The sequence below is a fragment of the Phaeobacter sp. QD34_24 genome, from assembly GCF_028890115.1.
Taxonomy (GTDB): domain Bacteria; phylum Pseudomonadota; class Alphaproteobacteria; order Rhodobacterales; family Rhodobacteraceae; genus Phycobacter.
Genome location: NZ_JARCJD010000008.1, coordinates 57672 through 113099, shown reverse-complemented (window position 1 = coordinate 113099; position 55428 = coordinate 57672). Strand labels below are relative to the sequence as shown.

Here is a 55428-nt window from a genome sequence, read left to right as displayed (position 1 = left end):
GAAATCGACGTAATGGGGCAGCTTGATATGTTCGAGGAACCCGGTCGCCTGGATATTGTCCGAGTGGCTGAGCACGAATTCCTCGTCCTGCGCGGCAGCGCCGAGGTTGTCCTCTCCCAACTCCTTCCAGCGCAGCGCGCGGTCCACCAGCGCCATGGCGATGGACTTGCGCTCTGACTGGCCGAATACCAGGCCATAGCCACGGGTGAATTGCGGCGGCACGGTTTTTGAGCCTTTGAACTGGTTCACCGTCTCGCATTCAGTCAGCTCCACCTCGCCGATCTCGATGGCAAAGCCCAGCTCGGGGATCTCCATCTCAACCGCCACGGTGCCGATGCGCAATTCGCCCACAAAGGCGTGGTTGCGCGCGTAGCCACGCTGGGTGGAATAGGCCATGCCCAGGATGAACCCCTCGTCTCCGCGCGTCAGCGACTGCAGTCTGACCGATCGGTCAGCGGGAAAGGCCATCGGCTCACGCGTGAGGTCGCCGGGCTGAGCATCCGAGCTTGGTTCGCGCTCTATGATATCCTCGCCCTGCAGGAACTCAGTGATATGGGGTGTGGGTTCGGTGCGGGGGGCAGAGGTCGGCGCCTCCACGGCTTCCCCTTCGGCGGCCAGTTTGAAGTCGAGCAAACGGTGCGTGTAGTCGAAGGTCGGCCCCAGCACCTGCCCGCCCGGCGCATCCTTGAAGGTCGCCGAGATGCGCCGGTCGCAGGCCATCGCGCCAGTCTCCACCGGCAGCGTATAGCCAAAGCGCGGCAGGGTGGTGCGATAGGCGCGGATGAGGAAGATCGCCTCGATCAGATCGCCGCGCGACTGTTTGATCGCCAGCGCCGCTAGGTCGGGATCGAACAGCGAGCCTTCGGCCATCACCCGGTTCACCGCCAGCGCCAGCTGTTCGCGGATCTGCGCCAGTGACAGCTCGGCCACCGAGGTATCGCCCCGGCGCTCTTCGGCCAGCCAGGCATGGGCGTTGTCAATGGCGCGCTCGCCGCCCTTTACTGCAACATACATGCCTTAAGCCTCCGCACGGATCTGGGTCGAGCGCGGCAGCGCCGCCACCTGAGAACCAGAGGTGAAAAAGAAATCGACGCCCAAGGGATAGAGCATCGCATTGCTCGCGCAGGCCATCGGATCCGGTAAGCCCATCTGCGCTGTGTCCTTGATGCCCGGCCCACTGAGACTGGCATTGGCGGCGTCAAACCCCGCGACTTCGACGATCAGGGTGGTCGAACGATCCGGGTATTCCGCCGTACCGATGCGAAAACGGTCCAGCGGCATCAGCGCCTCCCAGCCGCCGAGGGCGAATTCCGCCTCTTCGGCCGCCACAATGGGTGCGCCGGTGTGAAAGGTCAGCCAGCCGCGCAAAGAGTCACTGTCAACGTCCGGCGCGAGGAAAACACCGGTTTCAGGATCGCAAAGCGTCAGCAGCAGGCTGCCCGCCGCGGGGGAAATCCCCTCTGGCGGGGTGGCACCCGTGATCTTTTGCACCGTGCCGGGGCGCGCCATGGCGTTCATTGCCGCGCGAAAGGCATGGGCCGAGGCCACCGGCGGATTGGCAAACCCACCTGCGTAGACCGTATTGTCCGTCATCTGGTTCATCAGTCCTCTCCCCGCACCATGGTGAAGAAATCGACCTTGGTCGCCGCAGCCTTGGAGGCGCGGGCTTCCTTGGCCGCCGCGCGCTCTTCCTGCAGCGGGGTCAGGATCATGGCGCGCAGGGTGTCTGCCGCGTCGGTCTGCATCAGGGCGTCGATCTTGGCGGCCATCTCGGCCTTGGCCTTAGAGCGGCCCTGCACATAGCCATGCCCGACGGTGCCATCGGTCAGCGACAGGGCGCAGCGGGTGACGGTCATCTCACCCAGATTGAAGGGCGCGCCGCTGCCGCCCATGCGGCCACGGACCATGACGCCGCCCGCCTCGGGCGCGCGCAGCCAGTCGAAGGCAGGTTCATGATCAAAGGCGCGCCAAAGGTCGGCAAGCCGGGCATCGTCAGCCGAGGCCAGCAGGCCCATCCAGGACTTCCGATCCTCTGCGGAAAAAGTGGTGTTCATCGTCTCAAAGCCTCTTGGCCGGGTTGTCTATACTTACTATACAACTAGACAAATATTAACTGACTCGCTGCCAAAGGCGCAATCGAAACCTTGTGAAAGTTTCATGACATGGCCCGCACCCCCGTCTGGAAATCCATCGCCACCGCCCTGACCGAGGACATCGCCCAAGCGCGCTATGACACCGGAGACAAACTGCCGGCCGAGGCGCAGCTGGCCGCGCGTTTTGGTGTCAACCGCCATACGGTGCGCCGCGCCCTGGCCGAGATGGCCGCAGGCGGGCTGGTGCATTCACGGCGCGGCGCCGGCGTCTTTGTGGCGGCAAGGCCAACGGATTACCCGATCGGCAAACGTGTGCGCTTTCACCAGAACATCTCCAAGGGCGGGCAGACGCCGGCCAAGCAGATCCTCACCACCGAAACCCGCGCCGCAGCAGAAGGCGAAGCCGCTGCACTGGGGCTTGCCGCCGGTGATATGGTGCATGTCTACGACGGATTATCCCTGGCGGACGGGCAGCCCATCGCCCTGTTTCAAAGCATATTTCCAAGCGATCGATTCCCCGGCATGCTGGAGACCCTGGAGGAGACGCAATCCGTCACCGCCGCCCTGAAACGCTGTGGCATTGAGGATTACACCCGCCTCGAGACCCGCATCACGGCACGCCAGGCGACCGCCACCCAGGCCCTGCACCTGCGCATCCCCGAAGGCGCCCCGATTCTGCGCACGACCGGGATCAATGTCGATGGGAACGGTCAGCCCATCGAATACGGCCGCACCTGGTTTGCAGGTGACAGGGTGACCCTGACTGTTGGCGGCGATGCGTAACGAGGCGGGCCCGTACAAACGCAAACCATTCGCCACATCCGGGTCAAGGGCCACGAAGTGGCCGTGCGTATGCACGGTTCACCCTTGAGGCGGATTTGACGGACCGAACACTCGACATGGCGCGTCAGGGCAGACCTGCCCCTGAGGCGCCTCTCAGCAAAGGAAAAGCGCCGCGCATAGCGCGGCGCCAGGCCCAACCGGGACAACGCATTTTTCAAATGCGGCGCCACGGGCGGGAGCCACCCCGCCATGGACACCTTGCGCGTCTACTGCTTGGCGTTGAAGACAAACAGGGTTTCACCGTTGATCGTGTAACCGTTGATCAACCCCTTGGCCTTGTCCGACACCAGCCAGGCTTCCAGCTTCATCGCCAGGTCATTCTTGGCATGGGCATGTTTCTCCGGGTTCACCGGCAGATAGGCATATTGGTTGAACAGCACCGGATCGCCCGAGAACAAGAGCGCCAGATCGCCCTTGTTGCCAAAGTTCAGCCAGCTGGCGCGATCGGCCATGATATAGGCTTCCATCCCCGAGGCGGTGTTAAGCGCCGCGCCCATGCCCGCGCCAACCGCGCGGTACCAGCTGCCAAAGCCCTCGGCATCCAGCCCCGCGGCCTTCCAGAGGCTCAACTCCTTCTTGTGGGTGCCGCTGTCATCGCCGCGACTGACAAACAGCGCCTCGGCACTGGCAACCTTTTGAAGGGCATCGACGGCGGATTTTGCGCCCGCAACACCGGCACCATCCGATTTCGGCCCGATAAAGACGAAATCGTTATACATGATCTCGCGGCGATGGGTGCCATTGCCCCCGGCCAGGAATTTCTCTTCGGCCTTTTTCGAGTGTACCAGGATCGCATCCACATCGCCCGCCTCGCCCAGACGGATCGCCTGACCGGTGCCGACGACCAGAAGCTGCACATCCAGATCCAGGTCCTTCTTGATCTCGGGCAGCAGGATCTCGGCCAGACCCGAGTTGTGGAACGAGGTGGTCACAGCCATCTTCATCTCCTCGGCAATCGAGGCCGTGGCCAGAACGGCGGCGGCAACAGCGCCAAACAACACATGTTTCATTCTACAATATCTCCTCTCAAGAAAGCGGCCCCTTGCGGGGTCTGTGGTCCGGCAAAAAAATCTGCCGCCGGGGAAAACTCGTGAATGCGGCCACCGATGACGAGGATCACCTCATCCGCCAGCCGCTGCGCTTGACCCATGTTGTGGGTCGACATGATCAGGCGGGTCCCGCCCCGGGCCGCCTCGGTCAGGATCTCTTCGATTTCCCGCGTTGCGCGCCCATCCAGCGAGGCGCAGGGTTCATCCAGGAACAACACGTCCGGCTCGCGGATCAGGGCGCGGGCCAGGGCCAGCTTCTGCCGCTCACCACCGGACAAGAGCACCGCCTGCCGCTCCAGCGCGTCGCCCAGATCGATCCGCCGCGCCCAGTCCGCCGCACGGGCGCGGGCCTCCTTGCGGGGCACCCCGATCAGACGCAGGGGATAGGCGATATTCTCCACCACCGAGCGGCGCATCATCACCGGCATCTGAAAGACGAAGGCTTGGCGCTTCTCCGCCTCTTCGCGCGGGCAGGCCCAGTTCAACCGTCCTTCATTCAGCCGCACGACCCCGTGCAGCATCTTGAGCAGCGAGGTCTTGCCAGCCCCATTCGGCCCGACCACGATGGTGGTGCCCTGCCCTTCAAGCTTCAGATCCACGGGGCCGACCAGCACCTTGCCGCGACGGCGCACCATGCCCTGCTCGACGGTCAGCGGAAACATCTGCATCACCAGCGCCCCCCGCGTTCGGTATGGCCGATCCAATGGATCGCCAGGTTCACCGCAATGGCCATGCCGATCAGCACGAAACCAAGGCCCAGCGCCATGGCGAATTCGCCCTTGCCGGTCTCCAGCGCGATGGCCGTGGTCAGAACCCGCGTTGCGTGATCGATATTGCCACCCACCACCATGATGGCGCCGACCTCGCCAATGGCACGGCCAAATCCCGCCAGCGCCGCGGTCAAGAGCGCCCGACGCCCATCCCACAGAAGCGCCCGGATACGCTGCCCTTGCGTGGTGTTCATCGAGATCAAGAGATCGTGGTAGTCGCTCCACAGCTCCCGCAGCGATTGATGCGCGATCGAGGCCACCAGCGGCACGATGATGATCACCTGGGCAATCACCATGGCACTGGGGGTGAACAACAGCCCCAGAACCCCGAACGGCCCGGCCCGCGACAGGAAAACATAAACGATCAGCCCGACCACCACCGGCGGCAGCCCCATCAGCGCGTTCAGCACGGCAATGGTGGCGCGGCGCATGCGAAAGCGTCTGACGGCCAGAAGCGCAGCCAGCGGCAAGGCAATCGCAGAGGCTATGGCAAGCGCGGTCAAAGTGACCCTGAGAGAGCGCAGGGTGATTTCCACCAGATCGGGATCCAGCATCACCACCAGCCAGAACGCCTGGCTCAGCCCTCCCCAAAGATCAGACATGACGCGTGAATTTCCCCCTGATGGCTTGGGGTTACAGGCGTTGCTCCCCCTAGCTGCGTCAATTTCAAAACACAAGCGCGTGAGGCAAAACAGAAAAAAATGCAGCGGACCTTCAAAAAGGACAAATTGTCCACCATATAATGGACAGCCCCTCTGGCGGCGGTCATAAAGGCGCCGCCCCCGGCACCTCCTGCGCCGGGTGACATGAATGACGGAAAGCCACCCAACCAGACCACAGCTGCGGGGCCGGGTAACCGCTGCCGAGCTGCAGCAGCGCCAAAACAGCGCAGACCCTGTGGTCAGCCCTCACCCTTACTTGCACGTGCCAAGTGAACGTGAAAGAAGGCCCACCCAAAGTGCCCGCCACAGGACTCGGCGGACGCGTTTTCGAGGAAATGCCATGTTCGATCTGCAAACCATGCGCGATCAACTCGCCGATATCTATGATCTGGCGCCCAATCCCGACCTGGCGCAGGAAATGTCAGAGACCTACGCCCGCATGGATCGCGTGGTGAACCCGGTCGACTGGGCTCGTTATGCGCCCTACGTGGCCGCGATCAACGCCCTGAAGAAAGAGCGCGGCGCGGTCATCCTGGCCCACAACTACATGACGCCGGAAATCTACCACGGTGTCTCCGATGTGGTCGGGGACAGCCTGCAGCTGGCGATCGAAGCCGCGCGGGTCGAGGCGGATGTGATCGTGCAATGCGGCGTGCACTTCATGGCCGAAACCTCCAAGATCCTTTCGCCTGCGAAAACCGTCCTGATGCCGGATATGGCAGCGGGCTGCTCGCTGGCCGAAAGCATCACCGCCACAGGTGTCGAAGAGATGCGCCGCAAATACCCCGGCGCGCCGGTCGTCACCTACGTGAACACCACCGCCGAGGTGAAGGCCGCCTCCGACATCTGCTGCACCTCCTCCAATGCTGCGCAGATCGTCGCCGCGATGGAGAGCGACACGGTGATCATGACGCCGGACAAATACCTGGCGCAGAACGTGGCCAATCAGGTGCCGCAGAAGAACATCGTCTGGTGGGATGGCGCCTGCATCGTGCACGAGCAATATACCGCCAAGGATCTGCGCGATTTCCGCGAATGGAACCCCGGCACCCGGCTGATCGCACACCCCGAATGCCCCCCCGACGTGGTAGCCGAGGCCGATTTCTCCGGCTCCACCAGCGGCATCCTCAAATATGTGACCGACGAAAAGCCCGAAAAGGCGATGCTGATTACCGAGTGTTCGATGGCCTCGAACATCGCGGATGCCCTGCCCGAGGTGGAGTTTGTCGGCCCCTGCAACATGTGCCCCTACATGAAGATGATCACGCTGGAGAAGATCCTCTGGTCGCTGCACACCATGTCCACCCCGGTCGAAGTGGATCCGAAAGTGGCCGACAAGGCGCGTCTTGCGGTGCAGCGGATGATCGATCTCAGCCAGAAACTGGGTATCTGACCAGTGGCAGCGGCCCGTACAGCGCCTGTCGAGACCGGCCGCATCGTCATCGTCGGCGCCGGGCTTGGCGCGCTCTATGCCGCCCTTGAGCTGGCACCGCGCCCGGTCCTGATGATCTCTCCGGAAACTCTGGGCCTGGGGGCAAGTTCCGCCTGGGCGCAGGGCGGCGTCGCCGCCGCCATGGACCAGAGCGACAGCCCCGAGGCCCATGCCGCCGACACCCAGGCGGCGGGCGCAGGCACGGTCGACCCCGACGTGGCCGCCATGGTCACCCGCGTCGCGCGCGATCATATCCTCGACCTCACCGACCTTGGCACGCCCTTTGACCGCGACGAGATGGGCAACTACGTGATGAGCCGCGAGGCCGCCCATTCCGCCGCCCGCGTGGTGCGGGTAAAGGGCGACCGGGCCGGGGCGCAGATCATGGAAACCCTGGTGGCCGCCGCCCGCGCCGCCCCTTCGGTGCAGGTGCTGGAGAACACCCAGGCCGTCAGGCTGGAAGTTCAAGATGGCACCGTCACCGGCGTCTGGATCGCCCGCGCCGATGCGCCTTCGGACCCTGTGCTGATCAGCTGTCCCGGCGTATTGCTGGCCGGGGGCGGCTCGGGCGGGCTTTATGCTCATACCACCAACCCGCCCCGTATCCGGGGGCAGGTCATCGGCCTTGCCGCCCGCGCGGGCGTGCGCATCGCCGACCCCGAATTCGTGCAGTTCCACCCCACCGCCTTTGACATCGGCGAAGACCCTGCCCCCCTGGCGACCGAGGCGCTGCGCGGCGATGGCGCGACCCTGTGGAATAACAAGGGTGAACGCTTCATGCTGGCGGTCCACCCGGATGCCGAGCTGGCCCCGCGTGACATCGTTGCCCGCGCGATCTTTGCCGAGACCCAAGCCGGGCGCCGCCCGGTGCTGGACACCCGGCAAGCGCTGGGGTCCAAGGTGCTGACCCGCTTTCCCACCGTCGCCGAGACCTGCGCCCGCGCCGGGATCGACCCGGTGCATGAGCCGATCCCCGTGGCCGTCGCTGCCCATTACCATATGGGCGGGGTGGACACCGACATGCAGGGGCGCGCCAGCCTTGGCCGTCTCTGGGTCTGCGGCGAGGCCTCTTCCACCGGGCTGCATGGTGCCAACCGGCTTGCCTCCAACGGGCTTTTGGAAGCGCTGGTCTATGCCCGCACCGCCGCTGCCGACATGAAGGATCTGACCCAGGAGGGCGATCTGTCGGACGTTCAGATCAGCTTCGCCCCGGATCGGCACGAAACCAACGCGACCGCCGTGCAGGTCCTGCGCGACACCATGACCGCCCATGTGGGAGTCCGCCGCACCGAACAGGGCCTGGAAACGGCGCTCGCCACCATCGCGCGGCTGGAAGCCGAGAACGCGCAGGATGAAGCCTTCGTCAACATGTGCGCCACCGCCACCCTGATCGCCGCCGCCGCCCTGATGCGCCGCGAAAGCCGGGGCGGGCATTACCGCGATGACTTCCCCGAGGCCGAGCCGGCCCAGGCCCACCGCACCCATATCACCCTGACCGAGGCCCTCTCCCTGCGCGACCGGATCGCGGGCGAGGCCACAAAGGAGTCCGCATGAGCACCGCCTTTGCCACCCTGCCCGACCTGATCCTGGAGCCCATGGTACGCGCCGCCCTGCACGAGGATCTGGGCCAGAACGGCGATATCACCACCCGCGCGGTGATCCCGGCCGATGTGACCTACTCTGCCCGGCTGAATGCCCGGCAAGAGGGCATTGTCTCAGGTATGCAGATCGCCCGTATCGCCTTTCACCTGGTGGATGCCGGTCTGAAGGTGGAAACGCTCTTGCCCGATGGCAGCGCCTGCAAGCCCGGCGACACGCTGATGACCATCGAAGGCTCTGCCGCCTCGATCCTGTCGGGCGAGCGGGTGGCGCTGAATTTCGCAGGCCGTCTGACCGGGATCGCAACACTGACCCATTGTTTCGTGCGCGAAACAGCTGGAACCGACACCCGCATCACCTGCACCCGCAAGACCACGCCAGGCCTGCGCATCGCCGAAAAACAGGCGGTGCTGCACGGGGGCGGCTTCAACCACCGCTTTGGCCTGTCGGATGCGATCCTGATCAAGGACAACCATATCGCCGCGGCTGGCGGCATCACCGCCGTGCTGCAGGCCGCAAAGGCCAGCGTCAGCCACATGATGAAGGTGGAGATCGAGGTCGACACGCTGGCCCAGCTGGATGAGGTGCTGCAGACCGGCGGCGCGGATGTGGTGCTTCTGGACAACATGGACACGCCGACGCTGGCAGAGGCCGTCAAGATGGCGCGCGGCCATCTGGTGACCGAAGCCTCCGGCAACATGAAGCTTGACCGCATTGCCGAGGTCGCCGCCACCGGAGTCGACTATATCTCCTCAGGCGCGCTGACCCATTCGGCGCCGACGCTGGATCTGGGCCTCGACTTCTGAGCCTAAAGGCAGCCGCGCGGCACGGTTTCGCTCCATTCCCTGACCAGAACCGGCTCTGAGGCGCCGCCCTCATAGGCGTGAATGCGGCGCCAGAGGTAGAAGTTCTGCGTATCGCAGGTCATGCGGTTTTCGGTATCGATCGCCACCTGCCAGTCGCCGCGCTCAAAGGTGAACCGCCAGTCGGATTTGAAGGTGGCCGTGGCCGGGTCATCCGGATGGATCGCGTAGTGCATCGTGACATGGCTGCCCACCTGCAAACCGTTATGCGGGTTCACCGCCTCGCCGTAATCGTCAAAGGTATCCAGCACCAGCGTGCCGTCCGCGAGCGTTTTCGTCTCCGACGTACCAGAGGGGCTTCGCAGCTCGGTGCCGCCCAGCGTCGGATAGGGCTGCGCGGGACCGGGCGCGTGGGGCGGGATTTCTTCGGTCACGCTCCGCTCGGGCAGGATCAGGGCGCAGCCTGCAAGATCCAGCGTGATCTCTGCCGCCTCGGGCGCGGGCCAGACGATGGGCCAGTAGGAGGTCGAAAGCGCCAGCCGCAGCACATGCCCCTCCCGCAGCGCATGAGCGCATTCACCCAAAGGGAATTCCACCTCGTAGCGCTGACCGGGCACCAGCTTCTCTGGCGCGTCATGGCCGTTCAGATGCGTCAGGTTGAAGGCGCGATAGCTGATCCGCTGCGAGCTGCCATCCGGCGTCACGTCGCAAAGCCGCCCGACGATCTGCGCCACCGGGCGATCCACGGTAAAGGCGATGCGAACGCGGGGGCGGCCAAGGATCTGCAACTCACCGTCCAGCGGCGCGGTGTCGAAACAGGCCGACAGCGCATCATCCCCCGCCTGATCGCCGGGCAGTTCGTTGTCGATCCGCATGCCCGGGCAGAAATACCCACCCGCCTGACCGACGGTTGCCGGGCTGGCGACTGTGCAAGTCCCGGCACCCGCAGTATCTGTCAGGCTGCCTGTCGAAAGATGAAGCACCCGCTCGGTCACATTGGGCGAGGGCCAGTGCTGTTCCGCCACCCAGCGCCCTTGCCGGGGCTTGTTCTCCTTGGTGGGGCCGAAATGTTCCTGCATATAGGTGCGGTAATCGGGCAGGGCTCCGGCGCCGGTGTCCTCGCCCTTTAGCCAGTGATCGAACCAGCGCAGCACCTCGCCATGGAAATCCGCCGGATCCAGCTTCGAGATATGCGGATAGCGATGCTCCCAAGGCCCCATCAGCGCCTTGGTGGGCGCGGTGAGGTTCGCGGCCAGCATTGCAGGCGTGTTGAGGTAGGCATCGGCCCAGCCGGTGATCGCCAGCACCGGCGCCGTGATCGCAGACCAGTCCTCGCAGACCGACCCGTGTTTCCAGAAGTCATCGCGGGACTGATGGCGCAGCCAGTCCGCAGACATGAAGGGCAGCTTTTCGATCCGCTCCAGCCAGGCCGCGCGCCAATCGGGGCGCAAGTCAGGGTCCAGCGGTCGCGTCATATAGGCGAACATCTGGCTGCCCCAATTGGCATTGTCGCTAAGCAGACATCCCCCCATGTAGTGGATGTCATCGGCATAGCGGTCGGCGGTTGAGGCGACCGAGACCACGGCCTGCAATTCGGGTGGGCGACGGTAGGCCAGTTGCAAGCCGTTGAAGCCACCCCAGGAAATACCGATCATGCCGACCTTGCCGTTGCTCCAGGGCTGCGCGGCGATCCAGGCCAGCACCGCCTCGCCATCGCTCAACTCCTGTTCGGAGTATTCATCGTCAAACAGCCCCTCGCTGTCGCCACTGCCTGCGATATCGACACGGATGCAGGCGTATCCCTTGGCGGCAAAGACGGTGTGAGTGGTCTCGTCCCGCGGCGCGGTGCCGTCGCGCTTGCGATAGGGCAGGTATTCCAGGATCGAAGGAAAGGGCGCCTCGCCCATGGGCAGCCAGATGCGCGCGGCCAGGCGGCGCCCGTCGGGCATCGGGATCCAGGTGTTTTCAATCAGGGTATAGGGGGGGCGCATCATGGTCATCCAATGTCAAATTCCATGGTGCCACCCTGCCCCCGTGCCTCGCTATTTGGCAAGCTTTGGCGCGGATTTATCGAGCGCCAGTTCCGCATCGGAAAACTTCCAGGGGCCGCGCACGCCCGGCACGCCTTCGGGCGCAATCTGCATGCCGCGATGGCGGATCTGCGGATCGTCAAAGGCCTGACCGATGGTGTTGATCGGCCCGGCGGGGACCGTCGCGGCCTCAAGTGCGGCCAGAAGATCGGCCTGCGTCCAGTGCAAGAGCGCCGCCTCCAGAAGCGCGGTCAGATCCCTGCGGTTGGCGACGCGCGTCTGGTTGGTCAGGAACCGCGGATCCACCTTGAGATCGGGCATCTGCAGGACGCCACACAGGCGCTGGAACTGGCCGTCATTGCCAACGGCCAGGATGATATGGCCATCCTGCACCGCCATCACCTGATAGGGCGCGATATTGGGATGATCGTTGCCAAGCCGCGTTGGGCTGGTGCCGGTGGCGAGATAATTCATCGCCTGATTGGCCAGCATCGCCGTGGCGCAATCCAAGAGCGACATATCCAGATGCTGCCCCCTGCCCGTGGTGTGGCGCTGCTCCACCGCCGCAAGGATACCGATAGTGCCGTATAGCCCGGTCACGATATCGGTGATGGCGACGCCCACCTTCTGCGGCTGGCCGTCGGGATCGCCGGTGATCGACATCAGTCCCGACATGCCTTGAAGCAGGAAGTCATAGCCCGCGCGACTGGCATAGGGGCCATCCTGCCCAAAGCCCGTGACCGAGCAATAGATCAGCCGCGGGTTCACCTCTTTCAGGCTGTCGTAATCCAGCCCGTATTTCTTCAGGCCACCCACCTTGAAGTTCTCGATCAGGATGTCGGCGTCCCTGATCAGATCGAGGACGATCTGGCGCCCTTCCTCGGTGCGGAAATCCGCCGTCACGCAGTCCTTGCCGCGATTGGCAGCGTAATAATAGGCCGCCGTCTTGTCGCCCTCGCGCTCGATGAAGGGAGGCCCCCAATGGCGGGTGTCATCGCCCGCCTCGGCTTCGACCTTGACCACCTCGGCGCCCAGGTCCGCAAGCGACTGGCCAATCCAGGGACCGGCCAAAATACGGGCGAGTTCAACCACTTTGAGGCCTGAAAGCGGGGTCATGGCGGCTCCTGTTCTTGATGCTGTGCCGCCTATGTAGCCCAGCCCCCGAGTGGCGGCAATCTTTGATCAAATCGCGTTCAGCCGCGCCTCACTTACCCTTGATCCGCACGGTAAAGCTGGTGCGGGCTCCGGGGGGCGGCGGTGGAAACGGCGCGGCCCGGCGCACCTGTGCCACCGCGATCTGATCCAGCTTGCCCGATCCGGAGCTGCGCGCAAGGCCAACAGCGGCCAGGCCGCCGTTCGGCGCGATGCGGAAGGACACCGTGGCCACCCCGCGCACCGTCGCACGCCGCTTGGCCCGCTCGATCCGCCGCAGGACCAGGCCGGGATAGTTGCTGGCGGCAGCATTGCCCTGCACCTTGGCCGTGCCACCGCCGCTGCGGGACTGGCCACTAGGTTGTTTCGCCGTGGCCTGGGCCACCCCCCGTGTTGCGTTCACATCGCTATTGCCGCGCGGTTTCGCGGGTGGCTCCTGCCGCTTTGTGACCCGTTCCACCGGCTGCACGGGGTCCGGTTTCGGCTGCGCCTTGATCGGTTCAGGCGGGCGGCTTGGGCGCGTGACAGGCTTGAGAGAAACCGTGACCTCAGGCGCTTGCGGTACCGGCTCCTGCACGGCCTGTTGCGGTGGCGGCGTCATGGCCGTCTGCACCGGCAGCGGTGTCGTGGTCTCGGCCACGGGGGCTGCCGCATCCGGGGTAACCGGCTCTGGCGGCGGGACGGCGGCTGTCTCTGTCACCGAAGTCGCGGGCGGCGCCACAGCGGTCTCTGACGGCGGCGGGGTCTCGGTCGGCTGGGCCCGTGGCGGCGCAATCTCGATCCCGGGCGTCAGGGCAGCGGTCACCACAGGGGTCGGTGCAGCCTCTTCCACCGGCGGCATCTGCATGGCCGGGATCACCGGCGTGACCGCCTGTGGCGGGGGCGGCGCCTCTGCGGTCTCTACCGGCTCGGCGATCTCGGGCGTCTGTTCGGGTTCCTGGGGCTGTTCCGTCAGCTCTTCCGCAGGCTCGGGAGTTTCCACCCCCACGGCGAGATTGGCGAAGGAGCCCCCGACAGCGGCCAGTTCCGTCTCGCCCCCGGCCTGCTTTATCTTGGGCGTATTGGTCAGCGCCACGCCGCCTGCGTGGACCATGGCGGCCAGGGCCAAAGCGACCAGAGCGACCAGGCGGGACTGCGGCACCCGGCTCATTTCAACGCCCTTTCCGAGACAAGGATCACACGCTCCGCCCCGGCAGCGCGCAGGGCATTGCCGATCTTGACCAGTTCTTTTGCGGGGAGCGCGCGATCCGGCACCACCCGCAGCGCGGCGCGTTGCTCTTCACTCAGGCCCGCGACATAGGCTTCCGCATCCAGCACCGCTTCACCGCGATAGGCAAGAGCGCCATCGGCATGGATCACCAATGTATCCGGGGGGGCGCTGCCCTCCAGGTCGGCGGTGTTGATCAGCTTCACCTCCCGGTCCATCGGCGGCGCCAGGGTGCCTGCGATCATGAAGAAGACCAGCATCAGGAAGACGATGTTGATCAGCGCGATCGTCGGCTCGCGCTCGCTTTGGATATGCCGCATGATCCGCATCAGCCCAGCACCACCGTTTGCAAGCCCTCGACCTGGCGCAGCACCATCAGAAGATCGACCAGACGCTGCGCATTGGCGCTTTCGTCAGGGCTGATCAGGACCAGGTGACCGCCACCATCCTGCGGCTGCAGACGCACCAGATCGGCGATACGGTCCAGATCGGCGGGCTGCCCATTCAGGGTGACGCGATCGGCACCCAGGGTCACGAAGAGCTTTTGCCGCTCCTGAACCTTGGTGCCCTGACCGGCGGCCATCAGCTCGACCTCTCCGTATTTGGAGAAGGTCGAGGTCAGCATGAAAAACAGCAAGAGCAGGAAGATCACGTCGATGAGCGAGGTCATCGACAGCCGCCTGCGGGCCTGGCCCTGCAGCTTAACCGCCATGGGGCGCCCCGACGGAATGCAACCTGAGAGCTGCGGCTGACCGTTCGGTCGGACAGAACAGGGTGCGCAGGGCCCGGTTGGCAAAGACACGTTCGCGCTGCATCCGCGCCGAAAGCCAGCTCAGCACCAGCGATGTGGGCATCGCCACCGCAAGCCCGGCCGCCGTGGTCAGAAGCGCCACCCAGATCCCACCGGCCAGAAGCGCCGGATCGACGGAAGATCCCGCCGATTGCAACTTCTGGAAGGCTTCGATCATGCCGATCACGGTGCCGAACAGCCCCATCAGGGGCGCCAGCTGCGACACCATATCCAAGGCACCCAGACCGCGCTCGAGCCGGGCAAAGCTCTCTTCTGCCTCCGCATCGGCGCGATCCGACAGGGCGGCCTCCCCGTCCTGTGCCATATCCCTGGACAGGGCCAGGCGCAGGACCGGCACCAGATAGGAGCGGCTGCTTTCGAGATGGCGCAGGGCGCCGTCGCGATCCCCCTGGTCCCAGGCCGTCACGGCTGCGGACAGATGCGCATGCCGCCCCACCCGCGCCGCCCGGTACTGCCAGATCTTGTAGAGCACCAAGGCCGCGGTCAGGATCGACACCACCAGCAGCAGCAACACCACCGGACCGCCCAGGTCCAAAATGCGATTGATCGCCTCCTGAACCCAGATCATCCGATCAGCTCCTGATCGGTGCGGCTGGTCAGGGTCAGGGCGCGGCTGCACGCCCCTTCGGGGAGACCACCACCCTCGCAGGTGGTGGCCCCGTTGATCAAGACCCGGCTGATCCCCGTGCAGGCATAGGGGAACTGGAACTGGCGAACCCGCATCCGCCCGGCGGGCAGATCCTGAAAGTCCAGCAGCGTCAGCCGGGCGACCTGTCCGTTTTCATCGAAGAGCACGGTTTCGAACACCGCCTTGGCGATGTCCTGCGCGTGACTATTCTGGGCCACGAAGGACAGCAGACAGGCCTCGCCGACCTGCTCTGCCGTGCTCAGCTCGATCGACAGGGCAGGATCATCGGCCTGAGCTGCGCCTGCCAGCCCCGCCAGCAGCACCGCTGCCGGGGCCACCCATTTCATGTTCACGCGTTGCATGTGGTACCTCTTCGATTGCAGTTGGATCAGAAGGTCTTGGCCAGGGTCAGCTTGACGTTGCGACCCGGGGATTTACGAGTTGCCAGTGCGGCGGTGTAGGATTTGTCAAAGGCGTTCTCGACGCCCAGACGCACCTCTGCACCGCTCAGGGCGCCGGTCTGCACGCGGTAGGTCGCACGCAGGTTGCTGATTCCGTAGCCGTTGATCTTTGCGCCGGTGCTGTCGGTAAAGGACTTGCTGCCGACCAGCTCCCAGCTCAGATCCCAGGCTTCGCCAATCCGCTTGCCCAGGGTCAGACGTGCACTGTCAGCCGGAGCGTTGCTCCAGACGGTGCTGACACCGGCGGTCGAAATCCCGGTGTAATCGCCGACCGACGCGTTGAAGTCGGCGTAAAAGCCGCTCTCCATGCTGTATGTCGCTTCGATCTCCACACCTTCGCTCTCCACTCCGCTGAACCCCGAATAGGAGGTGACATCCCAGAGCTTGGTCTTGAACAGGTTCACCTTGGTCTGCAGGGCATCGCCATCCAGGAACAACCCGGTCGTGGTATAGGAAGCGCCAAGCTCGTAGGTATGAGAGCGTTCCGGCTGCGTCATGAAGGTGGGATTGCCCATGTCATCGATGATCGGCAGGTTCTCCGTATAGGCACCGCTACCAAAGACCGCCCAGCCATTGTCGAAGGCATAGCGCGCCGACACACCGCCCATCAGAGCCGAATTGTCATAGGCGACGGATTTGTCGTGCGCCTCGATGTCCTGGGTCTCGTAGCGCAGGGCCGGCGTCACGGTCCAATGATCGCCGATGCTGATGTCATCCACCGCAAAGAGGGCGATGCGGTCATCGGTGCCACCGGGGGCCGAGGGCGCATCCAGGCGTTCCCTGCGAATGAACTCGATCCCCACACGCAGATCATGGGTCGCCATGCCGGTTGCAAAATACATGCTGTTCTTGGCAGTGAGCTTGGTGATCTCATAGTCCTGATCCGCGTCCGCCAACCCGATGACGATGGGCCCGGAGGGGGTGCCCTCCAACGGGCTTGAGCCCGACACATAGTCCGATTCCATGTGCTGGGTGGACCGGGTCAGGTTCACATCCAGATCGATCAGGTCGTTGCCGACCGGATTCCAGCGATAGCGCAGACCCGCGATCTCGTTGGTGACCTTGCGGTCCACATTGCCGAAGGAGCCTCCGGTGGTGCCGAAGGTATCGTAGGGAACGTCCTTCTCGTCGGTTTCCGAGTAGTTGTAGGAGGCGGTGATGGAATGCTCCATACTGTCGCCAAAGCGGTATCTCACCTTGCCGAGATATGACGGCATCCGGCTTTCGGTATTGGCGACCACCTGACCGTCGCCGTCCTTGTAGGGGTCCACGTCCCGCAGGGTGTAGTTCAACAGAACGTCCAGGTTCTTGGTCGGCTGCCAGGCCAGGATCGACGAGGTCACGAAACCTTCGGCATTGGAGCTGGCGCCGACGGTCTGGCGGAACCGCAACCCGACCTCACCGCCCGTGAAATCCGCGGCATCCTTGGTCTCCATCTTGACCACACCGCCGATGATGCCGGACCCGAACTCAAAGCTGCCGATGGTGCCACGAATGACCGAGACCTGCCGGTAGAGTTCAGGGTCGGTGAACAGCTGCGTGCCGATGCGATAGAGCTCTTCCGATCCGGTAGTGGCGCCGTCGATGACGATGGCCACCTTCTGGTCGGTGCCATAGCTGCTGGTCGCGCCAAAACCGCGGATATTCAGGCCCGAGCCTTGCGGACGACTGCCGTTCACCAGGGTCACCCCCGGCACCGAATCGATCAGCTCGGCCACCGAGCCGGCCTGCCGGTCGTCCAGCTCCTCCTGGGTGATCACGGTCTCGGGCGTTGCCGTTTCGGTCTGCACCTCGCGCTTGCCCTGACCCAGTTCAACGGTGCCCAGGAACCCCTCTCCCTGGGTGTCCAGCGGCAGCTCTTGCGCCTGCAGGCCCGTACCAATTGTCATCCCGAGAACCGAAACGGTCCCCAGAAGCCGCATGCCAATAGGGTATTTCCCCATCACTTTTCCCTTCGCATCTTTCTTGCGTTCGAACCGAAGGCTTGCGGCGGGGCTGGCACGGAGTTCGCATATTCATATGAGTATTTGCTATCGCGGAAGCCAAATTTCCACTTGAGCCTGATAGTAAAGCTGATAAAAACAGTCAACAAAATTCAGCACAGCTGATCCGTTGACCGCCAGCTTCGCTGTCTCGCTCGAATTGCCGAGCCGCACAGCCACATGCCAGCCCTCTCCAGTCGCCAAAAACAGCCAATTGGCCGTCTTCGAAAGGGCTCGAAATGACCACCCAGACTTCCCCCTCCGCAGCGGAGATCCGCAGCGCGCGCGCCGAAAATGCGCAGATGCGTGACCGCGACTTTGCCGCCAAGCTGAACATCACCGAAGCCCAGCTGGTCGCCGCCTACTGCGGCGCGGGCGTGACGCAGATCTCCGCGCGCCCCGATGACGTCTTCCCGCGGCTGGAGGCCTTGGGCGAGGTCATGGCGCTGACCCGCAACGAATCCTGCGTGATCGAAAAGGTCGGCACCTACAGCCACTACCGCAGCGGTGAGCGCACCAGCCTGGTGCTGACGCCAGAGATCGACCTGCGCCTGTTCCTGCAGCATTTCGCCTATGCCTTCGCGGTCGAGCGCGAGGGCAAGAAGGGGCTGGCCCGCTCGATCCAGTTCTTCGATGCCGCGGGCGATGCCGTCCACAAGGTGCACCTGCGCGAGGCCTCCAACCTGGAAGCCTGGGAAACGCTGGTTGCGGATCTGGCCCTGGCCGAGCAATCCGACACGCTGGACGTCGCTCCCCGCACCGCTGCGGAAGGCGCCAGGGAGAACCCCGAAAAGGTCGACATCCTGCGCCGCGAATGGGCCGAGATGACCGACACCCACCAGTTCCAGCGCCTGTGTTCCAAGCTGAAGATGAACCGCCTTGGCGCCTACCGCATCGTCGGTGAGCCGATGGCCCGCAAGCTGTCGCCGGACACGGTCAACCCGATGCTGGAGGCGGTGCGCGATCAGGGCATCGAGGTGATGCTCTTCGTTGGCAACCGTGGCTGCATCCAGATTCACGGCGGCCCGATCAAGACCCTGCGCGAAATGGGGCCCTGGCAAAACATCCTGGATCCCGGCTTCGACCTGCACCTGCGGCTTGATCACGTGGCCGAGGTCTGGGCCGTCAACAAGCCCACCAAGCGCGGCGATGCGATTTCATTCGAGGCCTTCGACGCAGAAGGCACCATCCTGTTCCAGGTCTTCGGGCGTCGCACCGACGATAGCGACAGTCGCCCCGCGTGGAATGCCATCGTTGCCGCCCTGCCCTCGCTGACGACAGAGCTGGAGACCGCGTGATGAAGGCCCTCTCCCATCTCACCAAGGGTATTGCCCTGGCCCTGTTCACGGGCACCCTGGCGGCGGCCGCCCCGGCCGAGCGGATTGTCAGCATTGGCGGATCGGTGACCGAAGTCGTCTATGCGCTTGGCGAAGAACACCGGCTGGTGGCCCGTGACACCACCTCCAGTTACCCGGCAGAGGCGCAGGCGCTGCCAAACGTGGGCTATGCCCGCGCCCTGTCCCCCGAAGGGGTCCTGTCGGTGGCGCCGGATCTGATCGTCGCGACCTCGGGTTCCGGTCCGCTCGAGACCATCGAGGTGCTGAAGAAGGCCGATGTCGCCTATACCGAAGTGCCTGAGATCTACACCGCCGATGGCGTGATCACCAAGATCGAGACCGTCGCCACCGCCCTTGGTGTCGAAGCAAAGGCGGCCGAGCTGATCGCCGAGATCAAGCCCAGCCTCGAGGCCGCTCAGGCCCGGGCCAGGGAGCAGGCGGGCGATGCGCCGGTCAGGGTGCTGTTCATCCTGTCGACGCAAGGTGGGCGCATCATGGCAAGCGGACGCGGAACGGCGGCGGATGGTATCATCCGCATGGCCGGCGGCATCAATGCGGTCGACAGTTTCGAGGGCTATAAGCCGATGACCGATGAGGCCGTCTCGGCCACCGCGCCGGACGTCATTCTGGCAATGGACCGGGGCGGCGATCACGGCATCGCACTGGAGCAGCTGGCCAGCCTGCCCGCGCTGATCCCAACCCCGGCGGCGCAGAACGGGCGCCTGGTGCGCATGGATGGGCTGTCGCTGCTGGGCTTTGGTCCACGCACGGCCAAGACGGTCGAAACCCTGTCCAAGGCCTTCTACGAGGGGCACGCGGAATGAGCCTGGCCGCCGACACTCCTCAGGGGGCCGGAGATCAGGCTCGGGGCGGCTCCACCGGGGCGCCGGTGGACCGCCGACACCAGGCCCGGCGCCTGACGGTGGTGCTGGCGGCGCTGCTCGTGGTGACCTCGGTGACATCGCTGACCTTCGGGGCGGCGGGCACCTCTGTCTGGTCGGCGCTTGGAGATCTCCTGGCCGGGCGCGAGCTGTCGCAGCTGGACCGGATCATCCTGTTTGACATCCGCCTGCCGCGCCTGTGCCTGGGCATCCTTGTCGGGGCCGCACTGGCGGTCTCGGGCGCGGTGATGCAGGGGCTGTTCCGCAACCCCCTGGCCGACCCCGGCATTGTCGGCGTCAGCGCCGGTGCGGGGCTTGCCGCCATTACCGCCATCGTTCTGGGCAGCCTCCTGCCCGTTGCCTGGCGCGACACGCTTGGCACTGGCCTGGTGCCGGTTGCCGCCTTCTTTGGCGGCTGGGGATCGACCTTGATCCTCTATCGCACCGCCACGCGCGGCGGGCAGACCTCGGTTGCGACAATGCTGCTGGCCGGCATCGCCCTGGGTGCCCTGGCCGGAGCGCTGTCGGGCATCCTTGTCTACATGGCCGACGACAACCAGCTGCGTGATCTTACCTTCTGGGGCATGGGATCGCTGGCGGGGGCCACCTGGACCAAGGTGCTGGCCGCCCTGCCGGTGATCGCGCTGGCGCTGTGCGCCGCGCCGTTCCTGGCGCGCGGCCTCAATGGGCTGGCCCTGGGAGAGGCCGCCGCCGGTCACATCGGCATCCCGGTGCAGCGGATGAAGAACATCGCCATCATGGCCGTGGCCGGAGCCACCGGCGCCGCCGTTGCCGTATCGGGCGGCATCGGTTTCATCGGCATCGTGGTGCCGCATCTGCTGCGCCTTGCCACCGGGCCGGATCACCATCCGCTGCTGCCCAATGCGGCGCTTCTGGGGGCCACGCTGCTGCTTGCCGCCGACATGATCGCGCGGGTCATCATCGCCCCCGCAGAGCTGCCGATCGGCATCGTCACCGCAGTCCTGGGCGCGCCGGTCTTCCTGTGGATCCTGCTGAAGCGCCGCGCAGGCCTGGGACTTTGAACGGAAAACACATGCAAGCCTTTGACATCACAGTTGATCTGGGAAAGCGCCCCATCCTGCACGGGGTGGATTTCAGCGCCGATGCGGGTCGCGTCACCGCCATCGTCGGGCCCAACGGATCGGGCAAGACAACGCTTCTGCGGGCCATGACCGGAGAAATCCCCCATTCGGGCCGGGTGCTGCTGAATGGTCTCGATACCGCCACGCTGCAACCCTGGGAGCTGGCGGCCCTGCGTGCGGTGCAACCGCAAAGCACCACCATCGCCTTTCCCTTTACCGTGCTGGAAATCGTGCGGCTTGGCCTCAGCGCGGGCCTTTCCGCCGCAAGCACCGACCTGCCGCTGAACGCCCTGGATGCCGTGGACCTGCATGGGTTTGCCGGGCGCTACTACCAGGATCTGTCGGGCGGAGAGCAGCAGCGGGTGCAGCTCGCCCGTGTCCTCACCCAGGTCTGGGAGCCGGTGGTGGATGGCACCCCGCGCTGGCTGATCCTGGATGAGCCGGTCGCCAGCCTCGATATAGGCCACCAGTTCACGGTGATGGATCTGGCGCGACGCTATGCGGCGGCGGGCGGCGGCGTGGTGGCGGTGATGCATGATCTCAATCTCACCGCCATGTTCGCCGACCAGGTGGTGCTGATGCAATCGGGCCGTGTCGCAGCACAAGGCTCCCCGGCAGAGGTGCTGACAGACCGCACCCTGGCCGAGGTCTATGGCTGCCCGGTGCCGGTCAACACCACGCCCCCCGGCGATATGCCCTTCCTGCTGCCGCAGGCGCGGCAGGTGCCGGTGCCCGCCTGATCACTCGAACCAGCGCGACCAGCCATCCAGGTAATAGCCCACCAGCGCATGGGACTGGATCGAGTTCTCCTCAACCGCGACCGGCTCGGTATCACCGCCAAAGACCTGCGCTGCCTGCCAGACCTGCTGATCCAGAAAGCGCAGGTCCTGCGGTAGGTCACGCAGACTTTGCGCTGTCAGGACCTGCGGCGCCGCCATGACAAACCCCCAGTCGCCAAAGCTGGGCACATAGGCGTGATAGGGGCGCACATGCAGCCCCGCCCCCTGTACAGGAGCAAGCGGATTACGGGTTGCCTCAAGCGTGGCGGCGATGGACCAGAAGGCCTCTCGCGCGAACAGCGGCGATCCGGCTTGCGTCACCATCAGCCCTTGCGCGCTCAGCCGCTCCACCAGCGCGCCGTAGAACTGGCGCGAATAGAGTTTCGACAGCGCCAGGTTCTTGGGATCGGGCAGGTCGATGAGGATCACATCAAAGACCTGATCGCTGCTGTCGGCGAACTGCCAGGCATCCATGTTGTGGATGGTCACGCGCGGGTCCGACAGGGCGTGATCATTCAGCGCCGACAGATCCGGGTGATCGCGGAACAGCGCTGTGACACGCGGGTCGAGGTCCACCAGCGTCACATGCGCGACCTCCTGCCATTTCAGCACCTCGCGCGCGGCCATGCCATCGCCGCCGCCCAGGATCAGCACATCGCGGCGGCGCGGCGCCAGGGCCATGGCCGGATGCACCAGGCTTTCGTGATAGCGATGCTCGTCCAGGCTGTCGAACTGGATGGAATAGTCGAGAAACAGCCGCGTGCGGTCGCGGTAGCGGGTGACGGTGATCTGCTGATAGGGCGTCGCCTCGCTAAGGATGATGTCGTCCTCAAAGAGGTTCGCCTCGGCGACCGAGACAAGCCGTTCCGCCTGCACCAGCCCTGCCAGCGTCAGAAAAAGCGCCGCCGCCCAGATCACAACGGCCGTGCGACTGGCCACCGCGCGAAACACCCAGAGCGACAGCCCCGCGACCAGCAGGTTCAAGGCTCCAAAGGTGAGGCTTGCGGGCATCAGCCCCAGATGCGGCACAATGAGCAGCGGAAAGGCGACCGAGGCCGCCAGCGCGCCGACGTAATCGACGCTGAGCACATTCTCGAACCGGAACTCGGGCGCGCCGATCTCCTTCAGGGCGCGGGCAATCAACGGGATCTCCATCCCCGACAGCACCCCGATCAGGATCAACAACCCATAAAGCGGCAGCATCACGGCGCCGCTCCAGGCGTAGAGGTAGAAGACCAGAGGCGCCATGAAACCGCCCGCCACCCCCAGAAGGATCTGCGCCCAGATGAAGCCCTCCATGGCGCGGGTCACATAGCGTGACAGCCAGGCACCCAGCCCCATCGAAGACAGGAACACCCCGATCACCAGCGAGAACTGCCGCACGCTGTCGCCCAGAAGGTAGCTCGACAATGTGGCGGCGATCAGCTCGTAGATCAGCCCCGAGACAGCCACCAGAAAGGTCGCCGCCAAGAGCCAGGTCTCGCGCAGGTTGGTTCGGGGTTCCCCGGCCTCGGGGACGGCCCCGGTCATGACAGGATGACGGCGGCGATGATGATGGCGATGGAGACGAACAACAGGCCGATCAGCACGGCCAGCGCCATGTTCTGATCCTCCTCGATCTCCTTCACGATGGAAAAGGGCGTCATCACATCCAGCACCTTCCAGACCACCCACATCAGCGCCACGCCGACAAAGGTGTAAAAGACGGTGCTGATCAGTTCAGCCAATTGAATTGCAGCAAAGTACTCCATGGGATCCTCTTGTTATTTCACATGTCCATTCAGGCCGCGCCCGGCGCCCACCACCCTGACCGATCGGTCAAGATCCGTGCTTTCGCTGCCGTATCCCATGTAGGCGACATAGGAGGTTCCGGCGACGGCAAGCCCGGCCAGCAGCAGGAAAACAAGTCGGAACGGGGTTATCATCACTCAGTCCTCATCGATCCAGTCGCTGCCGCTCCAGCGGCGTTTTTCGTGCCAGTATTTCCGGAACAGCGGATAGCCCCCGATCAGGCCAAAGACCACCGCCAGTACAACCATCCAGCGCCCGCTCGAGAGATCGTTGCGGATATTCATCTTCAATTGCCGGAACACAGGTCCGGCGGGCGTGTTGTTCTTGGGATAGACTGGCTGCCAATGGCCGCCTTCCTCCAGTGAAAGCGCGAGCGTGTATTCGCCCTCGACTTCGGGTCGGAAGCTCAGACTGGCACGGTTGTTCCCCTCGGTCCAACGACCGTCTGCATCCTTGCCAAAGTAGTATTCCACCGTGCGCCCCGCCTCGAACAGCGGCTCGCCTTCAGGGTCCTCCAGTTCCAGCGCGAAATAGGCCCAGCTGTTGCGGGTGTCTCCTTCGAGGTAGATCCGCGTCAGCCGCCCCGGTGTCTCGATGGTAAAGGGGATTTCCACGGGCAATTGCCCGTACGAGATCAGCTTGTCCGACAGCACCCTCTCACCGGGGCGCGCTGCCAGAATGCCGCCGATCAGGAGGCACAGAACCGCAAAGGCAATGCCCGCCATGGTCAAAAAGTTGTGGTTCGGCCCCTCCCGGAAAGGCTGCAGGGCGTGCACGCCGCGTGGCATGAGGCCGGTTGCAACTCCGAAGGCGTCCTCGGCCTCTTCCGGGGTGAGATAGGTCATGCGGTAGGTCTCGCGCTCGGTTCCGGTCTGGGAAAACCCCATCCCCGCACCATCGGAGATGGCGGTCACCTCGGTGGTGCGCTCGTCCTTTTGCGGCGCCCAGGTGAATTCGCCCTCGGCATAGGTGATCGTACTGGTGGAGGTCTCGTAGTAGCGGAACCGCTCCCCGCCGATACTGACCTCAGGCTGATACTCCGAGGTGTCCACCTGCCGCTCCGACATCCAGCCGCCACCGCCGCGATGGCGACGGGAAAAGACCAGGTGACCATCTTCAATCGTCAGCCAGGCATAGCCGTGGGTCGGGGAATAGAGCTGATGATCGAGCCAGGTGTAGGCCACCCCTTGCCAAAACTCCCGGTGCTGCAGGAGACCGATGACGGTGAACTCCACGCCATATAGCCGCCCTGTGGTGCCAATGGGAAAGGGAGTCTTGGGCCGCTCCACATCGTTGAAGCGGCGCAGGGCGCGGTAGCTGTCGAGCGCGTCCAGCTCGGTGCCGCAATAGGGGCAGATATGGACGGTGACGCGTCCGCCGCCCAGAACATCCAGCCCCGCGCCGCAGGCGGTGCAATCGACGGATTTCAGACCGGGATTGAGGCTCATTGCGCGGCCCTGCCCGCAGTTTCGACCCGGATATCAAAGGGATCGACCCAGACACCACTGTACCAGTCGCGAAAGTCGCCCTGGAACTCACCGGACAACAGCCGCCCGTGACGATCCTGAAGGTTCACGAAGCTGTAGCGCTCCCCGACGCTGAGCGGATGATCGAAACTGCCACGCAGGGCCACGCAGGTCGCCTCGTCCATTTCGATCACGGTGAAGTCTTCATGATCGTATTCGATCTGCCGCCCCAGATGCAGCGTTCCGTCGTAACGGGGCCAGTCCGCCCGCGTCAGTTCCTGTTGGATCACCACGTCGCCTTCATCGACCGAGATCCAGCGCAGGGGGCCGTCTTCGCGGCGGCAAAAGAACTCGTCCCAGGTGCCGCGCCCGTAGGAAAACCGCGCATGGCCCAGAACCGCGAATCTCCAATTGTCGATCCGTAGCCAATCGCCAAGGCCAAAGAGCATCGGCACGTCATGCATCACGCCTGCTTCGCCAGCGAGCCTTGCACCCTCGTCCTCAAGAAACAGGCTGGTGCCGCAGGAGGGGCAGCTCAGCATCTTGATCGACTTGATCGCAGGGCTGATGCCGCTGCCGCAATTGGGACAGTTGAAATCGCTCATGGCCCCAAGTTCCCCAATGGGGCGAGCGGATCAAGGGGGAATTTCCCCAATAGCGTTTATTCTGAACGGGGTTAGACCGAAACGCCCTCCAGCAGCGCATCGCGTTCCACTTCGCCCTTGCGGCCCTCCAGCACCACCTCGCCCCGGCGCAGGACCACGAAACGGTCGGCCAGCTCATAGGCGAAATCGAAGAACTGTTCGACCAGGATGATCGCCATGTCACCCTGCGTGCGCAAGAGTTTGATGACCTCGCCGATCTGCTTGATGATATTGGGCTGGATGCCCTCGGTCGGCTCGTCCAGCACCAAGAGTTTCGGCTTGGTGATCAGGGCACGGGCGATGGCCAGCTGCTGTTGCTGTCCGCCGGACAGATCGCCCCCCCGCCGGGCCAGGAAGTCCTTCAGGATCGGGAACAGATCATAGATGTGATCGGGGATGTAATGTTCTTCCTTGGGCAGGCAGGCAAAGCCGGTCTCAAGGTTCTCCTTCACCGTCAAGAGCGGGAAGATATCGCGCCCCTGCGGCACATAGGCGATGCCTGCGCGGGCCAGCTGATGCGCGGGCACCACGCCGATCTCCTGCCCGTCGAACTGCATGGTTCCGCCCGATCGTGGATGGGTGCCGGTGACCGCCTTCATCAGGCTGGTCTTGCCAACTCCGTTGCAGCCCATCACGCAGGTGACCTCGCCCAGATCCGCCTGCATGGAGATCCCGTTCAGGATCCGGCTGCGGCCATAGTGGAGGGTGATATCTTTCAGATCCAGCATCGCTCAGCGCCCCAGGTAAACATCGATGACTTCGGGATTGGAGGTCACATGGTCCAATCCGCCTTCGGCCAGCACCGCGCCCTCGTGCAGCACCGTGACCTTGCAGTTGAGACGGCGCACGAACTCCATATCGTGCTCAACCACCACCACCGCGCGGGTCTTGGCGGCCTCGACCAGCAGGTCGGTGGTATGCTCGCGCTCCTCGGGCGTCATGCCCGCCGCCGGTTCATCGACCAGCAAAAGCCGCGGCTCCTGCGCCAGAAGCATGCCGATCTCGAGCCACTGTTTCTGCCCGTGGGACAGCTCTCCCGCGATGCGGTCAAGCTGATCCGAAAGACCGACCTCTGCCGCCAGTTCCTCGACCCGCGCATTATCCGCGCTTGAAGCACGAAACAGCAGCACCGCAATCACCCAGCGGTCCTTTTTCAGGGCCATCATCAGGTTGTCGCGCACGGTCTGGTCCTCGAACACCGTGGGTTTCTGGAACTTGCGACCGATCCCCTGCCGCGCGATCTGCGCCTCGTCCATGTCCAGGAGAGACACGGATTTCTCACCCCAGATCACCCGGCCCTCGTCGGGCCGTGTCTTGCCGGTGACGATATCCATGAAGGTGGTCTTGCCCGCCCCATTGGGGCCAATCACCGCGCGCAGCTCGGCCTCGGCGATCTGGAACGACAGGTTGTTGATCGCCTTGAACCCGTCAAAGCTGACGGAGACACCGGAGACTTCCAGAAGCGTGCTCATGTGCGGTCCTTTCGCGGCAGGAGGTCAAAGAGGCCGCCGATGCCTTTCGGCGCAAAGAGCGTCACCAGGACGAAGGACAGACCCAGGATCACCTGCCACCAGTCCACCCATTTGATGGTGTAGAACCCCAAGGGAATGTCAGGCGCCTGCCCGCCGGTGAACCAGGTGGAGACCAGCGAGACAAAGGCCGCGCCGATCACCGCGCCGTAAAGCCGCCCGCGCCCGCCAATGGCGACCCAGACCGCCAGATAGATCGAGGCGACCGGCGCCATTTCGGCCGGGTTGATGATGCCCGCCTGCGGATAATAGAGCGCGCCCGCGATGGCGGCGATACAGGCGGTGAGGGTGAAGACCGCGAGCTTGAAGGTCTCGACCGGGTAGCCAAGGAAACGCACGCGGGCCTCGTTGTCGCGGATGCCGCGGATGACCGAGCCGAACTTGCCCGAAACCACCCAGGCCGCCAGCATATAGCCAAGGCCCAAGGCCAGCGCCGAGGCCCAGAAGAACCACATGGAAACCTCGGACTGCGGCGCCTCCACCCCCGGCAGGTTCTGCAGGCCCGACAGACCGTTGTTGCCGCGCAGGCCGGAATCGTTCTGGAACAGGTAAAGCGCCAGCGCCAGTGTCATCGCCTGCGTCAGGATCGAGAGATACACGCCCGTCACCCGGCTGCGGAAGGCCAGCCAGCCAAAGATGGCCGCCAGAACGCCCGGCACCAGCACCACCAGCATCAGCTGCAGCACCAGACTGTCGGCAAACATCCAAACCACCGGGAATTCGCTGCTGCCCACCACGCCGAAGATCTGCGTGCCGATGGCATCGACCACCTCTGCCTCGGTCGGGGGGATGTCGCCCTGCGCCAGCGCGTCACTCACGATCAGGCGGGTGCGCTCATACATCAGCCACATGCCGATCATGTAACCGCCCAAGCCAAAGAAGGCGAAATGGCCCAGCGACAGGATACCGGTGTAGCCCCAGATCAGATCCATGGCGATGGCGATCAGGCACAGGCACAGGGTCTTGCCCAGCGTTTTCACAAAACTCGTGGGGATCAGCCCGGCCCCCGGTCCCTCGGCAAACACGGTCACCAAGAGGGTGAACAGCGCGAGGATCGAAAGGAAGACCAGAACCGATGGGTTCTTTGCAATGAATGACTGTCGCATGGATCAATCCCCCGCCGCACGGCCCTTGAGGGCGATGATCCCTCTGGGGCGGAACTGAATGAAGATGATGATGAAGATGATCATATAGGTCTGCGCCGCCAGCGTGTTGGACGGGTTCAGCCATTCGATCCCCTTTTGCAGGGAGCCGATCATCGCCGCACCGGCAAGGGTGCCGAAGATATTGCCGACACCGCCCACAACCACGGTCATGAAGCTTTGCACGATATAGTCTTGCCCCAGCTCCGAGGTGACTTTGGCGAAGAGACCGATGGCAACGCCCGCGATCCCGGCAATGCCCGATCCCAGACCAAAGGTCAGCATGTTCACCCGCCCCGGATTGATCCCCATGGAGGACGCCATGCGCGGGTTCTGCGTCACCGCGCGGGTCTCAAGCCCCAGCCGCGTGCGCCGCATGATGAAGAGGAACAGCGCCAGGAAGATCAGCGCCAGCACGAAAATCGCGATCCGGATATAGCTGATCGAGACCACATCGTTGATCACCCAGGCGCCATCCAGCCAGCCCGGCGCCGTCAGCGGGCGCGCCTGCGTTCCGAAGATGTTCTTCGCGAGCTGCTGTAGCGCGATGGAGATCCCGAAGGTCGCCAAGAGGGTCTCCAGCGGGCGGTTGTAGAGATGCCGGATCACCAGCCGCTCCATCGCGACACCAGCCGCGAATGTGACGCCAAAGGCCAGTGGAATGGCGACAAGGATCGACACCGTGTGGTTCGGGATCACCTGCTGCACCACGTAGCCTGTGTAGGCGCCCATCATGATGAACTCGCCATGGGCCATGTTGATGACCCCCATCAGGCCGAAGGTGATGGCAAGGCCGATCGCCGCCAGGAAATAGATCGAGGCGAGCGAGATAGCATCCAGACCCAGATCCACCGCCTGGTTGAGTGCAACCTTGGTGCCGATACGCTCCAGCGCCTGCCGCGCGGCATCGGTCACGGCACCAGATGGCTCGGCGTAGGTTTCGAAGAATACATAGCGGTTCAGGGCAATGGTGATGGCATCCTCACCCACGAAAGGCGGCACCTTTCCGTCCGAGGCAAGGCCCTCGTATACCTTCTCCCGGACCAGTTCGTTGGAAAGCTGCGCCACCGGAACACCTGCCACCCGGCCGCCCTCGATATTTGCTGCAAGGGCCTGACGCAGCGCATCCGGGGTGGTGCGTTTGGGCACATGACCTGCAGCAACCAGCATGTCATAGGCATCATTGCGGGACAGGCCCTCTTCGCCGGGGGTCAGGGTGCGGGCGATATTGCGGCCCTGTGGCACTTCCTTGGCCAGCTCTACGGTGACGGCCACCAGCGGATTGAGCGCCGCGCGCACATCGACGCTGAGGTCCCCGGACAGACCTTCGATGGCGGCGATCCGCTTTGCCTCATCCGCGCCATAGGCGATGGTCAACAGCAGGGCGAGCCGCGTCTTGCGGGCCTTCAGCGCCGGGTCTTTCTCGCCGTCGATCGAGGCACGCAGAGGTGCCAGCAGTTCGGCACCGGGTGCACGTTCAATGGCCAGCAGGGCCTCGGCCCGGGTGGCGGGATCCGGATCACTCAGCTGGAACTGCACCAGCGCGGTGGCGATCATCGCCCGCACGCCGCTATTGGGTTTCAGCTGTTTCAGATCACCCTTGTCATAATCTCCGACCACGGCGCCATCGTCCGGGTCGCTGAGGGCATAGCTGCGTTTGGCAACTTCCGCGCCGATGAAGAACAGACCGTCCTCCTTGCGTTGCCAGATCTCCTTGGCCTGCCAGGCCTCCAGGAAGCTCCGCGCCTGCGGCAGACCGCTGGAGGCGATACTGTCGATCACCGGCCCGATGGTCTTGCGCGAGCTTTTCTCGATCAGCGCGCGGTTGTCCTGCAAGAGCTGCTGCAGGGGGCCGCTGCCCGCCGGGGTCTGGGCAAGGCTGACCTGGCACGCGCAGATCAGCGCGAGGCAGGCAAGGAATAGTCGTTTCATGTCGTTGAGATCCGCCCTGAAAGTGATGCCCCCAAAGACTCCGCTCCGGCGTCCGGTCGAGGGCGTCAGCCGGGGCGGAGGCTATGAAAGCCCCCGCCGCGACCTTGGTCTTCTCGGTTCAGAAGATCAGTAGTTCGAAAGCGTCTGCACGCAGGTCTTGGTCTCGGTGTTGTACATACCGCAGCCCAGATCCTTCCAGTCGGACATCAGAACCGCCGATTCCGGCAGGAAGTCGGTCCATGCATCGCCCGGCACCGGCTCGGTTGCGGAGATGATGTCGAACTGGCCGTCTTCCTGGATCTCGCCGATCAGCACCGGCTTGGCCAGGTGGTGGTTCGGCAGCATCACGGCGGTGCCACCGGTGAGGTTCGGGAACTCCTGACCGTACATGGCGCTACGCACCGCATCCACGTCAGCCGTACCGGCGGCGGTCACCGCATTGGCCCACATGTTGAAGCCGATGTAATGCGCTTCCATCGGGTCATTGGTCACACGCTCTTCGCCCATGACCTCTTTCCACTTGGCAACGAAGGCCTCGTTGGCTTCGGTGTCAGCCGACTGGAAGTAGTTCCAGGCCGCCAGGTGGCCAACCAAGTTCGACGTATCCAGACCCGACAGTTCCTCTTCGCCGACCGAGAAGGCCACGACCGGGATGTCATCGGCGGAGATACCTGCCGCCGCCAGTTCCTTGTAGAAGCCGATGTTGGCGTCGCCGTTGATGGTGGAGATCACGCCGACCTTCTTGCCATCCGCGCCCAGCGCCACCACGTCGGCAACGATCTTGGACCAGTCGGAATGACCAAAGGGCGTGTAGTTCACGAAGATATCGCTTTCGGCGATGCCTTTGCCCTTGAGATAGCTTTCCAGGATGTTGTTGGTCGTGCGCGGATAGACATAGTCGGTGCCCAGCAGCGCGAATTTCTCGACGCCCAGTTCCTCAAGGAAGTAATCCGTCGCGGGGATCGCCTGCTGGTTGGGCGCGGCACCGGTGTAGAAGACGTTCTTGGAGCTTTCCTCGCCCTCATACTGGACGGGGTAGAACAGAAGGCCGTTCAGCTCTTCGATGACGGGCAGCACGGATTTGCGGCTGACGGAGGTCCAGTTGCCGAAGATCACGTCGACTTCATGCACGGTCAGCAGCTCGCGCGCCTTTTCGGCAAACAGCGGCCAGTCGGAAGCCGGGTCGACCACGACCGCTTCCAGCTCGCAGCCCAGCAGGCCGCCCTTTTCGTTCTGATCGGCCACCAGCATCAGCATGGTGTCCTTCAGCGTGGTTTCGGAAATCGCCATGGTGCCCGACAGCGAGTGCAGAACACCCACCTTGATGGTGCAATCGGCAGCAAGACCGGCACCGGCAGTCAGGCCCAGGGCCAGCACGCTGGCAGCGGTTTTCTTGAAAAAGCTCATTATTCCCTCCAAGCAGGGCATTCCTGTTCCGTCTCTTCTCTTGTCAGCCAAGAGCGGCGGTACTAGGTCAGCCCTGCAACTGTTGTTGCAAAACGTGTGGCGGTCTGATCGAGGTCCAATTCGTGTGGCCGCCACACTCCCAAGGCCCGCGCTTGCTCTCACTCAGATGAGGTCACACGGCCCGCAGTCAGGTTTCTGCAGCGCGGCAAGGTTGGCAAACCCTTGCACCGATCCCGGGGGGCGGAATCCTCGATTGCTGAAAAAGCGGGCGATCTTTTTGGGTTGAGGTCAATTTTCAGGCAGTCTTGCTGGCGAGACGCCCATCAAGCGCCTGCAAAATGGTCATTCCACCCCGCAAAGCGCACCCTCTTAGGCAAAGGCGAGAGTCGCATAGCGCCAGGGGAGTGCAAAAGATCACCGACGCCACCATCATATCGCAGCAAGACGCACGGCCGGTTTCGGCTGCCCAGCCGCGTGCCCGGGGCCGCGCGCGCGTCTGCGTTCACTATAAGGACGGCGCCGTGCGGTTGAAGGAGTTGCACCAGGCGGGTGCGATGAAACTGTTGTTCCCGCAGGGCCGCCCCCACCCGGAAGCTGTGATGGTCAATACCGCCGGCGGCATAACCGGCGGTGATCGCTTCGATATCGCGGCGGCGTCGCTGGCCGGGGGTAAGCTCACCATGACCACCCAGGCCGCCGAGCGCGCCTATCGGGCGCAACCGGGCGAGACGGGCCGCATGGAAACCTGCCTTGAGCTTGCCAGCGGTGCACAGCTCAACTGGCTGCCACAAGAGACCATCCTGTTCGAGGGATGCCGCTTTGCCCGCTCCCTAAAGGTCGAGATGGCCGCCGATTCCCGGTTCCTGATGGTGGAGCCGATCGTCTTTGGCCGCATGGCCATGGGGGAAGAGCTGCAGGATGCCGCCTTTAGCGACCGGGTCGAGATACGCCGGGATGGGCACCTCATCTATTATGACGGGGTGGACCTGGCGGGCGACATTGCCGCCACCCTGGACCGCCCCGCCGTCGCCGCAGGCGCGCGTGCCATGGCCGCCCTGGTGCTGGCCGCCCCCGATGCCGAAGCCTGGATCAAACCCTTGCGTGACATGCTGCCCGCCACCGGCGGCGTGTCGCTTGTTGCCGATGGCCTTTTGGTGCTGCGCCTGCTGGCGACAGACAGTTTCGAAATGCGCCAGAGCCTTGTTCCCATTCTTGACCGGCTGACCAAACACGGTCTGCCGCGCTGCTGGAGACTATGACGAGATGAACCTGACCCCCCGTGAAAAAGACAAGCTGCTGGTCGCCATGGCCGCCGAGGTTGCGCGCAAGCGCCTGGCCCGCGGCGTGAAGCTCAATCACCCAGAGGCGATCGCCCTCATTACCGATGCGGTGGTGGAAGGTGCCCGCGACGGGCGCTCGGTCGCCGAGATGATGGAGGCAGGCGCCGCTGTCGTCAGCCGTGACCAATGCATGGCGGGCGTGCCCGAGATGATCCACGAGGTTCAGGTCGAGGCGACCTTTCCCGATGGCACCAAGCTGGTGACCGTCCACAACCCCATTCGATAACCCCCCGACAGGAGACATGACATGAAACACCTGCCCGCTCTCGCATCCGCCATCACGCTCACCGCTGGTCCGGCCCTGGCCCATGGCGGGGCACACCTGCATCCGCACGGGGCGGAAAACTGGCTGCCCGTGATCCTTGCGGCGCTGACCGTCGGTGGTGCTGCGGCACTGGTCTACGTGCGGTCGCGCAAATGATCCCCGGAGAGATTTTCCCAGCCGCAGGTGATTTGTCCCTGAACGACAGCTCGGCGGCGATCACCCTGATGGTGGCCAATACCGGCGACCGTCCGGTGCAGGTCGGCAGCCACTACCATTTCGCCGAAACCAACTCCGCGCTTGATTTCGATCGGGAGGCGGCGCGCGGCATGCGTCTTGATATCGCCGCCGGCACCGCCGTGCGGTTCGAACCCGGCCAGCGCCGCGAGGTGCAACTGATCCCCATCGGCGGCGCCCGCAAAGTCTATGGCTTCAACCAGCAGATCATGGGTGATTTGTGAGAAAACCTTTCGTTGTTGCAGTGGTCGTGAGTGTTGCATCTGGCAGTGCCAGCGCCGAGCAGCGCGACTGCTCGAATCCCCAGACTCAGACGGATATGAACATCTGCGCCTACGAAGAATGGCAAAGGGCAGATCAAGATCTGAACCTCGCCTATCGGGCTGCCATTGAGAACGCGAGGATGCTGGACACGTCGCGCCATGGGCTGACCATGCAGCGTCGCGTTGGTGGCCAAACAGAGAACCTGAGCACCGAAGATGCTTTGCGACAGGCGCAACGAGCCTGGATCACGTTTCGCGACAATGCATGCCTTGCGGAAAGCGACATCGCCTTCGGCGGATCCCTGCAACCACTGCTCTATTCGGGCTGCTTCACTGATCTGACCGTGCAGCGTACCCATCAACTTCGTTCATTTGCGGAGACCAACTAATGCCTAAGACCATCTCCCGCGCCGATTATGCCGCCATGTATGGCCCCACCACCGGGGACCGGCTGCGGCTGGCCGATACCGATCTGATCATCGAGGTAGAGCGCGACCTCATCGCCGAGCGCGCAGGTGAAAACGCGCCCCTTTACGGGGAAGAGGTGAAATTCGGCGGCGGCAAGGTGATCCGCGACGGCATGGGGCAATCCCAGGCCACCCGCGCCGCAGGCGCCGTGGATACGGTGATCACCAATGCGCTGATCGTCGATCACACCGGCATCTACAAGGCGGATGTGGGCCTGAAGGACGGGCGCATCGCGAAGATCGGCAAGGCGGGCAACCCGGACACCCAGCCCGGCGTCGATATCATCGTCGGCCCCGGAACCGAGGCCATCGCGGGCGAGGGGCGGATCCTGACAGCGGGCGGCTTTGACAGCCACATCCATTACATCTGCCCGCAGCAGATCGAGGATGCGCTTCATTCGGGCCTCACCACCATGCTGGGCGGCGGCACCGGGCCGGCCCATGGGACATTGGCCACCACCTGCACCCCCGGTGCCTGGCACCTTGGCCGCATGATGCAGGCGGCAGATGCCTTCCCGATGAACCTGGCCTTTGCGGGCAAGGGCAACGCCTCGCTGCCCGCAGCCCTCGAGGAACAGATCCTTGGCGGCGCCTGCGCTCTGAAACTGCACGAGGATTGGGGCACTACGCCTGCCGCCATCGACTGCTGTCTTGGGGTGGCGGATGCGATGGACGTGCAGGTGATGATCCACACCGATACCCTGAACGAGAGCGGCTTTGTCGAACATACCGTCGCGGCGATGAAGGGCCGCACGATCCACGCCTTCCACACCGAGGGCGCCGGCGGCGGCCATGCCCCCGACATCATCAAGATCTGCGGCGAGCAGCACGTGCTGCCCTCCTCCACCAACCCGACGCGGCCCTTTACCGTCAACACTATCGAGGAACACCTCGACATGCTGATGGTCTGTCACCACCTCGACAAATCCATCCCCGAGGATGTCGCCTTTGCCGAAAGCCGGATCCGCCGCGAGACCATCGCCGCCGAGGATATCCTGCACGACATGGGCGCCTTTTCGATCATCGCATCCGACAGCCAGGCCATGGGCCGGGTCGGCGAGGTGCTGATCCGCACCTGGCAGACCGCCGACAAGATGAAGAAACAGCGCGGCCGCCTGGCCGAGGAGACCGGCGAGAACGACAACTTCCGCGTCCGCCGCTATATCGCAAAATACACCATCAACCCGGCCATCGCCCATGGCATCTCTCACGAGATCGGCAGCATCGAGGAAGGCAAACGCGCCGATCTGGTGTTGTGGAACCCGGCATTTTTCGGGGTGAAGCCCGAGATGGTGCTGATGGCGGGCACCATCGTCTGCGCCCAGATGGGTGATCCCAATGCCTCGATCCCCACCCCGCAACCAGTCTATTCGCGGCCCATGTGGGGGGCCTATGGTCGATCCGTGGAAAACTCTGCCGTGACCTTTGTATCTGAGGCGGCCCAGGCCAGCGGATTGCGCGACAAGCTGGGGCTGGCGAAACAGACCGTCGCCGTCAAAGGCACTCGCGACATCGGCAAATCCGATCTGCAACTGAACAGTGCGACCCCCGAGATCGAGGTCAACCCGGAGACCTACGAGGTACGCGCGGATGGCGAATTGCTCACCTGCCAGCCTGCCCAGGAACTGCCGATGGCGCAGCGCTACTTTTTATACTGAGGAGCACAAATAATGAGCATTTTCAGAAAGTTGCACCAGATGCATGGCAGCCATTCCAACAGCGACCTAGCTGGGTCAGCATTTGTGTCCTATCTTCAAGGTCAATGGGAGGAGTTCACAACTGAAACAGGAGTGACCTCCAATGGCATATACAACACATCACACCGCACCGGCCGCATCAGCCAGCGCAGTCTCCGTCCTGAAGATCCTGGCGAAACCCTTTGTGGTGATCGGCAACGGATTGATCGCCATGGGCGAAGCCAACGACCGCAGCCGCAAGGTACGAACCCTGATGGCCCTGAGCGACGCCGAACTGGCAGAGCGCGGTCTCAAGCGCGACGAGATCGTCCAGCACGTCTTCTCGGACGTCTACTACATCTGAGCCGCACAGCCGCGGACCGAACAATGCTACGCGGGGGGCTGTCATGACCGCCCCCACGCAGCTTCATCGCCTGATTGCCCGGCACTATCACGGGCACGCTCATAAGCCAGAACCGCAAGACTGGGTTCTGCTGGATTACGAGGCGCGCTTTCTGCGCCGCAAGGTGCTGACCACCCAAGGCGGCGCCCGCCTGCTGGTGGATCTGCCACAGACGACCTCGCTCGACCACAATGGCGTTCTGGTGCTGGAAGACGGTGGCGAAATCGCTGTCGTCGCCGCCCCCGAAGAACTGCTTGAAATCACCTCGGATGAAGAGGGAGAGCTGGTGCGCCTGGCCTGGCATATCGGCAACCGCCACACCCCCTGCCAGATTTCGCCGCAGCGGCTGCTGATCCAGCGCGATCACGTGATCCGCGCCATGTTGGAACAGCTTGGCGCCAGGGTGACCGAGGTCACCGAGCCCTTCACGCCTGAAGGCGGAGCCTATGGTCACGGGCGCACCCATTCGCACGATCACGGCCATACGCACAGTCCTGAGCACGGGCATGATCACGGGCACGGGCATTCACACGATCACGACCATAATCACGACCATGCGGCGGGGCACGGCCATGAGCATTGAACCTGGCGCCGTCCTTTTGATGCAGTGGCTGTCACCGGCCTATCCTGTGGGCGCCTTTGCCTATTCCCACGGGCTGGAGGCGGCCTGCGCTGCAGGTCAGGTCACCGATGGGAGGACGCTGAGCGATTGGCTGGGCGATCTCCTGCTTTATGGCGCGGGACGCACAGATCCGATCCTGCTGGCCTGCGCCTATCGGGCCGGGGATGAGGCCACGGTGGCGCAGGTGGACGCAAGATCGCGTGCCTTTGCGCCCTCGCGCGAACGGCTGGCCGAAACCGTGAATCAAGGCCGGGCCTTCTGCCAGACCACCGCCGGGGTCTGGGGGCATGACCTTCCGGATCTGACCTATCCGGTGGCGGTGGGGCGGGCCGCACGGCTGCATGGGCTGTCGCTTGACCTGACCCTGCAGATGTATGTCCATGCTTTCGTGTCGAACCTGGTGGCTGCGGCGCAACGTCTTTTACCGGTCGGTCAGCTTGAGGGGCAGCGAGTGCTGACGGATCTGGCTCCGCTCATTCGAGAGGCGGCGCAGAACGCGCTGGATAGAGATCTGACAGCGCTGGCCGGAGCAAGCTTTGCCTCGGACATTGCATCGATGCATCATGAAACCCAGTATTCGAGGATCTTTCGCTCATGAGCAGTTTCAACGGACCCCTTCGCGTTGGCATCGGCGGGCCGGTCGGCGCCGGGAAAACCACCCTGACGGCGCAGCTGGCACGCGCGCTGTCGCGGCATCACTCGATCGGGGTGATCACCAATGACATCTACACCCAGGAAGACGCCGAGGCGCTGATGCGAATGCAGGTGCTGCCGCAGGACCGGGTGATCGGGGTCGAAACCGGCGGTTGTCCCCACACGGCCATCCGCGAGGATGCCTCGATCAACCTGGCTGCCGTGGCCGAGATGCAGGCGCGCCATGCGGATCTTGAGATCGTGCTGATCGAAAGCGGTGGTGACAACCTGTCGGCCACCTTCAGCCCGGAACTGGCCGATGTGACGCTCTATGTGATCGATGTGGCGGCGGGCGAGGAGATCCCACGCAAGGGTGGCCCGGCGATCACACGATCGGACCTTCTGATCATCAACAAGACCGACCTTGCGCCTCATGTGGGCGCCTCGCTTGACGTGATGGAACGGGACGCTGCCCGGATGCGGGGGGCGCTTCCCTTTGTCTTCACCAGCCTGCGCCACGGCAAGGGCGTCCCGGAAGTCGTCACCCATCTGTGCAACATCGGCGGCGTCGATTCCCCGGCTGTTTTGCAAGCCACCGCATGACCGAGGTGCATCCGGCAGATGCTCCCGCGCCTGAACCCAGCTTTGAAAAGCTGCCTTCCGACTTGGGCCCGGCGCCGCGCTTCGCGCGGCGCCGGGCCCAACCGTGAGGAGGTATCCCATTGGATACCCCGCAACGGGCGGGAGCCCTGGCCTGCTGTGCAAGACCGCTGCTTTCTGCCTCACCGAATTGACGCACGTACGACGTCCTGAAATAACTCGGCTAAATCTATTGCGCGTTCCCGGATTTAAGACTACCAAAGTTAGCGCTAACAAGCCCGGTTCGGAACATGCCGCAATATCCTGGCCAGCCAATTGTAAGGAAACCGTTGGAATGAGCGATATCTGGGCACACCTGGCCCGACACCGAGCCGAGACAGCCGACACAGCTCTGTTGTCCCTGTTCGATGACGATACACGTTTCGAAGACTTCTCTGCCGAAAGCGACGGTCTCCTGCTGGACTATTCAAAGACCAGCCTGGATCGTACCGCGCTTGAACTGCTGGTCCAACTGGCGGAACATTCCGACCTGACCGACCGGATCGCGGCGATGTTCCGGGGGGACCGGATCAATCAAACCGAAAACCGCGCCGTGCTGCACACGGCCCTGCGCGCCCAGGGCGACGCGGCGATCATGGTCGATGGTCAGGACGTCATGCCTGCAGTCCGGCAGACCCTGGCCCGAATGGAAGAGTTTGCCGAAGCGCTGCGCAACGGCAGCCTCACCTCCGCTACCGGCGCGCAGTTCACCGATGTGGTCAATATCGGCATTGGCGGCTCTAACCTGGGACCGGTGATGGCCACCCTAGCGCTGGCTCCCTATCACGACGGGCCGCGCTGCCATTTCGTCTCCAACGTCGATGGCGCCCATATCCGCGATACGCTGAAAGACCTGAAGCCCGAAACCACGCTGATCGTCATCGCCTCCAAGACCTTCACAACGGTCGAGACCATGGCCAACGCCGCCGCCGCCATGACCTGGCTGCAGGCCGCGGTGGGTGACGGGGCACAGAAACATCTGGCGGCTGTCTCAACCGCCCAGGACAAGACCGCCGCCTTTGGCGTCCTGCCCGAACGCGTTTTCGGCTTTGCCGATTGGGTGGGGGGGCGCTACTCCATGTGGGGGCCAATCGGGCTACCGATCCTGATCGCCGTTGGACCTCGGAACTTTCGCGCCCTTCTCAGCGGCGCTGCGGCCATGGATGCGCATTTCCGCTCGGCGCCGCTTGCGCAGAACCTGCCGGTGCTGCTGGGGCTGACCGGGATCTGGCACACCAACATCTGCGGCTATGACAGCCGCGCGGTGCTGCCCTACGAACAGCGCCTCGCCCGCCTGCCCGCCTATCTCCAGCAGCTGGACATGGAAAGCAACGGCAAGGGCGTCACCCTGGAGGGTGAGGCGCTCACCCGCAACTCCGGCCCGATCGTCTGGGGGGAGCCGGGCACCAATGGTCAGCACGCCTTCTATCAACTGTTGCACCAGGGCAGCCACGTGGTGCCGACAGAATTCCTGATCGGTGCCGAAGGACATGAACCAAATCTGGCCCATCAACACCGCATGCTGATGGCCAATTGCCTGGCGCAATCCGAAGCGCTGATGCGGGGCCGCAGCCCTGAAGACGCCCGCGCCCTGGCAGCGCAACGCGGCTTTGCGGGCGCGGAACTGGAGCGGATGGCGGGCCATTTGACCTTCCCAGGCAACCGTCCCTCTGTCACCATCGTCTATGACAAGCTGACGCCATTCGTTCTGGGGCAGATCATTGCGCTTTATGAGCACCGGGTGTTCACCGAAGGGGTGATCTGGGGGATCAACTCCTTCGACCAATGGGGGGTGGAGCTGGGCAAGGAGCTGGCTCTGAGCCTGCTGCCGATGGTCGAGGGCGCAGACAGTGCTGGCAAGGATGGCTCTACCCGGGGTCTCTTGTCGCAACTCACCCGCAAAACGGGCTGACCGCAAAACGGCCTTCATCGAGGATCTGACAGACACATGGTTTCCCGCGTTATCCCCGTAGACCCTTTTGATCTGCTCCTCTTTGGCGCCACAGGGGATCTGGCCCGCCGCAAGATCCTGCCCAGCCTGTTTCACCGGTTCCAGATCGGCCAGTTCGACGCCCAAAGCCGTATCATCGGCACCTCGCGCGCCGATCTCGACCGGCAGGGATTTCGCGACCTGACCGCCGATGCCATTCGCGAATTCGGTCAACCCGGCGAAACCACCGAAGAAGACATCGCCTCCTTTGCCGCGCTTCTGGACTACGTGCCGGTCGATGCCCGTGGCGACACAGGCTGGGATGAGCTGACCAAGCACCTGCGCCCGGATGTGATCCGCGCCTTCTACCTGTCGGTCGGCCCCAGCCTGTTCACCGATATCGCGGATCGGCTGAGCGCCAGCGGCATCGCCACACCCGAGAGCCGCATCGTGCTGGAAAAACCCTTCGGGCATGATCTGGCCTCGGCGCAGGCGCTGAACCAAGCGCTACGGGCGCATTTCCAGGAGGGTCAGATCTACCGGATCGATCATTACCTCGGCAAGGAAACCGTGCAGAACCTGATGGCGCTGCGCTTTGCCAATTCGCTGTTCGAGCCGCTGTGGAACTCCTCCCATATCGACCACGTGCAGATCACCGTCGCCGAAAGCATCGGGGTCGCGGGGCGCGGCGAGTATTACGACCGTTCCGGCGCCATGCGGGACATGGTGCAGAACCACCTGATGCAGCTGCTGTGCCTCACCGCGATGGAGCCGCCCGCCCGGTTCACTCCCAGCGCGGTGCGCGATGAAAAGGTCAAGGTGATCGAGGCGCTGGATCCCGTCGCCCCCGACGATATCGCCCGCGGCCAGTATCGCGGCCAGAACGGCGACAGCTACCGCGATCACGCAGGCAACCCGGACAGCACCACCGAAAGCTTCATCGCCATGAAGGTGCAGGTGGCGAACTGGCGCTGGGCCGGAACGCCCTTCTACCTGCGCACCGGCAAATGCCTGCGCGAGCGGGTGTCCGAGATCGCCGTCTACTTCCGCGACCCGCCGCACAACATCTTTGAGGGCGCCGCCGGGGTGCATGGCAACGTGCTGGTCATCCGCCTGCAACCGGATGAGGGCATTACCCTGCGCACCACGATCAAGGATCCCGGTCCCGGCGGCATGCGCCTGACCGGCGCCAACTTGGACATGACCTTTGCCGAATCCCTGCCCGATTCTGGACGCCCCCAGGACGCTTACGAGCGGCTGATCATGGATGTGATCCGGGGCAATCAGACCCTGTTCATGCGCGGCGACGAGGTCGAGGCCGCCTGGGCCTGGGCCGATCCGATCATCGCCAGCTGGACCGACGCCGGATCCGTACCGCAACGCTATGATCGCGGTAGTTCGGGGCCCGAGGATTCGCTTTTGCTGATGCACCGCGACGGGCGCCGATGGCGCAGCATCGGAGACTGACGCATCTTTCACCCTTCGCCTCCAGCCCGCCCGTGCAAGACACCCGAAAGGCATCTCCCATGCGCTTGAACCAGAGACTCGCAGAGGTCACCGAACGGATCATCGCCCGCAGCGCCCAGAGCCGCAGCGCCTATCTCGCCCGCATGCGCGCGGCGAAAGGAAAAGGACCGGCGCGGGCGCATCTCTCCTGCTCGGGACAGGCGCATGCCTATGCCGCGACCGGCGCAGACCAGGAAACCCTTGCCACCGGCAGCGCAGGCCATCTGGGGATCGTCACCGCCTATAACGACATGCTCTCGGCGCATCAGCCGTTCGAAACCTACCCCACCCTGATCCGCGATGCGGTCCGCGCCAATGGCGGCACCGCGCAGGTCGCAGGTGGCGTGCCCGCCATGTGCGATGGCGTCACCCAGGGCGAGGCAGGCATGGAGCTGAGCCTGTTTTCCCGCGACACCATCGCTCTGGCCACCGGGGTTGCGCTCAGCCACAACGTCTTTGACGCGGCGGTCTTCCTTGGCGTCTGCGACAAGATCGTGCCGGGCCTGGTGATCGGGGCGCAGACCTTCGGCCATCTGCCCGCGGTGTTCCTGCCTGCAGGGCCAATGACCAGCGGCTTGGCAAATGACGACAAGGCCAAGATCCGCCAGAAGTTCGCCGCCGGAGAAATCGGCCGGGAGGAACTCTTGAAGGCCGAGATGGCCGCTTACCACGGCCCCGGCACCTGTACGTTCTATGGCACCGCCAATACCAACCAGATGCTGATGGAGTTCATGGGGCTGCACCTGCCCGGCGCCTCTTTCGTCAACCCCGGCACGCCCCTGCGCGACGCGCTGACCATCGAGGGCGCCAAGCGGGCGTTGTCGCTCTCGGCGCTTGGCAACAGCTACACGCCAGTCTGTGATGTGCTGGATGAAAAGGCCTATGCCAATGGTATCGTCGGGCTGATGGCCACGGGCGGGTCGACCAACCTCTTGATCCACCTCATCGCCATGGCGCGCGCCGGGGGCGTGATCCTCGACTGGCAGGATTTCGCGGACCTGTCGGAGGTGGTGCCGCTGCTGGCGCGGGTCTACCCCAACGGTCTGGCCGACGTGAACCATTTCCACGCCGCGGGCGGGCTTGGCTTTATGATCGGCGAGTTGTTGAACGCGGGCTTCCTGCATCCCGATACCAAAACGGTCGCGGGCACCGGACTGGACCACTACACGCAGGAACCCTTCCTGACCGGAGAGGGCCTGACCTTCCGCCCCGGCACCACGAAATCGCTGAACGAGGGTGTCTTGCGCCCTGCCGCGGAGCCTTTCCAGAAAACCGGCGGGCTGAAACGGCTGACCGGCAGCCTCGGCACTGCGGTGATCAAGGTCTCTGCCGTCGCCGAAGAACACCATGTGATCGAGGCCCCCGCCCGCGTCTTTCACGACCAGGAAGAAGCCAAAGCCGCCTTCAAGGCAGGCGAGTTCACCGGCGATGTGATCCTTGTGGTCCGCTTCCAGGGACCACAGGCGAACGGCATGCCCGAACTGCACAGCCTGACGCCAATGCTGGGCATCCTGCAGGGCAAGGGGCACAAGGTCGCGCTGGTCACCGACGGGCGTATGTCGGGGGCTTCGGGCAAGGTGCCCGCCGCCATCCATGTGGTGCCTGAAGCGCTGGACGGTGGCCCCATCGCCCGGATCCGCGATGGCGACATGCTGCGGCTTGATGCCACCAGCGGCACGCTCGATGTGCTCACCCCCGGCGCGCTCGACCGTGCGCCTGCCACGGCGGACCTTTCCGCCTATCAGCATGGCACCGGCCGCGAGCTGTTTTCCCTGTTCCGCCGCGCCGTGACCTCTGCCGACACCGGCGCCAGCATCTTCGGAGACTGACCCCATGAGCATCACCCCCCAAGACGCCAGTGCCCGCACCCGCGAGATCTGCCAGATGGCGCCCATCGTTCCGGTGCTGGTGGTCCATGACGTCGCCCATGCCCGCCCCCTGGCCGAGGCATTGGTGGCAGGTGGGTTGCCCGCGCTTGAGGTGACCCTCCGCACGCCAGCGGCCCTGGATGTGATCCGCGAGATGGCCCTGGTGCCCGGCGGCGTGGTCGGCGCGGGCACGCTGGTCACTCCCGAGGATGTGAAAGCCGCCGTCGAAGCGGGCGCGCAGTTCGGCGTCTCTCCCGGTGCGACTGACGCTCTGCTGGACGCCTGTGAGGCTGCGGGCCTGCCGATGCTGCCCGGTGCTGCCACCGCATCCGAGGCGATGCGTCTGTTGGAGCGCGGCTATGACATGCTGAAATTCTTCCCGGCCGAAGCCTCGGGCGGTGCACCGGCGCTGAAAGCCATCGGCGCGCCGCTGCCGCAGATCTCCTTCTGCCCCACCGGCGGGGTCAGCCCCGGAAACGCGAAATCCTACCTGTCGCTGCCAAATGTCATCTGCGCGGGCGGCAGTTGGGTCGCCCCGGCGGATCTGGTGGCCGCAGGCGACTGGGCCGGGATCACCGCACTGGCCAAGGCCGCGCGGGAACTGACAGCAGGCTGAACCACACCGCAGGATGACTTGACAGCAGGCATGGCTTCCACGATGTACCGAAACCAATTCGAAATTGGTTGCAACCCACCCCGGTTGCACCCATCGGCAGTGGAGATCGCCCATGTCCGCCTTTACCACCCGCCCCGAGATCCGCGGCAGCTTTGGCGTCGCTACCTCGACCCACTGGATCGCCTCGGCCGTGGGGTTCGGCATCCTGGAAAAGGGCGGCAATGCCTTTGACGCCGCCGTGGCGACGGGGCTGGTCCTGCAGGTGGTTGAGCCGCATCTGAACGGCCCGGCGGGGGACCTGCCCGCGATCTTCCACTCCGCCAAAACCGGCAAGACCGAGGTTCTGGCCGCCCAGGGCCCCGCGCCCGCCGGGGCCACCATCGAACACTACAAGGCGCAAGGCCTGTCGCTGATCCCTGGCTCGGGGCTCTTGTCCACCGTGGTGCCCGGCGCCTTTGACGGCTGGATGCTGATGCTGCGCGATCATGGCAGCCTGACCCTGCGCGAGGTGATGAACCCCGCCATCGACTATGCCCGCGACGGCCACCCGGTGCTGCCGCGCGTTGCCCATACCATTGCGGGCCTTGCCGACTACTTTGCCTGCGAATGGCCTTCTTCTGCCGAGGTCTGGACTCCGGGCGGCGCGGCGCCGGAACCCAATGCCATGTTCCGCAACCCCGATCTTGCCGCCACCTATCAGCGGCTTGTGGAGATCGGTGAGGCAGCTGGTGAGGAGCGTACCACCCAGATCGACGCCGCCCGCTCTGCCTGGGCCGAAGGTTTCGTGGCCGATGCGATTTTTGACTACCTGTCGGAGGCCAGCGTGCATGATGTCTCCGAGCAGAAGAACCGCGCGGTGATGGCCCCCGCCGACATGGCAGGCTGGCGCGCGGGCTATGAGCCGACTCTGACCTATGACTATCACGGCTGGACGGTCCACAAGACCCATGCCTGGTCGCAGGGGCCGGTGCTGCTGCAGGGGCTGGCGATCCTGAAACACTTCGACCTTGGCGCGATGGACCCGCTCGGGGATGAATTCACCCACACGGTGGTCGAGGCGATGAAGCTCGCCTATGCCGACCGCGAAGCCTATTACGGCGACCCGGCACAGAGCGAGGTGCCGATGGGGGTGCTGCTGTCCGATGCCTATAACGCAGAGCGCGCAAAGCTGATCACGCGCGAAGCCTCAATGGAGCAGCGCCCGGGTCGGGTTCCAGGCTTCGAACATCTGGCCGATGCCTATATCGAGCGCGCCGCCCGCGACTTTGGTGTTGCGCATGCCGCCCCGCAAGAACCCACCATGGCCCATCTGACTGAGAAACGCGGCGATACAGTGCATCTGGATATCATTGATCGCTGGGGCAACATGGTTTCGGCCACGCCCTCGGGTGGCTGGCTGCAATCCAATCCGGTCATTCCCGGCCTTGGCTTTCCGCTCAATTCCCGCGCGCAGATGTTCTGGCTGGAAGACGGCCTGCCCACCTCGCTGGCGCCGGGACGCCGCCCCCGCACCACCCTGACGCCCAGCCTCGCCGAAAAGGACGGACAAAGGCTGGTCTTTGGCACGCCCGGCGGCGATCAGCAGGACCAGTGGCAGCTGATCTGGTTCCTGCGTTTCGTGCACCACGGGTTCGACCTGCAACAGGGGCTGGACGCGCCGCTGTTCCATACCATGCATTTCCAGGGCAGTTTCTTCCCGCGCGAGGCGCTGCCCGGCGAGATTATGATCGAGGCAAGCTATGACGCCGCCACCATCGCCGCCCTGCGCGCCCGTGGCCATATCGTGACCGTCGCCGACCCCTGGACCGTGGGCCGCCTGACCGCCGCGTTGCGCCACGCCGATGGCACGCTTCAGGCCGCCGCCACGCCGCGCCTGATGCAGGCCTATGCCATCGGTCGATAAACAGCACCCCACACAGCCCCACAAGGAAACACTGCATGCTTGATATGAACACACTTCTGACCCTGGCCGCCGTTGCCGCGGGATCCGGTATCGTGGGCGGCATCCTTGCCGGTCTTCTGGGCGTCGGCGGTGGCATCGTCATCGTGCCCGCGCTTTACTTTGCACTGTCGCTCACCGGCATGGAGCCCGCGCTGACCATGCAGGTGGCGGTGGGCACCTCGCTTTCGACCATCATCTTTACCTCGATCTCCTCCGGCTATGGCCACTACAAGAAGGGCGCCATCGACATGGATCTGCTCAAGCTCTGGGCGCCATCGATCCTGGTTGGCGTGGCGATCGGCGGCATCCTGGGCGGGGTGGTATCGGGGCAGGTTCTGATCGCGGTCTTTGCCACGGTGGCCGTGCTGGTTGCGCTCGACATGATCCTGCGCAAGGCCCAGGACAGCGACAACCCGCGCAGTTTCTCGAAGCCTGTCTGGGCCGGGCTGGGCGTGGTGGCAGGCGCGATTTCCGCCATGATGGGGATCGGCGGCGGCACCGTCTGCGTGCCGATGCTGAACTTCCTTGGCTATGACATCCGCAAGGCCGTGGGCACCTCGGCCGCCATCGGCTTCATCATCGCAGTGCCCGGCGCGCTGATCTACATGACGACGGGGTTTGGCGCCGAGGGGCTGCCGCCCTTCTCGTTTGGCTATGTGAACCTGTTCCTGGCCGCCGTGATCATCCCGCTCAGCACCACATTTGCGCCAGTTGGGGTGAAGCTGGCCCATAGCATCCCACGCCGGGCGCTGCGGCTGTCCTTCGGCCTGTTCCTGTTGTTCACCGCCGCGCGCATGTTCAAGGATCTGTTCTTCGGCTAGACCATTATGACTGCTCCCATGCTCAGCGACGAAGATATCGCCAGCCGCCTGCGCCGTCAGATCGCCGAAGGAGATCTGCTGGACGCGGACGGCCGCCTTCCACCTGAACGGGAGCTGGCCCAGCGGCTGGAGATCAGCCGCGCGCATCTGCGCCGGGTGCTGGATCTTCTGGCCACCGAGGGGACGATCTTCCGCCGCCGCGGTCAGGGCACCTTTGCCCTGCCGCCCCCGGCCACCGATGCCGCGCGGCTGAAACCACTGGCCCGGCGCATCACCCCCGCCGAGGTGATGGAGGTGCGCCTGGGGCTGGAGCCGACCCTGGCCGCGCTCGCCGCCCGTCGCGCCACGGCGCAGGAGCGGGATCAATTCGCCCAGATCGCCGCCGCCACCCAGGCAGCTGCGGATCAGGCGGCCTATGACACGGCAGACGATGTCTTTCACTACAAGATCGCCGAGATGGCCCATAACGCCCTGTTTCTGAGCATGTACGAGGCAATCCGCAGCGTCCGGCGCGAGGCCATCTGGACACGGCAACGCGCCGAAACCTATTCGGATGCGGTCTTTTCCCAGCTTGCGCACCAGCATCAGACCCTGGCAGAGACGATCATCAAGGGCAACGCTGAGGGGGCCGAGGCGGCGATGGCCGACCACCTGCGCACTGTGGCGCAGACGCTGGCGAAGGCTTAAGACGGCTTCCTCGCCCGACGCCCTTCGGAGGCGGCGAGAACCGAAGCCAGGAGGATCACGCCAATCGCTGCAAGGGTGGTCAGCGGCAGGGCGGTCGCAAAGAGGATCTGATCGGCCAGAACCGCCCAGATCAGCGCCAGATACTCAAACGGCGCCAGCCGCGAGGCCTCGGCGTAGCGGAATGCCAGCGTCATCGCGATATGGGCGCCACCGCCGAACAGGCCGGACAGCACCAGGAACAGCAGCGTTTGCCCGTCGGTCCAGACCCAGCCAAAGGGCAGTGTCGCCAGCCCGCCCGCCATTGAGGTCAGGATGAAATAGAAAGCAATGGAACCGGCGGTTTCGGTCTGGCTGAGCCGCCGCACCATGATCAGCGCCAGGGCAATTAGAAGGGCGGTCAGAACGCCAAGGCCATAGCCGACAAGCTGCCCATCGGCGAGCCCCTCCCCCTCGAGGATGGTGGGTCCGGTCGCCAAGGCAACCCCCAGCAGCCCCAGGCCAATGCCCAAGACCCGCGCCTGAGTCAGCCGCTCGGACAGGAAGACCGCAGCAATCACTGCCGTGAACAGCGGCGACAGATAGGCCAGCATCGTCGCCTCGGCCACCGGCAGGCGCGCCAGAGTGGCGAATGAGGCAAACATCCCCGCCGCCCCCAGCCCCGAGCGCAACAGGTGGCCGAAGGGACGCCGCGTTGCCAACCCATGCGGCCATTCGCCCCGCAGCCACAGGAACAGGACCAGCGGCAAGAGCGCAAAGAAGGAGCGTGCAAAGACAATCTGCCCCAAGGGCGCATGCCCGCTTGCCTTTTTCACGCACAGCGCCATGCCGGTGAACAAGAGCCCCGACAGGATGCGCAGGGCAATCCCCGTGAATGCAGTGTCTTTCATGCAGCCCCTCCGGCGGCAATGTCCCGCGCATGGCAAGATGACAATTCTCAGACTTGCTGCCAGCCCGGCAGCTCCCGGTTCAGGAAGGCGGACACCTCGGACAGCCCGGCGGCCTCCAGCGCCGCCTCCATCTGGCGCAGCACGCGCGACAGGAAGCGCAGATATCCCGGTTTGCCGTCACGCAGGGCCAGACGCTGGAATACCCCCGCGATGCGCGTGTGGCGCTGCGCCCCCAACAGGTGATAGCGGCGCAGTATGTCATCCGGGCCACCAGCTCCGTCCGGGGCCGCCGCGATATAGCGCTCCAGCATCGCCTGCTCCAATCCCGGCGCCAGATCGCGGCGCGCATCCTGCAGCAAAGAGACCAGATCGTATTCCGCAGGGCCGATCACCCCGTCCTGAAAATCCAAAAGCCCGCAACGGCGCACCCCCTCGCGCCCGTCCAGCTCCATCAGGTTGTCCACGTGGAAATCCCGCAAAACCAGCCTGCGCGGACCTCCTGCCAGTGATGCCAGCGGATCCTGCCAGAGTGCGCGAAACGCCGCATCAAACGCTGCCGTGTCGATCTCGGGGCGCAGGGTGGATGCATACCACTGCGAGAAGATCGACAGTTCGTCCAGCAGGGTGGTCAGCTCGTAGTCCGGCACCGCGACCCTGACCGCCTCTGGGTGGTGGTGCAGATGCAGCAACGCCTCCACCGCCAGCGCATAGAGATCCGCCTCATCCCGCCCTGCGGCCAGTTGCACGCTGTATGTACGGCTGCCGAAATCCTCGATCAGGGCCAGACCCGTCTCGGGGTCGGCGCCATAGATGCGCGGCGCGCTGAGGCCAAGGTCAGAGAGGTGCCTGGCGATTTTGACAAAACCCGCGAACCCCTTCGGATCATGGCGGTCCTCCATCAGCATCTTGCCGCGCCCCTCAAGCCGCAGATAGCGGCGCGCCGAGGCATCGCCGGGCAAGGGGAGAAGCGTCGCATCAGCCTCTCCCTGGGCGGCCAGGAAGGCAGAGATATCGGCAGGGATCTTGGCAGTCATCACTCGGGCGCCTTGCGTCAGGGGGGCAGTCGCCCCATGACCTGAAGGATTTTGCCGCCGCCGTCCAGAGGTCTGAGCCTTACCGGATATTGAGCCCGACCCGGTTTATGTCCCCTGCTTCACCAACCGGTTCACAAAGCCGCGCACCACGGGCGCAACCACCATGATGCCGCAAAAGGCGACGGGCCAGCCGAACAGCCAGGCATTGAGCCAGGCGTCAACAGCCTGGATTGCCAGCCCGACATTCCTGACGGCAGCCACCAGGGTCACGATGCCGGACATGATCCCCGACAATAAAAACCCGAACAAAACTGGCGCAAAGCGGGCAGGCAGCATGGGGCACCTCCTTGGGATTGATCCTGACGTCGCATTTCTGAGGTCTTTATGTGATACCTCCCAAGGGAATGCCAGTCTGCGCCCACCACACGTCAAAACAAGTCCGCGTGAAGGCAGGCCTCAGATCATCCAGCCCAAACTGTCTTCGGTGCGTAAGGTAGAGGGCGTGTATTCGGCGCTGACCCAGCCCTTGTAGCCGCTGTCATCGATGGCGGCGAACAGCTCTTCAAAATCCACCGGGCCGGTGCCCGGCTCGCAACGCCCGGGCGCGGCGCCGATCTGGATGTGCACGGCCCGGTTGCCGAACTCTTCCCAGACTTTCAGGGCGTCACCATGGATCAGCTGGGCGTGATAGGCGTCATATTGCAGGCCGACGTTGGGCCGGTTCACCGCATCTAGAACCTCGGCCGCCAGATTGTAGTCATTGAGGAAGTAATTCGGCTGATCCCCGGCATTCAGCGGCTCGATGGTGAACTGCTGCGCGGGCGCGCGATCCGCGGCCCATTGCAGGTTTTCGATGAAGGTCTGTTTCGCCAGGTCGCCCGAGGCATAGCCTGCCATGATGTGAAGGGCGCCGGGCCGCAGGATATCCGCGTAGCGCAGCACCCGGCGGATGTCGCGCTGGAACCGCTCCTTGCCACCCGCAAGGGCCGCATAGCCGGGCATGCCGCCGGTGTAATTGGGCGGCGGCGCATTGATCAGCAAGAGTTCCAAACCGTTGGACACCAGGGCTCTTTGAGTTTCCTTGGCCGCTAGTTCGTAGGGAAAAAGGATCTCTACCGCATCAAACCCGGCGCGCGCCGCCGCCGCAAAGCGATCCAGATAGGGCAGTTCAGCAAAAAGTAGTGAAATATTGGCAGCAAAGCGTGGCATCGCGGGTCCTGTCGTTTTCCGCAGGTCTACTCGCTGTATGGATGAGCGCCAAGGATGGGAAACGATAGATTGGAAGCAATCCCCACATTATTGCCACAATTTCGACGCGCTGCCGCCCAATGAAGCACCCTCGATTTCAGAGCGCCTGTGAGATGTCGCCCGTGATAGCCCTTTGAACGCTCCGCTCGGCGCTCAACCCTCTTCCAGCTCTGAAGACGGCAGCAACGGGAAGAACTGACCCGACGACCACAGCCCGAACCAGCCCTCGTGATGGCTGCCAAGCTCCACCAGCCGGTAAAAGCTCTTGCGGTCGATCAGCGCCTCAAGACCCGCGCGGATCATCACATAGGGCGAAGGTTCACCGGTTTCGGGATCGCGCACCACGCGGATCGGGTGATCCGCCCCCGCAACGGCCGTGTCCCCCACATGGGTGGTGAACCTCAGGACCTGATCCACTCCCGTTCCAGTCCCCTCGAAGTCCACCGCAACAAAGGGCGCATCATCGACCGTGATCCCAACCTTCTCGACCGGCGTTACCAGGAAATACCGGTCCCCTTCCCGTTTCAGGATCGATGAAAAAAGCCGCACCAGTTCGAAGCGGCCAATGGGTGTGCCAAGATAAAACCAGCTGCCATCGCGGGCGATGCGCATATCCAGATCGCCGCAAAAGGGCGGGTTCCACAGGTGAACGGGCGGCAATCCGCCGCCTTTGCGGGCCGCCTTGGCCGAGGCTGCCAGCCCGTCGGCCGTTGGTGTCACGATGTTTTGTCCACTCATTGTTTTTGCCATTTCCGCTGGGCGCTATACACTACATGCACATACGCGCTGTGAAAGGAAAGTCATGTCCGAACCCGATGATCTGCTGGCCGAGATCGAAGCGCTCGAAACCAAGCTGCAACAGGCACGCGCGTCGATTACCCGCCGTTTTATCGGCCAGGAGCGGGTCGTGGACCTGACCCTTGCCACCCTTCTGTGCGGCGGGCATGGATTGCTGGTCGGCCTGCCCGGCCTCGGCAAGACGCGGCTGGTGGAAACGCTCTCGACCGTGATGGGGCTTGACGGCAACCGCATCCAGTTCACCCCCGACCTGATGCCCGCCGACATCCTCGGCTCCGAGGTGCTCGACAAGGCCGCCGATGGCAGCCGCTCTTTCCGCTTTGTCTCCGGACCGATCTTCTGCCAGCTCTTGATGGCGGATGAGATCAACCGCGCCAGCCCGCGCACCCAGTCGGCGCTGTTGCAGGCGATGCAGGAGCGCACCGTGACCGTCGCCGGCGAAGATCGCCCGCTTGGCACGCCCTTCCATGTGCTGGCGACCCAGAACCCGATCGAGCAGGAAGGCACCTACCCCCTGCCCGAAGCGCAGCTGGACCGCTTCCTGTTCCAGATCGACGTGCATTACCCTGACCGCGGCACCGAGCGCGATATCCTTCTGGCCACCACCGGCGTGGAAGAGGCCGAGGCCCATCAGGTCTTCACCGCCGAGGAACTGATCGCGGCCCAGACCCTCTTGCGCCGCATGCCGGTCGGGGAGTCGGTGGTGGAGATGATCCTTGATCTGGTACGTGCCTTCCGCCCGGATGAGCCCGGTGTCTCGGACCGTGTGGCCCAGACCGTGGCCTGGGGGCCGGGGCCCCGCGCCGCACAGGCGCTGATGCTGGCGGTGCGCGCCCGCGCGCTGTTGCAGGCGCGCCTTGCGCCCAGCGCCGAGGATGTGATCGAGATGGCCCGCCCGGTGCTGACCCACCGGATGCAGTTGAACTTTGCCGCCCGCGCCCGCGGCGAAAGCCTCGCCGATCTGATCGACGAGACCGCGGCAAGCCTCGCTCGCACCGGGGCCGCCGCGTGAACCAGGCCGCTGCCTCTTCCGCGCCGGGCGCAGCCGATCTGCGCCACCGCTCCGAGGCCGAGGCCAGCGCCCTGCCGCCCCTTTTGGTGCAGGCGCAGATGCTGGCGGGCTCGGTCCTGCTCGGAGAGCACGGGCGCAGGCGCGCCGGAACCGGCGATGATTTCTGGCAATACCGCCCCCTGCAACAGGGCGACAGCCGCCGCATGATCGACCACCGCCGCTCAGCGCGCGGCGATGTGCAGTTCGTGCGCGAACGGGAATGGCAGATCGCCCAGACCGTGCACCTGTGGACGGACCTTGGCGCCTCGATGCGGTTTTCCTCTTCCCCCGATCTACCGCAGAAGATCGACCGCGCCCGCCTGCTGGCGCTGGCGACTTCGGTGCTGATGCTGCGCGGCGGCGAACGGGTGGGTCTGACGGGCGGCAAGCTGCCGCCCCGCAGCGGCAAGGCGCAGGTCCTGCGTCTGGCCGAAGCGCTGAGCGCCGAGGATGAGGCCGACTACGCCCCGCCCGAACACCGCGCCATGGTGCCCCATGCCCGCGCCCTGTTCATCTCGGACTTCCTGGGTCCCTTTGACGAATTGCAGCTGGCCCTGACCAAGGCTGCCGACCGGGGTGTGCGCGGGGTGCTGTTGCAGGTGCTGGACCCCAGCGAGGAGAGTTTTCCCTTCTCCGGGCGCACCCGGTTTCACAGCATCACCGGCGGGTTAGTGCATGAAACGCTGAAGGCCTCGGCCCTGCGGGATCGCTATCTGGACCGGCTGGCCGAGAGGCGCGACGCGCTTGAAACGCTCTGCCGTGCGGCAGGCTGGCGGCTGGGCCTGCACCACACTGGCGATTCAGCGCAATCGGCGCTGATGTGGCTCTATCACGCGCTGGAAAGGTCCGCCGCATGACCCTGATCGCCGGTATCGGATTTGCCTATCCATGGCTTCTGCTCGGTCTACTGGCCCTGCCGATCCTGTGGCTGCTGCTGCGCGCCGTGCCGCCAGCGCCCCGGCGCCAGGCCTTCCCGGCGGTGACGCTGCTCTTGGGCCTGGGCGATGACGAAAGCCTGTCGGACCGCACGCCCTGGTGGCTGTTGCTGCTGCGCATGCTGGCGCTGGCAGCGGCGATCATCGGTCTTGCCGGTCCAGTGCTGAACCCCGAGACACGCCAGACCGGCAGCGGGCCGCTGTTGGTGGTCATGGATGCGACCTGGGCGGGCGCCGAGGGTTGGGAGGAAACCCGCGAGCAAATCGCCCTGCGCCTGGAAGAAGCCGGGCGGGCAGGTCGTACCGTTGCCCTGATGCGCCTCAGCGATCCGCAAGAGCTGCAATTTCGCGCCGCCACTGACTGGCTGCAGCAACTGCCCGGTCTGAACCCGCAGCCCTGGCAGCCTTCTGCAGATCAGATCGAGCAGGCGCTGGCGCATTTCGCCAAGGCCGCGGAACAGTTTGAAACCCACTGGTTCAGCGATGCGCTGGATTATCCGGGCCGTGACCGCCTGATCACCGCACTGGAGGCACGCGGCGCTGTCTCCGTCTTTGAGCACCCCGGTCCTGTCTATGCCCTTGCCCCGCCTGCAATCGCGGATGGCGCGCTGGAGCTGACCGCCGAACGCAGCCTTGCAGGCCCTGCAGAAGAATTGCCCCTGCAGGCCCGTGGCCGTGATCCCGGTGGCACCCTGCGCAGCCTCGCGCGGGCCACGCTGCGGTTTGAAGACGGCGAAAGCCGCGCCACGGTGCGCCTTGCCCTGCCGTCGGAGCTGCGTGCGCGCATCACCCGGTTCGAACTCAGCGGCCTGCGCAGCGCCGGTGCCGTAGCCCTGGCCGACGATGGGCTGCGCCGCCGCGAGGTGGCCTTGATCGCCTCCGACAGCGAGGACGAGGGCCTCGCCCTGCTGTCGCCGCTCCACTACCTGCGACAGGCCTTGCTGCCCTCTGCCGATCTGTTAGAGGGCGCCCTCAGCGACCTCATGCCCGCCAACCCGGATGTGATCATCCTGGCCGATGTGGCCCGCCTGCCGCCCGCGCAGGAAGAGGCGATGATCGAATGGGTCGAAGCGGGTGGCCTTCTGGTGCGCTTTGCCGGACCCCGCCTGGCCGCAAGCGATACCGCCCGCAGCGAGGAAGAACCGCTGATGCCCGTGCGCCTGCGCCTGGGCGGGCGCAGCATCGGTGGCGCCATGAGCTGGGGTGAACCCAAGACCCTGGCGCCCTTTGTCGAAGGCTCTCCCTTTGTCGGGCTGGTCGCCCCGGATGAGGTCACGGTCACGGCCCAGGTTGTGGCACAGCCGGATCCCACCCTTGCGGCGCGCTCCATCGCCACATTGGCCGATGGCACGCCGCTGGTGACGCGCAAACCCCTGGGACAGGGGCAGGTGGTGCTGTTCCATGTCACCGCCAATGCGGAATGGAGCAGCCTGCCGCTCTCGGGCCTATTCGTGCAGATGCTGGAGCGGCTGGCGGTTTCCTCTTCGACCGGCACCCCCGAGGCCAGCAGCCTTGAAGGCACCGTCTGGCGGCCTGTCTCGGTGCTGGACGGGTTTGGCCGGGCGCTGGATGCGGGCACCCTGCCGGGCGTGCAGGGCCCCGCCCTTGTCACCGATCCTGCGGGTCCGGCGCTCAGACCCGGTCTATACGACAGCGGCAGCCAGACACTTGCGCGCAACGTGCTGCGCCCCGGCGACAGCCTGACGGCGGCCACCTGGCCTTCTTCGGTGACCGTTGCGGGCTACAGCACCGCGCAGGAACGCCCGCTGGCCGGGCTGCTGCTTGGCCTGGCGGTCGGATTGCTGGCCTTGGATATCCTGGCCACGCTGCTGGTGTCCGGCCAGCTGTCGCAACTGCGGCGCAGAACGGCACTGCTGCCGCTGATTGGCCTGTTGGCCGTCGCTGCCATGGCCGTGACGCCGGAACGTACCTCCGCCCAGGAGGCCGGTGCCAATGATCCGATCGCCCTGGCGGCCGAACTGACCCTTGCCCATGTCCTGACCGGCAATGCCGAAGTCGACCGGATTGCC

Annotated in this window: 57 protein-coding genes (2 of these 57 running past the window's edge); 28 read left to right on the top strand and 29 right to left on the bottom strand. The window is 64.5% G+C overall.

Annotated elements, in window-relative coordinates:
- The 3 genes in view from PXK07_RS08610 to phnG are tightly spaced (at most 3 nt apart) and all read right to left on the bottom strand, a layout consistent with a single transcriptional unit that may run on beyond the window.
- On the bottom strand, window positions 1-1014 hold the 5' portion of the coding sequence (locus PXK07_RS08610) for a carbon-phosphorus lyase complex subunit PhnI (protein ID WP_274847811.1). It extends 87 nt beyond the left edge of the window; only the first 1014 of its 1101 coding nucleotides appear in the window; the start codon lies at window positions 1012-1014; its stop codon lies off the left edge, out of view.
- A 3-nt stretch (window positions 1015-1017) separates the two neighbouring features.
- Window positions 1018-1602 (bottom strand): phosphonate C-P lyase system protein PhnH, encoded by a 585-nt coding sequence (phnH, locus tag PXK07_RS08605; protein ID WP_274847810.1) that lies wholly within the window; start codon window positions 1600-1602, stop codon window positions 1018-1020.
- Complete coding sequence (phnG, locus tag PXK07_RS08600) at window positions 1602-2054, bottom strand: phosphonate C-P lyase system protein PhnG (RefSeq protein ID WP_274847809.1); 453 nt, start codon at window positions 2052-2054, stop codon at window positions 1602-1604. The genes phnH and phnG overlap by 1 nt, the downstream gene beginning before the upstream one ends.
- 108 nt (window positions 2055-2162) lie before the next feature.
- On the opposite strand from phnG, the gene phnF reads away from it, so the two are divergent.
- Window positions 2163-2876, top strand: a complete 714-nt coding sequence (gene phnF, locus PXK07_RS08595; protein WP_274847808.1) for a phosphonate metabolism transcriptional regulator PhnF — start codon at window positions 2163-2165, stop codon at window positions 2874-2876.
- Window positions 2877-3142: 266 nt separating this feature from the next.
- Here the strand turns inward: phnF and PXK07_RS08590 are convergent, their stop codons facing one another.
- Genes PXK07_RS08590 through PXK07_RS08580 form a run of 3 tightly spaced genes read right to left on the bottom strand, consistent with a single transcriptional unit; the run spans window position 3143 to window position 5357 of the window.
- A complete protein-coding gene (locus PXK07_RS08590; protein ID WP_274847807.1) occupies window positions 3143-3946 on the bottom strand; it encodes a substrate-binding domain-containing protein in 804 nt (267 codons plus the stop codon).
- The gene (locus tag PXK07_RS08585) at window positions 3943-4653 is read right to left on the bottom strand and encodes an ATP-binding cassette domain-containing protein (protein WP_274847806.1); all 711 of its coding nucleotides are present in this window, start codon (window positions 4651-4653) and stop codon (window positions 3943-3945) included. Before PXK07_RS08585 ends, PXK07_RS08590 begins: the two co-directional genes overlap by 4 nt.
- The gene (locus tag PXK07_RS08580) at window positions 4653-5357 is read right to left on the bottom strand and encodes an ABC transporter permease (protein WP_274847805.1); all 705 of its coding nucleotides are present in this window, start codon (window positions 5355-5357) and stop codon (window positions 4653-4655) included. Before PXK07_RS08580 ends, PXK07_RS08585 begins: the two co-directional genes overlap by 1 nt.
- 400 nt (window positions 5358-5757) lie before the next feature.
- On the opposite strand from PXK07_RS08580, the gene nadA reads away from it, so the two are divergent.
- The 3 genes from nadA to nadC are packed head-to-tail and all read left to right on the top strand — an operon-like array spanning window position 5758 to window position 9254.
- Complete coding sequence (gene nadA / locus PXK07_RS08575) at window positions 5758-6810, top strand: quinolinate synthase NadA (protein WP_274847804.1); 1053 nt, start codon at window positions 5758-5760, stop codon at window positions 6808-6810.
- Window positions 6811-6813: 3 nt separating this feature from the next.
- The gene (locus PXK07_RS08570) at window positions 6814-8403 is read left to right on the top strand and encodes an L-aspartate oxidase (RefSeq protein WP_274847803.1); all 1590 of its coding nucleotides are present in this window, start codon (window positions 6814-6816) and stop codon (window positions 8401-8403) included.
- Window positions 8400-9254: a carboxylating nicotinate-nucleotide diphosphorylase gene (gene nadC / locus PXK07_RS08565; protein WP_274847802.1), complete on the top strand. Its 855-nt coding sequence runs from the start codon at window positions 8400-8402 to the stop codon at window positions 9252-9254. The genes PXK07_RS08570 and nadC overlap by 4 nt, the downstream gene beginning before the upstream one ends.
- A 2-nt stretch (window positions 9255-9256) precedes the next feature.
- On the opposite strand, the gene PXK07_RS08560 is transcribed toward nadC, so the two are convergent.
- The 8 genes from PXK07_RS08560 to PXK07_RS08525 form a co-directional block, all read right to left on the bottom strand.
- Complete coding sequence (locus PXK07_RS08560) at window positions 9257-11251, bottom strand: CocE/NonD family hydrolase (protein ID WP_446728360.1); 1995 nt, start codon at window positions 11249-11251, stop codon at window positions 9257-9259.
- Between the two features lie 42 nt (window positions 11252-11293).
- Window positions 11294-12397, bottom strand: coding sequence for a CaiB/BaiF CoA transferase family protein (locus PXK07_RS08555; protein ID WP_274847801.1), 1104 nt, complete (start codon window positions 12395-12397; stop codon window positions 11294-11296).
- Window positions 12398-12485: 88 nt separating this feature from the next.
- Window positions 12486-13583 (bottom strand): TonB family protein, encoded by a 1098-nt coding sequence (locus PXK07_RS08550; protein WP_274847800.1) that lies wholly within the window; start codon window positions 13581-13583, stop codon window positions 12486-12488.
- Entirely contained in the window at window positions 13580-13969 is a 390-nt protein-coding gene (locus PXK07_RS08545; RefSeq protein ID WP_446728361.1) for an ExbD/TolR family protein, read from the bottom strand. Before PXK07_RS08545 ends, PXK07_RS08550 begins: the two co-directional genes overlap by 4 nt.
- Window positions 13969-14352 (bottom strand): ExbD/TolR family protein, encoded by a 384-nt coding sequence (locus tag PXK07_RS08540; RefSeq protein ID WP_274847798.1) that lies wholly within the window; start codon window positions 14350-14352, stop codon window positions 13969-13971. The genes PXK07_RS08545 and PXK07_RS08540 overlap by 1 nt, the downstream gene beginning before the upstream one ends.
- Window positions 14342-15019: a MotA/TolQ/ExbB proton channel family protein gene (locus PXK07_RS08535; RefSeq protein WP_274847797.1), complete on the bottom strand. Its 678-nt coding sequence runs from the start codon at window positions 15017-15019 to the stop codon at window positions 14342-14344. The genes PXK07_RS08540 and PXK07_RS08535 overlap by 11 nt, the downstream gene beginning before the upstream one ends.
- Window positions 15016-15441, bottom strand: coding sequence for a hypothetical protein (locus tag PXK07_RS08530; RefSeq protein ID WP_274847796.1), 426 nt, complete (start codon window positions 15439-15441; stop codon window positions 15016-15018). The genes PXK07_RS08535 and PXK07_RS08530 overlap by 4 nt, the downstream gene beginning before the upstream one ends.
- A gap of 26 nt (window positions 15442-15467) precedes the next feature.
- Entirely contained in the window at window positions 15468-17483 is a 2016-nt protein-coding gene (locus tag PXK07_RS08525) for a TonB-dependent receptor domain-containing protein (RefSeq protein ID WP_274847795.1), read from the bottom strand.
- 278 nt (window positions 17484-17761) lie between these two features.
- On the opposite strand from PXK07_RS08525, the gene PXK07_RS08520 reads away from it, so the two are divergent.
- The 4 genes from PXK07_RS08520 to PXK07_RS08505 are packed head-to-tail and all read left to right on the top strand — an operon-like array spanning window position 17762 to window position 21583.
- On the top strand, window positions 17762-18820 hold the full coding sequence (locus PXK07_RS08520) for a hemin-degrading factor (protein WP_274847794.1): 1059 nt from the start codon (window positions 17762-17764) through the stop codon (window positions 18818-18820).
- Complete coding sequence (locus PXK07_RS08515; protein WP_274847793.1) at window positions 18820-19683, top strand: heme/hemin ABC transporter substrate-binding protein; 864 nt, start codon at window positions 18820-18822, stop codon at window positions 19681-19683. The genes PXK07_RS08520 and PXK07_RS08515 overlap by 1 nt, the downstream gene beginning before the upstream one ends.
- On the top strand, window positions 19680-20783 hold the full coding sequence (locus tag PXK07_RS08510; RefSeq protein ID WP_274847792.1) for a FecCD family ABC transporter permease: 1104 nt from the start codon (window positions 19680-19682) through the stop codon (window positions 20781-20783). The genes PXK07_RS08515 and PXK07_RS08510 overlap by 4 nt, the downstream gene beginning before the upstream one ends.
- A gap of 11 nt (window positions 20784-20794) precedes the next feature.
- Entirely contained in the window at window positions 20795-21583 is a 789-nt protein-coding gene (locus PXK07_RS08505; RefSeq protein WP_274847791.1) for a heme ABC transporter ATP-binding protein, read from the top strand.
- Here PXK07_RS08505 and PXK07_RS08500 read toward each other — a convergent pair whose 3' ends face one another.
- The 10 genes from PXK07_RS08500 to urtA all read right to left on the bottom strand — a co-directional run bounded on the left by PXK07_RS08500 (window position 21584) and on the right by urtA (window position 31533).
- Window positions 21584-23152, bottom strand: a complete 1569-nt coding sequence (locus PXK07_RS08500; protein WP_274847790.1) for a polyamine aminopropyltransferase — start codon at window positions 23150-23152, stop codon at window positions 21584-21586.
- Window positions 23149-23373 carry a DUF350 domain-containing protein gene (locus PXK07_RS08495; protein ID WP_274847789.1) on the bottom strand — a complete coding sequence of 75 codons (225 nt, stop codon included), beginning with the start codon at window positions 23371-23373 and terminating at the stop codon, window positions 23149-23151. The genes PXK07_RS08500 and PXK07_RS08495 overlap by 4 nt, the downstream gene beginning before the upstream one ends.
- A 12-nt stretch (window positions 23374-23385) precedes the next feature.
- Window positions 23386-23547 (bottom strand): hypothetical protein, encoded by a 162-nt coding sequence (locus PXK07_RS08490; protein ID WP_192967357.1) that lies wholly within the window; start codon window positions 23545-23547, stop codon window positions 23386-23388.
- Window positions 23548-23550: 3 nt separating this feature from the next.
- Window positions 23551-24861, bottom strand: coding sequence for a DUF4178 domain-containing protein (locus PXK07_RS08485; protein ID WP_274847788.1), 1311 nt, complete (start codon window positions 24859-24861; stop codon window positions 23551-23553).
- Window positions 24858-25484: a DUF4178 domain-containing protein gene (locus PXK07_RS08480; protein WP_274847787.1), complete on the bottom strand. Its 627-nt coding sequence runs from the start codon at window positions 25482-25484 to the stop codon at window positions 24858-24860. The genes PXK07_RS08485 and PXK07_RS08480 overlap by 4 nt, the downstream gene beginning before the upstream one ends.
- A 71-nt stretch (window positions 25485-25555) precedes the next feature.
- Window positions 25556-26251: an urea ABC transporter ATP-binding subunit UrtE gene (gene urtE, locus PXK07_RS08475; RefSeq protein WP_274847786.1), complete on the bottom strand. Its 696-nt coding sequence runs from the start codon at window positions 26249-26251 to the stop codon at window positions 25556-25558.
- A 3-nt stretch (window positions 26252-26254) separates the two neighbouring features.
- Window positions 26255-26995, bottom strand: coding sequence for an urea ABC transporter ATP-binding protein UrtD (urtD, locus tag PXK07_RS08470; RefSeq protein ID WP_274847785.1), 741 nt, complete (start codon window positions 26993-26995; stop codon window positions 26255-26257).
- Window positions 26992-28158 (bottom strand): urea ABC transporter permease subunit UrtC, encoded by a 1167-nt coding sequence (gene urtC / locus PXK07_RS08465; RefSeq protein ID WP_274847784.1) that lies wholly within the window; start codon window positions 28156-28158, stop codon window positions 26992-26994. The genes urtD and urtC overlap by 4 nt, the downstream gene beginning before the upstream one ends.
- 3 nt (window positions 28159-28161) lie before the next feature.
- Complete coding sequence (gene urtB, locus PXK07_RS08460; protein ID WP_274847783.1) at window positions 28162-30126, bottom strand: urea ABC transporter permease subunit UrtB; 1965 nt, start codon at window positions 30124-30126, stop codon at window positions 28162-28164.
- Between the two features lie 126 nt (window positions 30127-30252).
- Window positions 30253-31533, bottom strand: a complete 1281-nt coding sequence (urtA, locus tag PXK07_RS08455; protein WP_274847781.1) for an urea ABC transporter substrate-binding protein — start codon at window positions 31531-31533, stop codon at window positions 30253-30255.
- Between the two features lie 554 nt (window positions 31534-32087).
- Here urtA and PXK07_RS08450 point away from each other — a divergent pair.
- The 17 genes from PXK07_RS08450 to PXK07_RS08370 all read left to right on the top strand — a co-directional run bounded on the left by PXK07_RS08450 (window position 32088) and on the right by PXK07_RS08370 (window position 47445).
- Window positions 32088-32792: an urease accessory protein UreD gene (locus PXK07_RS08450; RefSeq protein ID WP_274847780.1), complete on the top strand. Its 705-nt coding sequence runs from the start codon at window positions 32088-32090 to the stop codon at window positions 32790-32792.
- A 4-nt stretch (window positions 32793-32796) separates the two neighbouring features.
- Window positions 32797-33099, top strand: a complete 303-nt coding sequence (locus tag PXK07_RS08445; RefSeq protein ID WP_274847779.1) for an urease subunit gamma — start codon at window positions 32797-32799, stop codon at window positions 33097-33099.
- A 21-nt stretch (window positions 33100-33120) separates the two neighbouring features.
- Complete coding sequence (locus tag PXK07_RS08440) at window positions 33121-33294, top strand: hypothetical protein (RefSeq protein WP_274847778.1); 174 nt, start codon at window positions 33121-33123, stop codon at window positions 33292-33294.
- Entirely contained in the window at window positions 33291-33596 is a 306-nt protein-coding gene (locus PXK07_RS08435; RefSeq protein ID WP_274847777.1) for an urease subunit beta, read from the top strand. Before PXK07_RS08440 ends, PXK07_RS08435 begins: the two co-directional genes overlap by 4 nt.
- Window positions 33593-34024, top strand: coding sequence for a lysozyme inhibitor LprI family protein (locus PXK07_RS08430; protein WP_274847776.1), 432 nt, complete (start codon window positions 33593-33595; stop codon window positions 34022-34024). Before PXK07_RS08435 ends, PXK07_RS08430 begins: the two co-directional genes overlap by 4 nt.
- Window positions 34024-35760 carry an urease subunit alpha gene (ureC, locus tag PXK07_RS08425; RefSeq protein ID WP_274847775.1) on the top strand — a complete coding sequence of 579 codons (1737 nt, stop codon included), beginning with the start codon at window positions 34024-34026 and terminating at the stop codon, window positions 35758-35760. The genes PXK07_RS08430 and ureC overlap by 1 nt, the downstream gene beginning before the upstream one ends.
- A 142-nt stretch (window positions 35761-35902) precedes the next feature.
- Window positions 35903-36142: a hypothetical protein gene (locus PXK07_RS08420; protein WP_274847774.1), complete on the top strand. Its 240-nt coding sequence runs from the start codon at window positions 35903-35905 to the stop codon at window positions 36140-36142.
- A gap of 43 nt (window positions 36143-36185) precedes the next feature.
- On the top strand, window positions 36186-36764 hold the full coding sequence (gene ureE, locus PXK07_RS08415) for an urease accessory protein UreE (protein ID WP_274847773.1): 579 nt from the start codon (window positions 36186-36188) through the stop codon (window positions 36762-36764).
- Window positions 36754-37401 carry an urease accessory protein UreF gene (locus tag PXK07_RS08410; protein WP_274847772.1) on the top strand — a complete coding sequence of 216 codons (648 nt, stop codon included), beginning with the start codon at window positions 36754-36756 and terminating at the stop codon, window positions 37399-37401. The genes ureE and PXK07_RS08410 overlap by 11 nt, the downstream gene beginning before the upstream one ends.
- Window positions 37398-38039 carry an urease accessory protein UreG gene (gene ureG / locus PXK07_RS08405; RefSeq protein ID WP_274847771.1) on the top strand — a complete coding sequence of 214 codons (642 nt, stop codon included), beginning with the start codon at window positions 37398-37400 and terminating at the stop codon, window positions 38037-38039. Before PXK07_RS08410 ends, ureG begins: the two co-directional genes overlap by 4 nt.
- Window positions 38040-38370: 331 nt before the next feature.
- Window positions 38371-39987, top strand: coding sequence for a glucose-6-phosphate isomerase (gene pgi, locus PXK07_RS08400; RefSeq protein WP_274847770.1), 1617 nt, complete (start codon window positions 38371-38373; stop codon window positions 39985-39987).
- Between the two features lie 36 nt (window positions 39988-40023).
- Window positions 40024-41472 carry a glucose-6-phosphate dehydrogenase gene (gene zwf, locus PXK07_RS08395; RefSeq protein WP_274847769.1) on the top strand — a complete coding sequence of 483 codons (1449 nt, stop codon included), beginning with the start codon at window positions 40024-40026 and terminating at the stop codon, window positions 41470-41472.
- Between the two features lie 59 nt (window positions 41473-41531).
- Window positions 41532-43340 carry a phosphogluconate dehydratase gene (gene edd, locus PXK07_RS08390; RefSeq protein WP_274847768.1) on the top strand — a complete coding sequence of 603 codons (1809 nt, stop codon included), beginning with the start codon at window positions 41532-41534 and terminating at the stop codon, window positions 43338-43340.
- 4 nt (window positions 43341-43344) lie between these two features.
- Window positions 43345-43995 carry a bifunctional 4-hydroxy-2-oxoglutarate aldolase/2-dehydro-3-deoxy-phosphogluconate aldolase gene (locus PXK07_RS08385; RefSeq protein WP_274847766.1) on the top strand — a complete coding sequence of 217 codons (651 nt, stop codon included), beginning with the start codon at window positions 43345-43347 and terminating at the stop codon, window positions 43993-43995.
- 112 nt (window positions 43996-44107) lie between these two features.
- The gene (locus tag PXK07_RS08380; RefSeq protein WP_274847765.1) at window positions 44108-45898 is read left to right on the top strand and encodes a gamma-glutamyltransferase family protein; all 1791 of its coding nucleotides are present in this window, start codon (window positions 44108-44110) and stop codon (window positions 45896-45898) included.
- A 35-nt stretch (window positions 45899-45933) separates the two neighbouring features.
- Entirely contained in the window at window positions 45934-46758 is an 825-nt protein-coding gene (locus tag PXK07_RS08375) for a sulfite exporter TauE/SafE family protein (RefSeq protein ID WP_274847764.1), read from the top strand.
- 18 nt (window positions 46759-46776) lie between these two features.
- Window positions 46777-47445, top strand: coding sequence for a FadR/GntR family transcriptional regulator (locus tag PXK07_RS08370; protein ID WP_274847763.1), 669 nt, complete (start codon window positions 46777-46779; stop codon window positions 47443-47445).
- On the opposite strand, the gene PXK07_RS08365 is transcribed toward PXK07_RS08370, so the two are convergent.
- The 5 genes from PXK07_RS08365 to PXK07_RS08345 all read right to left on the bottom strand — a co-directional run bounded on the left by PXK07_RS08365 (window position 47442) and on the right by PXK07_RS08345 (window position 51352).
- Complete coding sequence (locus PXK07_RS08365) at window positions 47442-48332, bottom strand: DMT family transporter (RefSeq protein ID WP_274847762.1); 891 nt, start codon at window positions 48330-48332, stop codon at window positions 47442-47444. The genes PXK07_RS08370 and PXK07_RS08365 overlap by 4 nt on opposite strands.
- A 47-nt stretch (window positions 48333-48379) precedes the next feature.
- Window positions 48380-49366 carry an aminoglycoside phosphotransferase family protein gene (locus tag PXK07_RS08360; protein ID WP_274847761.1) on the bottom strand — a complete coding sequence of 329 codons (987 nt, stop codon included), beginning with the start codon at window positions 49364-49366 and terminating at the stop codon, window positions 48380-48382.
- 105 nt (window positions 49367-49471) lie between these two features.
- Complete coding sequence (locus PXK07_RS08355; RefSeq protein WP_274847760.1) at window positions 49472-49702, bottom strand: DUF2798 domain-containing protein; 231 nt, start codon at window positions 49700-49702, stop codon at window positions 49472-49474.
- Between the two features lie 120 nt (window positions 49703-49822).
- A complete protein-coding gene (locus PXK07_RS08350) occupies window positions 49823-50575 on the bottom strand; it encodes a hydroxypyruvate isomerase family protein (protein ID WP_274847759.1) in 753 nt (250 codons plus the stop codon).
- 192 nt (window positions 50576-50767) lie between these two features.
- The gene (locus tag PXK07_RS08345; protein ID WP_274847758.1) at window positions 50768-51352 is read right to left on the bottom strand and encodes a DUF1285 domain-containing protein; all 585 of its coding nucleotides are present in this window, start codon (window positions 51350-51352) and stop codon (window positions 50768-50770) included.
- A 64-nt stretch (window positions 51353-51416) separates the two neighbouring features.
- Here PXK07_RS08345 and PXK07_RS08340 point away from each other — a divergent pair, with 64 nt between their 5' ends.
- The 3 genes in view from PXK07_RS08340 to PXK07_RS08330 are tightly spaced (each overlapping or abutting the next) and all read left to right on the top strand, a layout consistent with a single transcriptional unit that may run on beyond the window.
- Complete coding sequence (locus tag PXK07_RS08340) at window positions 51417-52424, top strand: AAA family ATPase (protein WP_274847757.1); 1008 nt, start codon at window positions 51417-51419, stop codon at window positions 52422-52424.
- The gene (locus PXK07_RS08335; protein WP_446728362.1) at window positions 52421-53320 is read left to right on the top strand and encodes a DUF58 domain-containing protein; all 900 of its coding nucleotides are present in this window, start codon (window positions 52421-52423) and stop codon (window positions 53318-53320) included. Before PXK07_RS08340 ends, PXK07_RS08335 begins: the two co-directional genes overlap by 4 nt.
- Window positions 53317-55428 carry the 5' portion of a DUF4159 domain-containing protein gene (locus PXK07_RS08330; RefSeq protein WP_274847756.1) on the top strand. It continues 675 nt past the right edge of the window, so the window shows 2112 of its 2787 coding nt (coding positions 1-2112); the start codon lies at window positions 53317-53319; its stop codon lies beyond the right edge, outside the window. The genes PXK07_RS08335 and PXK07_RS08330 overlap by 4 nt, the downstream gene beginning before the upstream one ends.

Bases quoted from the DNA above. Each gene is read 5' to 3' on its own strand.
- phnH (WP_274847810.1), bottom strand. From the start codon at position 1,602: ATGAACCAGATGACGGACAATACGGTCTACGCAGGTGGGTTTGCCAAT.
- phnG (WP_274847809.1), bottom strand. From the start codon at position 2,054: ATGAACACCACTTTTTCCGCAGAGGATCGGAAGTCCTGGATGGGCCTG.
- phnF (WP_274847808.1), top strand. From the start codon at position 2,163: ATGGCCCGCACCCCCGTCTGGAAATCCATCGCCACCGCCCTGACCGAG.
- PXK07_RS08590 (WP_274847807.1), bottom strand. From the start codon at position 3,946: ATGAAACATGTGTTGTTTGGCGCTGTTGCCGCCGCCGTTCTGGCCACG.
- PXK07_RS08585 (WP_274847806.1), bottom strand. From the start codon at position 4,653: ATGCAGATGTTTCCGCTGACCGTCGAGCAGGGCATGGTGCGCCGTCGC.
- PXK07_RS08580 (WP_274847805.1), bottom strand. From the start codon at position 5,357: ATGTCTGATCTTTGGGGAGGGCTGAGCCAGGCGTTCTGGCTGGTGGTG.
- nadA (WP_274847804.1), top strand. From the start codon at position 5,758: ATGTTCGATCTGCAAACCATGCGCGATCAACTCGCCGATATCTATGAT.
- nadC (WP_274847802.1), top strand. From the start codon at position 8,400: ATGAGCACCGCCTTTGCCACCCTGCCCGACCTGATCCTGGAGCCCATG.
- PXK07_RS08560 (WP_446728360.1), bottom strand. From the start codon at position 11,251: ATGACCATGATGCGCCCCCCCTATACCCTGATTGAAAACACCTGGATC.
- PXK07_RS08555 (WP_274847801.1), bottom strand. From the start codon at position 12,397: ATGACCCCGCTTTCAGGCCTCAAAGTGGTTGAACTCGCCCGTATTTTG.
- PXK07_RS08550 (WP_274847800.1), bottom strand. From the start codon at position 13,583: ATGAGCCGGGTGCCGCAGTCCCGCCTGGTCGCTCTGGTCGCTTTGGCC.
- PXK07_RS08545 (WP_446728361.1), bottom strand. From the start codon at position 13,969: ATGCGGATCATGCGGCATATCCAAAGCGAGCGCGAGCCGACGATCGCG.
- PXK07_RS08540 (WP_274847798.1), bottom strand. From the start codon at position 14,352: ATGGCGGTTAAGCTGCAGGGCCAGGCCCGCAGGCGGCTGTCGATGACC.
- PXK07_RS08535 (WP_274847797.1), bottom strand. From the start codon at position 15,019: ATGATCTGGGTTCAGGAGGCGATCAATCGCATTTTGGACCTGGGCGGT.
- PXK07_RS08530 (WP_274847796.1), bottom strand. From the start codon at position 15,441: ATGCAACGCGTGAACATGAAATGGGTGGCCCCGGCAGCGGTGCTGCTG.
- PXK07_RS08525 (WP_274847795.1), bottom strand. From the start codon at position 17,483: ATGGGGAAATACCCTATTGGCATGCGGCTTCTGGGGACCGTTTCGGTT.
- PXK07_RS08520 (WP_274847794.1), top strand. From the start codon at position 17,762: ATGACCACCCAGACTTCCCCCTCCGCAGCGGAGATCCGCAGCGCGCGC.
- PXK07_RS08515 (WP_274847793.1), top strand. From the start codon at position 18,820: ATGAAGGCCCTCTCCCATCTCACCAAGGGTATTGCCCTGGCCCTGTTC.
- PXK07_RS08510 (WP_274847792.1), top strand. From the start codon at position 19,680: ATGAGCCTGGCCGCCGACACTCCTCAGGGGGCCGGAGATCAGGCTCGG.
- PXK07_RS08505 (WP_274847791.1), top strand. From the start codon at position 20,795: ATGCAAGCCTTTGACATCACAGTTGATCTGGGAAAGCGCCCCATCCTG.
- PXK07_RS08500 (WP_274847790.1), bottom strand. From the start codon at position 23,152: ATGACCGGGGCCGTCCCCGAGGCCGGGGAACCCCGAACCAACCTGCGC.
- PXK07_RS08495 (WP_274847789.1), bottom strand. From the start codon at position 23,373: ATGGAGTACTTTGCTGCAATTCAATTGGCTGAACTGATCAGCACCGTC.
- PXK07_RS08490 (WP_192967357.1), bottom strand. From the start codon at position 23,547: ATGATAACCCCGTTCCGACTTGTTTTCCTGCTGCTGGCCGGGCTTGCC.
- PXK07_RS08485 (WP_274847788.1), bottom strand. From the start codon at position 24,861: ATGAGCCTCAATCCCGGTCTGAAATCCGTCGATTGCACCGCCTGCGGC.
- PXK07_RS08480 (WP_274847787.1), bottom strand. From the start codon at position 25,484: ATGAGCGATTTCAACTGTCCCAATTGCGGCAGCGGCATCAGCCCTGCG.
- urtE (WP_274847786.1), bottom strand. From the start codon at position 26,251: ATGCTGGATCTGAAAGATATCACCCTCCACTATGGCCGCAGCCGGATC.
- urtD (WP_274847785.1), bottom strand. From the start codon at position 26,995: ATGAGCACGCTTCTGGAAGTCTCCGGTGTCTCCGTCAGCTTTGACGGG.
- urtC (WP_274847784.1), bottom strand. From the start codon at position 28,158: ATGCGACAGTCATTCATTGCAAAGAACCCATCGGTTCTGGTCTTCCTT.
- urtB (WP_274847783.1), bottom strand. From the start codon at position 30,126: ATGAAACGACTATTCCTTGCCTGCCTCGCGCTGATCTGCGCGTGCCAG.
- urtA (WP_274847781.1), bottom strand. From the start codon at position 31,533: ATGAGCTTTTTCAAGAAAACCGCTGCCAGCGTGCTGGCCCTGGGCCTG.
- PXK07_RS08450 (WP_274847780.1), top strand. From the start codon at position 32,088: ATGAAACTGTTGTTCCCGCAGGGCCGCCCCCACCCGGAAGCTGTGATG.
- PXK07_RS08445 (WP_274847779.1), top strand. From the start codon at position 32,797: ATGAACCTGACCCCCCGTGAAAAAGACAAGCTGCTGGTCGCCATGGCC.
- PXK07_RS08440 (WP_274847778.1), top strand. From the start codon at position 33,121: ATGAAACACCTGCCCGCTCTCGCATCCGCCATCACGCTCACCGCTGGT.
- PXK07_RS08435 (WP_274847777.1), top strand. From the start codon at position 33,291: ATGATCCCCGGAGAGATTTTCCCAGCCGCAGGTGATTTGTCCCTGAAC.
- ureC (WP_274847775.1), top strand. From the start codon at position 34,024: ATGCCTAAGACCATCTCCCGCGCCGATTATGCCGCCATGTATGGCCCC.
- PXK07_RS08420 (WP_274847774.1), top strand. From the start codon at position 35,903: ATGGCATATACAACACATCACACCGCACCGGCCGCATCAGCCAGCGCA.
- ureE (WP_274847773.1), top strand. From the start codon at position 36,186: ATGACCGCCCCCACGCAGCTTCATCGCCTGATTGCCCGGCACTATCAC.
- PXK07_RS08410 (WP_274847772.1), top strand. From the start codon at position 36,754: ATGAGCATTGAACCTGGCGCCGTCCTTTTGATGCAGTGGCTGTCACCG.
- ureG (WP_274847771.1), top strand. From the start codon at position 37,398: ATGAGCAGTTTCAACGGACCCCTTCGCGTTGGCATCGGCGGGCCGGTC.
- pgi (WP_274847770.1), top strand. From the start codon at position 38,371: ATGAGCGATATCTGGGCACACCTGGCCCGACACCGAGCCGAGACAGCC.
- zwf (WP_274847769.1), top strand. From the start codon at position 40,024: ATGGTTTCCCGCGTTATCCCCGTAGACCCTTTTGATCTGCTCCTCTTT.
- edd (WP_274847768.1), top strand. From the start codon at position 41,532: ATGCGCTTGAACCAGAGACTCGCAGAGGTCACCGAACGGATCATCGCC.
- PXK07_RS08385 (WP_274847766.1), top strand. From the start codon at position 43,345: ATGAGCATCACCCCCCAAGACGCCAGTGCCCGCACCCGCGAGATCTGC.
- PXK07_RS08380 (WP_274847765.1), top strand. From the start codon at position 44,108: ATGTCCGCCTTTACCACCCGCCCCGAGATCCGCGGCAGCTTTGGCGTC.
- PXK07_RS08375 (WP_274847764.1), top strand. From the start codon at position 45,934: ATGCTTGATATGAACACACTTCTGACCCTGGCCGCCGTTGCCGCGGGA.
- PXK07_RS08370 (WP_274847763.1), top strand. From the start codon at position 46,777: ATGCTCAGCGACGAAGATATCGCCAGCCGCCTGCGCCGTCAGATCGCC.
- PXK07_RS08365 (WP_274847762.1), bottom strand. From the start codon at position 48,332: ATGAAAGACACTGCATTCACGGGGATTGCCCTGCGCATCCTGTCGGGG.
- PXK07_RS08360 (WP_274847761.1), bottom strand. From the start codon at position 49,366: ATGACTGCCAAGATCCCTGCCGATATCTCTGCCTTCCTGGCCGCCCAG.
- PXK07_RS08355 (WP_274847760.1), bottom strand. From the start codon at position 49,702: ATGCTGCCTGCCCGCTTTGCGCCAGTTTTGTTCGGGTTTTTATTGTCG.
- PXK07_RS08350 (WP_274847759.1), bottom strand. From the start codon at position 50,575: ATGCCACGCTTTGCTGCCAATATTTCACTACTTTTTGCTGAACTGCCC.
- PXK07_RS08345 (WP_274847758.1), bottom strand. From the start codon at position 51,352: ATGAGTGGACAAAACATCGTGACACCAACGGCCGACGGGCTGGCAGCC.
- PXK07_RS08340 (WP_274847757.1), top strand. From the start codon at position 51,417: ATGTCCGAACCCGATGATCTGCTGGCCGAGATCGAAGCGCTCGAAACC.